The sequence below is a fragment of the Agrobacterium leguminum genome, assembly GCF_005144435.2.
In the GTDB taxonomy this organism is placed as follows: Bacteria; Pseudomonadota; Alphaproteobacteria; order Rhizobiales; family Rhizobiaceae; genus Agrobacterium; species Agrobacterium leguminum.
Genome location: NZ_CP120212.1, coordinates 2,351,814 through 2,409,484 on the forward strand (window position 1 = coordinate 2,351,814; position 57,671 = coordinate 2,409,484).

The window sequence follows — 57,671 nt, forward strand, 5'->3', positions numbered from 1 at the left end:
GACGTGAAGGTGAACTACACCTATTACAATTATTCGCCGGAATATATCACGGCGCTGAAGGCGGCGGCGGCATCCGGGAGTTTGCCTGACATCATCGGCCTGCAGCCGGGGTCCCTCACACAGCAATATCGCGATAATCTGGAGCCCGTAAACGACCGTGCCGCCAAACAATGGGGTGCAACGTGGGAGGAGAAGATTTTCCCCGTCAACCGCAAACAGATGTTGATGGGCAACCCCGCTGGCGACAAGAATTTCTACATCATTCCCCAGGAATCGCAGGTTCTCTGCATCTGGTATAACCGCAAGCTCTTCGAAAAACACAATATCGCTGTGCCGAAGACCTATGCGGAACTGAAGGCTGCTGCCAAGACGCTGAGCGATAACGGCCTCATCCCGATGTTTCAGGGGGCTGCGGACGGCTGGCAGAACGAAAACGTCTTCCTGATGCTCGCCAACCAGTTTTCCCCCGGCATCGTCGACAAGGCGCAGGCGGGTGAAACGCCGTGGACCGCGCCCGAGCTGGTGGCTGCCATGAAGGCGTGGAAGGGTCTGTTCGACGACGGCATCTTCCAGCAGGGTGCGCTTGGCGCGCATGCCTATCCGACCGGCGCGCAGCTCTTCGCACAGGGCAAGGTGGGCATGATGGCGCTCGGCTCCTGGTGGATGCAGGAAAGCAAGTTCCCGCCGCCGCTCTCCGAATATGTGCAGAACATGGACGGGTTCGACTTCTTCTACATGCCTCCCGTCAAGGAGGGCAACAAGGCAAGCCCGCCGGTCGGCGGCATCGACATCGGTTATGGCCTGACGAAGAATGGCGGCAAGAATGACGCCGCGTGGACCTTCCTTGCCGAACTGACCAATGGTGTCGGTCTGCAGGAGGCGCTGAACGACCTGAACGATCTGCCGGCCTTCGAGGGCCATACGCCGAAGGGCGATATTACCGACCACGTCAAGCAATTGTCGGCGCGGTTCATGGCAGATCTGCCCAAGGCTGAAAACCAGCGCTTTTCTTCGCCGGCCGTGGCCGAGGCGCTGGACAACGCCCTGGCGGGTGTAGCCGCCGGCAGCATCGAAGCCGAGGCCGCGCTGGCCAAGGTGGACGAGGCGACCAAAAAAGCGCTCGCGTCCAAGTGACAGGCGGCCTCAAGATGCCGGGCGCTGCCAAATGCGCCCGGCGGGTTGAAGCGCATCGACCACGACAAGACCTCCCTGGTGCGCTTCAACACCTTTCGATGCCGTTTCGTTTGATGGCGGCGTGATTATCAATCGGTGAGAACCCATGCGTGCAGAAGTTTTAAGGGCCGGCGCTACGCCTGTCATCATTGAACGCAGCAGAGTTTCGAGGACGTCCATGCTCTATGTCTTCGCGCTTCCTGCCGTTCTGCTGTTTGTCGTTTTCATTGCCTATCCAATCCTCTGGGTGACGGGACAGAGCTTCTATGCGGCTTCCGGCGAGGCACGCAGCTTTGCGGGGTTTTCGAACTACGCCACGGTTCTTGGTGACCCCACCTTCTGGATCGTCGTGCGCAACATGGTGCTCTGGGGTGTCATCACCATTCCGGTCCAGATGCTGGTGGGCGGGGTGCTTGCCTGGTTCATCGAACGGCACACGGACCGGCTGCGCGGTTTCTTCCGCACCATGTTCTTCCTGCCCGTCGTCACCTCCGTTTCGGTGGTCAGCCTTGTCTGGGTGCAGATTTACGCGCCCTATTACGGCATCGCGCAGGAATATCTGAAATATGCCGGCATCGTCATGTCGACCTCGCCGATCGGCGATCCCAAAACGGCGATCTATGCCCTCATTGTCGTCAACATCTGGCAATGGACCGGGTTTTCCATGCTGATGTATATCGCCGGCATCGCCAACATGCCGTCTGAAGTGCTGGATGCGGCGCGCATCGATGGCGCGAAGGGTTTGAAACTCGCCGCCCATGTCGTGGTTCCCATGCTGGCGCCCGCCACGAAATCGTTGCTGCTTCTCGGCGTCATCGGCACGCTTCAGACCTTTCCCATCGTGCATCTGATGACCGGCGGCGGCCCAAACCGGGCAAGCGAGGTTTTCGGCACCTTCATCTTCAAGCAGAGCTTTGTGCTGGGCGATACCGGCAGCGGTGCGGCGCTTTCCGTGATCGTTCTTGTCGTGGCGCTTGGCCTCTCGCTGCTGCAGATCGCAGCACTCGGCGCACGGCTGACGCCTGCCGGAAAGGATCGGTCATGACGGCTTTTGCCCGCAACCGCGCACGCGGCCTTCTCATTCATGCGGTGCTGTTCATCGTGCTCGGCATCTGGATGGTCCCGCAGGTCTACATGTTGTCCGTTGGTCTGAGAACGCCGGCGCAGGCATTCGACGCGGCGCTCTTCACATGGCCGGTGACTTTTGACAATTTCATCACCGTCATCCGCGACAATCCGCTCGGCGGCATCTTCCTGAATAGCCTGATCGTCACTGTCGCGACGGTGGCGATCGTGGTTGCCGTATCCTCGCTTTTTGCCTTCTCCATCGCCATCCTTCGGCTGAAGGGCACACTGTTTCTCTACACCACGCTTCTGACCACGCTGATGGTGCCGCTCGCCACGATGGTGTTGCCGCTTGCCATTCTCCTGAAGAATTTCGGCTGGGTGAACACCTATATCGGGCTGATATTGCCCTATGCCGCACTCGGCGTGCCCTTCGCCATGGTCATTCTGAAATCCTTCATGGAAGACGCGCCGCGTGAACTGTTTGAGGCGGCCAAGGTGGATGGCTGCAACGCCTGGCAGACCTACTGGCATGTGGCGCTGCCGCTGGTGCGCTCGGCGCTGGTTTTCGTCACCATCTGGCAGTTCATCGTCACCTGGAACGAATTTTTCCTGGCGCTGATCGTGCTGACGAAAAGCGAGATGAAGACGCTCACCATCGTGCCCATGCAATATTCCGGCCTCTATATGGCCAACCCCGGTGCGCTGTTTGCGGTGCTGACGCTGATCGCGCTTCCCCTCATTCTTCTTTATGTGCTGGTGCAGCGCGCCTTCGTGCGTGGCCTGACTGCCGGTGCGGTGAAAGGCTAGACCCATGGCAACGCTTTCGATCGACAAAATCACAAAGGCCTTCGGCAGTCTGACGGTCATTCCCGAATTGTCGCTGACCATAGAGGATGGCGAATTCTGCGTGCTGGTCGGCCCCTCAGGTTGCGGAAAATCCACGCTGCTGCGCATCATTGCCGGGCTGGAGCCGATCAGCTCGGGCCGCGTGCTGGTGGATGGCGCCGATATGAGCGATGCCGAGCCGCCCGAACGCGGCGTGGCCATGGTTTTCCAGTCCTATGCGCTTTATCCGCATATGAATGTCGCCCGCAATATCGGCTTCGGGCTGGAAATCGCCCGGACGCCCACAGCCGAAATCGGCGAGCGGGTGGGCCGCGCGGCCGGGAAACTCAAGCTGTCGAGCTATCTGAAACGCAAGCCGCGCGAATTGTCCGGCGGTCAGCGCCAGCGTGTCGCCATCGGCCGGGCAATGACGCGCAAGCCGAAGCTTTTCCTGCTCGATGAACCGCTTTCCAACCTCGATGCGGCCCTGCGCGTCGGCATGCGGGTGGAAATTGCACGGCTGAAGGCGGAGCTCGGCTGCACGATGATCTATGTCACGCATGACCAGGTGGAAGCGATGACGCTTGCCGACAAGATAGTCGTCATGAATGGCGGCCGCATCGAGCAGATCGGCTCGCCGCTTGCGCTCTACCAGCGTCCCGCCAATCTTTTCGTCGCGGGTTTCATCGGTTCGCCCGCCATGAACCTTCTGAAAGCGCGCGTCGTCTCAGCCGCAGAAGGCATCGCCACCGTGTCTCTCGCCGCCGGCCCCTCCCTCGATATTGCGGTTTCAAGGCCGCTTGAACCTGGCGACACCGTAACCCTCGGCATCCGTCCCGAACATATTGCAATCGGCGACGGGCAGGGCGGACAGTCCTATTCGATGAAAGCGACGATGGTCGAACTGCTCGGCAGCGATACTTTCATCCATGTCCGCGAGGGCGAGGAAACCATCACCATAAGAGACAGTCTTGGCCGCATGGCGCGCGCGGGAGACCGCATAGCCGTGTCGTTCCCGGCTGCCGCCTGCCATCTGTTCGATGTGAAGGGGCAGAGAGTGTCGCGGGATATGAAGACCCCGCGAGAGACTGAAGCGGTGCGGATCAATTGAAACGTTGTGAAGGGTGCGGAATGTTCGGCGCCATGAGGGAGGAAGACGCGAAATGACGGATTTTCAGGGCAGAACGATCCTTGTGACGGGCGGCAGCGGCGGTATTGGCGGGGAAACGGTGCGCCATCTCGTGCGCGCCAATGCCGATGTCATCGCGGCAGGGCGTTCGCAGGAGGTGCTCGAGGCTATCGCGAAGGAAACCGGTTGCCGCACATTGGCGTTCGATCTCGCCCGCGACGAGGAAATTCGCGCCGCGCTGGAGGGGCTGGATCTGTGGGGCGTCGTCAATTGCGGCGGTTTCGGCGGTGAAATCGCCACGCCGATGGATACGGATATCGCCATTTTCGACAAGGTCATCACCATCAATGCGCGCGGGGCGCTGCTGGTGACGAAATATGCCAGCCAGTCCATGGTGAGGCTCGGCAAGGGCGGCGCCATCGTCAACGTGTCCAGCCAGGCCGCCCTTGTGGCGCTGCCGGGCCATATCTCCTACGGCTCTTCCAAGGCCGCTCTCGACAATATCACCCGCTGCTCGGCGCTGGAGCTCGGCCGCTACAATATCCGCGTCAACAGCGTCAATCCAACCGTTGTCATGACGCCGATTTCGTCCGGCCACTGGAGCCAGCCGCATGTGGCCGAGCCATTCCTGAAGCAAATGCCGCTCGGCCGGTGGGCCAGCGAAGCGGAAATCGCCGCACCCATCGTCTTTCTGCTCAGCGATGCAGCCTCGATGATTACCGGCGTTTCGCTGCCCATCGACGGCGGTTTCACCTGCTGCTGATCGGGTAACGATGTATGGCGTCGCGACCCAGTCAGGGAAGCGTCGCCGCCGCATCGCGGCTCTCTGCGCCAACATGAGGCTGCGCCGATCAGTTCAGCCTCACCGAAAACACCTTCGCCAACCCAGGCCACGATCCCCTCCGGCCGCATGAGAACCGCAAAGTCCGGCGCGCTGCGCCCCACAAGCGCGTGATGCGCACCGAGATCGTAACGCAGACCGATGCCCCAGACGCGCTCGCCTTACACGCCCTTTATGATATTGCAGATGCCCTCGCGAATGACGTTCTTGTCGGCGATCTGTCCTGCCTGAATATTGAAAACGGCATCGATCCGCACGGCGTTGCCCTTCTGCCGTGCCACCACCCGCAGCGTCTGAATTCTGCCGCTGCCGCTGGTTTCCTGATGGGCATCGATGGACGAGAGCGCCTTGTTGATCTGGATACCTGAAAAACCTTCGGCGGCGACGGCCTGTGCAAGCTTTTGAAGCACTGCGGGCGCCTTGGCCTTCGGCAGGTCCTGCCATGATTTATAAGAAACGGCGGTCACCATAGGCACGCCCGAAACGGTGAAGTTTTTCTCGCAGGAGGCTGCGAAGGCAGGGCTCGAGACGGCGATGAGGCCAAGGGCGGCGATGAGGGATTTCATTGGTATGATCCGATCGTTGGTGAAGGTTTTCAACTGTTGCCCATGTCAGAACGACGACCGTTTTCCCCGATAGGTCGAAGGCGGCGGCAGGGCTTCATGGGCTTGCGCCAGCGTTTCCAGCCATGTTGCGAGGCCATCGGGAACGGCTTCATTGCCGGCTTCCAGCGCTTCGATCCATGAGAGCTCGCATTGCAGCGCAGAGGCAATATTGATTGGCGTCCAGCGGATAACCCGCAGGCATTCATTGAAGCGGTCTGGCGACATGATGATTTGTTCTGTTCCCCGTCATTTTCCTGGCGAAGCTCACTCACATGGATGCGAGAGTCAATCATTTTCTGCAACTTTTGATGGATCGTTTCCCTTGTATCCTTTGTCCGATAAAACTTAGTCGACCTACTAAGTTTCTCCTTGCCCCATCGCGATGAAACATGATAGTTAGCAATATGACTAAGCATCATCAGGAACTTTCACCGATCTTCCAGGCTCTGGCCGATCCGACGCGGCGGGCGATTCTGGCGCGCCTCGGCGGCGGTCCGGCGCCGGTCACGGAATTGTCCGCGCCCACGGGGCTGCGTCTGCCCACGGTCATGCGGCATCTTTCCGTGCTGGAGGAGGCGGGGTTGATCGTCACGTCCAAGGATGGGCGGGTGCGCACCTGCGCCATCGTGCCGGAAGCGCTGGAGCCGGTAAGCACATGGCTCGATGAGCAGCGGGCCGTGTGGGAGAGCCGGCTTGATCGGCTGGAGGCATTTGCAATGCAGGCCATGAAGGAGGAATCCGAATGACAACGAAACCGGATCAAAAAAGCGCACACGCTGAACCGCATCAGCGGCAAGACCGTTTTGCAACGCTCAGCTTCGAACGGGAAATTGCCGTTCCGCTATCGGCTCTCTGGCAGGTCTGGCTGTCACCCGCCGCCCGGGCGGTGTGGGCCTCTCCCTCGCCCTCGGTCACCGTGGAGTTCCTGGAGGCGGACAGCAGGCTGGGTGGTCGCGAAGTGTCGCTCTGCAAGGTCGCCGGCCAGCCGGATATTCGCTGTGAATGCGGCTGGCTGGAGCTGCAGCCAACCCGCCGCAGCGTGAATTACGAGGTGGTCTCATCCGACGGCGTAACGCAGTCGGCAGCGCTGGTAACTGCCGATTTTCAGGCGGCGGAAGAGCGTAGCCGCTTGACCTTAACGGTGCAGCTTTCCTCATTGGCCGAGGATATGCGCGATGGCTATCAACAGGGTTTCGGCGCCGGTCTCAACAATCTGGCCAGCGTGGCCGGGCGAACCATGGTACTGGAACGAGTAATAAAGGTGCCGCGAAACATTGTCTGGAAAGCCTGGATGAATGAAAAGACGCTGCCGCAATGGTGGGGTCCTGAAGGCTTTTCCTGCCGCACGAAGAGAATTGATCTGCGGACGGGCGGTGAATGGGTCTTTGACATGATCGGCCCTGATGGCACAGTCTTCCCGAACCATCATCGTTATGTCGAGGTCCGGCCCGAAGAGAGGATCGCCTATACGCTGCTGTGGGGCGAAAACGGGCCAAAACATGCCGACGCCTGGGCCTCTTTTGAAGATCAGGATGGCGTGACGAAAGTTGTGCTGGGCATGGTGTTCAGCACGGAAGCCGAGTTCCAGCAAGCGAAGGGTTTCGGCGCCGTGGAGCTGGGTCAGCAAACGCTGGGCAAACTGGAACGCTTCGCCAAGGCACTATAGATGTGCCGGGCCGACAGCTCCATGCGCGGCTGTCTCGATACCGGCTTCCTGTCCAGAGCGGCAACTACTCTTCAAAGCCGCTCTGAGCTTGCGAGATCGTCCTGCAGGTCCCGCCTTTAACGAGCAGCGAAAACGCGCACCTTTGTTTGCTTATTTTACAAAAGGGGTTCAACGGACTGTCGGGCATCGGATGCATTTGCCAGCGTGACATCCGGTCAGCGCGTTGTCACGAATCGCGGCTGTACTAAGTGTTTCACTGGGCCGACAGCTATTCCGCCGGGCCCAAACCATGAGCTCCAATCCGAAAAAACAAAGCCGGTAATTGAGATTGAACGCCATGCATGGTTCCATGCCGGATGCGTAGCTGATTCCTCCCCGGCGATACCAAACCGCGATCCGAGAGGCCCATGTCGATTTCAGATACGATCTTCCGCCCCTTCGAGACGCTGATACGGCCGCTCGACATCCCCTTCCGACCGCTGCCGTCGAATGGCCCCGTCGCGGTGCTGTTGCATTTCATTGCGATGTTTCGTGGCGTCCTGATTGCTCTTGCCCTGTCGTCCATGGCGGTGGAAGCCATCAATCTTTCGATCATCTGGGGTCTGTCCTTTATCGTCGATGGGGTGACGGCGCAGGGAGCAACGGCTTTCCTGCGCAATGAATGGCCGCTGCTGACCGTGCTTGGGTTGTTGATTTTCCCCGCGATGCCCATAGCGTCGTTCCTTCTCAATACGCTCAATTCCCACACGCTTGGCATTGCGATGCCGGCGGCCATCCAGTGGCAGGGCCACAAGGCCGTGGAGCAGCAGGATCTGGCATTTTTCCATGAGCTTTATGCGGGGCAGGTCGCCTCGCGTCTTTCGCAGGTCTCGTCAGCCGTTCAGCAGCAGATTATCAACGCGTTTCAGATCGGACCGCGTTTCTTGCTGCAAATGGTCGGCTCTCTTGCGCTCCTTGCCGCCTTGTCCTGGCAGCTGGCGCTGCCGGTGTTCATCTGGATCGTGCTCAATGTAGTTCTCGCCGTTAAACTTGCCCCGGTCTTCACGGAGCGGTCACGGCGCTCGGCGAAACAAAAGAGCCTTGTCTCGGGGGCGATCACCGATCTCTACAGCAATATGCAGATGATCAAGCAATTTGCCGCCGAGGACAGCGAGGCAGGCACAATCCGCCGCATACTGATGAAAGCCTTGCAGACGCAGCATCGGGAACAGCGTGTCTATCGCGCATCCGAGCTGGCGGTGGTTGCGCTCAACATGGCGTTGTGGCTGGCGATCCTGTCGGTGGGGCTTTCCGGTCTGGTGAAGGGCTTCATCACGGTCGGAGAATTCGTCGGCGCGGTCTATATATTGCAGCGGCTTTCAGGGCACACATTCACCTTCCTGCAGATGGGCCAGCAGATATTTCAGGCGATCGGTACGATCAAGGATGCCATGCCTGTCATGACGACGCCTCCGACCATTATCGACAGGGCCGGTGCGGCGGAACTGAGCGTTTCGCATGGGAACATCGTGTTCGACCATATCCGCTTTGCCTACAAGTCAGGCAGACCGGTGATAGATGATCTGTCGCTGACCGTGCGCGCCGGGGAGAAAGTCGGTCTTGTGGGTCTGTCGGGCGCGGGAAAGACGACGTTGGTCAATCTGCTCCTGCGCTTCTATGACATTCAGGAGGGCGCCATCCGCATCGACGGGCAGGATATTCGCGAGGTCACGCAGATGAGCCTGCGCCGCAATATCGGGGTGATTGCCCAGGACGTGGCGCTGCTGCACCGGTCGGTAGGCGACAACATCCGCTACGGGCGCCCAGAGGCAACGCAGGAGGAGGTGGAGCAGGTGGCTAAAGTGGCGAAGGCGGATGGCTTCATAGTCGATCTCGCCGACAGCGAAGGACGAACAGGGTATCAGGCCTTCGTTGGAGACCGCGGCATCAAGCTTTCCGGCGGGCAGCGCCAGCGGGTCGCCATTGCGCGGGTGCTGTTGAAAGATGCGCCTATCCTCATCCTCGACGAAGCCACCTCCGCCCTTGATAGCGAGTCTGAGGCCGCCATTCAGGACAAGCTCAATCTGGTGATGGAGGGCAAAACGGTGATTGCCATTGCGCACCGACTGTCGACCATTGCGCGGATGGATCGCATCATCGTGTTGGATCATGGCCGGATTGTCGAAGAGGGAAGGCCCGAGGAACTGGTCGAGCAGGATGGATTATTTGCGCGGCTCTGGAAACGCCAGATTGGCGGCTTCATTCCCGAAGATGAGGGGGTGACGTCGGAAGCGGTAGTGAACCGAAGCTGAGAGTGGAGAGCTTCGTCATTTGTAAAGAGGTTACGACGAAAACCGATTGGAATTCGATTAGAGGCATGCTGATTGCAGCAGTCGACGCCTGCGAACGCGTCGCGGCGCTGCATTATGCCGAGACTGCCCGGGAGGCCACGATCGATATCGGCGGACAAAAGGTCAGCGTCCATGATTTTCTGGTGACCGCGTGGACATACCCGGAGAAGCTCCGCGACCAGGTCATACGAGAACGCCTCGACACCGGCGTCGATCTCCGATACGTGCCGGAGGCAGCGCGCATTCTGTTAGGTCCTGTTGACAAAGTTCTCGATCATCGGGAAGTTCGATCCGTTATGGGTTGGGAGGGATACGTTGCCAACGCCTCTGGAAGTTTTCGATAAGTATCGATCTGCGCTTTTGACAAAGCCGTTGTCGGCGGTTTGGCGTGGCCATGGCTCGGCAATTTTCTTGGAGTTTGGCCGCTTATCACCCCAAGTGAGACGCGACGGTACTCCCGGAAATTCACAGGGCGACTTCACAGTCATGATCGAGTGGAGTTGGCGGATTGAGAATGAAAACTCGATTGTGTGCGGAAGTTGGAGCGACGAAGACGGTTGGGAAGAGACTTTTCGGTCGCTTATCGGTCGTGACGTTCGAAATGTATCGTTATTCGGACGACTTCCAGAGCTCTCGATTGAATTGGCAGGCGGGCTTTATATAGCTTCGTTTATGACCGCAGACGGCCAGCCTGGCTGGACCATATTTGACCGTTGCCCTGAGCATCAGAAATCCGCCTGGATTGAGGTTCGCGATGGCGAGATTTGGGAGACTTTGGACGCGAAAAGCTCATCAGCTGCAATTGACCCCGATTCCAAAATCGCTTGAAGCGTGATTCAACACTACCTTTTAGGAGGCGGTTTTGGAACGAGGCGATTTGAGTGATGCAGAATGGCGGATAGTTGAACCGCTGCTGCCGAGAGAGCGGGGCCGCAAGTCTCGCCCATCGCATGACAACCGCCGCTTTTTGAACGGGATGCTTCACGTCTTGCGCGTTGGCTGTCCATGGCGCGATATGCATGAGCGATACGGTAAATGGAATTCGATTTATGTTCGTTTCCGCCGATGGGCTGAACAAGGCATATGGGACGCTCTGTTAGAGACGCTGGTCGAGTTGGGGCTGACCGACGACTGGCAGCATATGATCGACAGTACAACGGTTCGCGGCCATTCGCAGGCAGCGGGCGCTAAAGGGGACTTATAAGGAGGCTTTTGGTCGATCACGCGGTGGCTTTACGACGAAAATCCACGCCCGTGCAGACGGTCAAGGACGCCCTCTCGGCTTCATCCTGACCGGCGGAGAGGCTTCTGATTACAGTGCCGTTCCTGATTTACTGGCAATACCGGTCGGTAAACCGAGGTTGTTTCTTGCCGACAAAGGATATGACGGCAATTTCCTGCGCGAGGAACTGCTGACCCATGGGATCAGGCCGGTCATTCCGCCGAAGGCCAACCGGAAGAACCCGCCTGCCTGCGACTTCCGAGCCTACAAGAATCGAAACCATATCGAACGGATGTTCAACCGTCTCAAGCAGTTCCGCCGCGTGGCGACCCGATACGACAAAACCCAAAAATCCTTCTCAGCATTCCTCGCTCTGGCCGCCGCGAAGATATGGTTGCCATACTTTGTCAACAGGACCTAGCAACGTCCCAAGCTGCAATTGAATTGGTGGATGCTGGTGGAGTGCCCCGCCAAACAAGTCCAGCAGATGATCAAATGGTTTGATGAGACTTGGTGCGTGGGATTGAAAGCGCCGTCGCTACTCACCGATAAGCAAGGTCGCAATGGACTATGGGGCGTAAGTGAGAGGAAAGGCTTTTTTTCCACATGGGTTCGGATGTTGATGTCTGAGGTAAGCGGTTTGCTATTCCCGTAGTCGTTATCTCAGCGTCACACTTCGATGTGGCGCGGTATCTCGGACAGGCGGGAGATGGAATTCCGCGAGGTCGGTGCGGACACAAGGATAAACTGTCATGTGACTTTGTATACCCTCGCAGAAGCTTGGCGCTGACGGCATTGCCCGTCCCAATGTCGCGCGAACGGCGGCGGCTATACGCTGGAGGCCGACTTGGGAGGGCATATGAAATGGCCGCAGCTCAACAACATTCCTCGATACGCCGAATGCTGCCCATCTAACGCTAAGTTGGTCGTGCCACCGTAGATTCTTTTGCGATAAATAATAACGGTGGTCAGTGTCGCTCTGTTGGGGATTTTAATGATAAATAATCATATATGGAAAGATCAATCGTAATGCGTATTCAATTATAAATTAATATAAATCGTGAATATGTCGATGATTATTTGCTGAAAATCTATAAAGTATAATTATGATAAGGGGTACTTGTCGATGGTTATAACGCCAACCAAAAATCATACTATGTGGGGAGCCGTAATATTGCTATAGAGTTCCTATAAGAAATCACTTACCAAGATTTCAATGGCTTATGATCTCGTGAAAATCAGCATGACAGCCTTGCTGGAGCCGGCATTCCGCACCGGTGTCGCTCTCACGCGTCTGGACGAGAGGGTTGCCCGTTCGCCGGTCGGCCAGGGCTTCCTCGGGCGCACCCAGTTCACCGATGCCTGCGCTTCGCTGTGGATCGACGGCGAACTCGTCCACCTCGAAGACCTCGTCCTCCACGACGCCACGAAGGATATTCGCACACCCACCCATGAGCTGACAATCGCGCGCGACGTGCTGCGAACCCGCCGACGGATCGCCGCCCAGCTCCCCGGCTGGGCGCTGTCGACTGACGGCGTTCGCGCTCTCAGAAAAACCTCGGAGCTCACATCGGCCGACACAGACGGGGCGGGGACCGCCGCGGCCACCCGGGAAATGGGCGCGATTGATCCGGAAGGGGAGGGGGAAGACGCTGACGAAGCCGAAAATCTTCCGGGGATTGACTATGCCGCCATCGATGCGGTGCTGGCGCGGTCGGACGCGGCAATCGAGAGCGCCAGACGGCCCGGCCCCACCGCGGGCAACAAGCCAGCTGAAAAGGATCCGATGATCTATGATCTCGACTGGGATGAGGGTGCCCGGCTCGACGAATGGCGCGGCGTGTTGCGCCAGGCCAAAGACTTGCCGGCGGTGCTTCAGGCGATCATTGCCCTCGATGCCTGGACCGAGATTGCGGTGCTACAGCATGCGCCCTGGCTCGGCCGGCTCTTTGCCGCCTCGATCCTGCGCCAGGCTGGGATCACCACCGGCACCCATCTCGCCGCCATCAATCTCGGTCTCAAAACCATTGCGGTCGATCGCCGTCGACATCGCGATCGTGAGACGCGTCTTCTCGCCATCGCCCATGGGCTTTTGGCAACCGCCGAGATCGGCATGAAGGAGCACGACAGGCTAATGCTGGCGAAGACAATGATGGACCGAAAGCTGCACGGGCGCCGGGCTTCTTCAAAACTGACGGAACTGGTCGAGCTGGTGATGGAAAAACCCTTGGTGTCGGCCGGGATGGTGGCGAAAACGCTCGAGGTCACACCCCAGGCGGCGCGGCGGATCGTTTTGGAACTCGGCCTACGTGAGATGACGGGGAGGGGGCGGTTTCGGGCATGGGGAATTGTCTAGCAACCGCCCGTTGCTTACCAGATTGCGAGATCTTGGCTCTAAGCCAGCAGGCCATATTGCCATTTCAATGTCTCGCAAAGTCCGGAGACGTCGGGAAACAATGATAACGGATCGGAGAAGTGAATCCACAAAACCCCTGATTTGGATAGTTTTTCCTGGTGCCACCGCCAGCAGATCACACCCAAATACACTATCCAGCGCTCGTCGGACGCCATGTCTGCTGCGGGTTCCGCCAGTCAATTCTCTCAAGCAAATAGGACATCTGGCCAGCCGTCAGCGCAATCACTCCACCCTCCGTCGCCGGCCAAATAAAATGGCCGCGCTCGAGCCGCTTTGCATATAAAGACAGGCCAATTCCGTCATGCCAAAGAGCCTTGATCAGCCGCCCACTTTTCCCGCGGAAGACAAAAACGTCACCCTTGAAGGGATCACGACCGAGACCCTCCTGCACGATCAGAGCCAGGCCCTGCATCCCTTTGCGCATATCGCAATGGCCGCTCGCAATCCATACTCGCACGCTCGAACTGATCGGGGTCATTTGAGTGCCCGTAGCACGGCAGCAGCAAGGTCGTGAGGTGCACAAGACGCAATCTTCACCTTCGTGCCATTGGCAAATTCCACACAGACAGCCGCCGTCCCGCCAACGGCACTGCCCGAGAAATCCACAACCGTCGCCTGCACAAAAGCTGGACCCTCCTCAACCACCAGCGCCTGGCGACGCCACGTGTAGATCAGCCCCGTCGACACGTCGAAGCGACGCGCAACCTCCGAGACATTTGATCCCGGCGCAAATGCTGCCTCCAGAATCTCCCGCCGTTCATCTGACGACCAACGGCGACGCCGTTCGCGCCCCGTCAGCAACATCGCCTGTGCCATCGATCCTCAATGCGCTCTTAAATCCACTCTCAAAAGCGCAAAATCATGGTTGCAGCGAAACTGCGCAAGGTGGCCCACACCGGAGGGGTACCATGCTCCGGCATCAGCTCGGCATGCTACGGCAGCTGATCGCTGGATCCCTCGACCCGCACGACGACGGCACGGTGAAGCAATCTATCGAGCAACGCCGTCGCGATGCGAATCGGCACTATCGCGTCATCCCTCCCATCGGCGGATTTTTGGTAGCTTATCATGCGGATGGGCACTTTGACCTCATTTCGGTTTATAGCATGGTAAGCTACCGAAAATTCGGGCATCTGCGGAGTAAACAGTGGTGCTGATTCACGCGAGCCCATAGCAACGTCGCGAATAACGATTTGTAAGCCACACAAAATGAGGAAGCCCCCATTCGATGCAAGACGACACCTATGGCCATTCTGCAGACGGGCGCATCCTGGATTGCGCTGAAGGCTGGGTGAAAAGACTGGCGCCGTTTGGCATCTTCGCCAACGGGCAACTGTTTAATCGAAAGGTTTGGGCAGCCTTTCCGGATCGCCGAAGTCCTGTGGTCGCCCTCATCCCGTCACGGAGGTGACCGCAATGCAATGCGCTCGGTTAGGCTGTGCGTAAGTCAAACGTGACGGAAAAGCCTTTTGCTTTTCCTGCTTCAAGCCGTGTCATCCCACGCCTCTCGTGGAAAGGTATCAGCGGCCCCGCATAGTCGCCATGTCCGGTGCTCGGTTCCAACGTTAAAAAATTCTCGCCGACGATAGACCATATCGTCCAATGCCGTGCATCGCGACATGTAACTCTCAATTCCCTATGATGCCCGATCAGACTGACCTGTGTGCTTCGAGTGTTTAGGAAGCACAGGGCCTCGTCCGCGAAAAGAGCATCGGTTAAAGGCAGGCTCCTTTCGACGAGAGGGACCGATTTCATTTCTCGGCTAAGCAAGCCGCTTGCTGTAACGATGGGGACGACAGGGCATTCAGCCTCAGAGAATTCAAGCCGCCAGCTTTCCTTCGAGGAGGGAACAAGTGGCCATCTAAAGCCTGGATGGATCCCTATTGCATAGTCCAAGTGTTCATCGGATTCGTTGGTGACGGTACAGCTGATACAAAGAGAATGCTGGTCGATCACATAATTTATAGAGAACAAATAGCTAAACGGATAAATGGCCCGTGTGACATTGTTTGATCGGCTCTCCAAAGAGAGACTTGACTCGCTACGCGAAACTACATCAAATTTCTGATGCGAGATGAACCCGTGGACGGGCATGTGGTATTGGCGTCCTCCAATTAAAGCGGTTGAATTGTTGCTCCAACCGCAAGCAGGGAACATCAAAGGGCAGCTCTGTCTCCAAGCTGGGGAGTCTCCGGGATAGAGGATCTCGGTTTCACCCACGCTCCATTGAACCAATTCGGCCCCTTTGGGGCTGATAGTTGCTTGGGAGCCTCCACACCGTAGACGTATCGCGTCGGTCATTTGCGGTTCTTTCGCACTCATAAGGAGAAGCACTGTTATACGAGGCCTTGAGCAATTTGATAGCTTCTTCAACGCGCGTAGGCAATATTTGAGCCAATCGATGAATGTGTCTCTGCCGCTCACAATTGGCGAGCGTCTCAAGCCTGATCGGGTTGAAAGCCTTCCTCTGCTTGCGGCGATTTCTCTTTCGGGTGTGGTACACGGCCGACGGACGCGACGTTGATGGGTTGACCCGATACACCTCGTAGTAGTAGTGTTGAGCAATAGTCTGGGTGCGTCGAGTTTTCTTGCTGGTCTCGGTTGAAGTGCGCCGCCTAGTGAAGAATGTCGACTAAGTGTGCGACACAAATTCAAGAGACTTCATATGCATCATGTACCTGGTTTGACCTCCTCGCTCGGTCGTCTGGAGTGTGAAAGCATCGAGGTTTTTCGCGAGGTTGCTGCTAGCTTCAAAAATCCGGTTATGATGTATTCGATCGGCAAGGACTCGAGCGTGTTGCTGCATCTGGCACGTAAGGCGTTCTTTCCCTCAAAGATCCCTTTTCCACTGCTGCACATCGATACGACTTGGAAATTCCGCGATATGATTGCCTTCCGAGACAAGATCGCAAATGATCTTGCTTTAAAGCTTCTCGTGCATGTCAACGCCGAAGGGTGCGCACAGAATATCAATCCTTTCGACCACGGTTCATTACATTTCACCAATATCATGAAGACGGCAGCACTTCGCGAAGCGCTCAATGCTGGCGGCTTTGACGCCGCCATCGGCGGAGCGCGGCGCGATGAGGAAAAGAGTCGTGCAAAGGAGCGCATCTTTTCCCACCGTAGCGCTCAACAGACGTGGGATCCCAAAAACCAACGTCCCGAACTCTGGCGTGTGTTTAACACATTTCTCCGCGCGGGCGAGAGCATGCGGGTGTTTCCGCTTTCAAACTGGACAGAGGCTGACATATGGGCCTACATTTATAAAGAGCAGATTCCTGTTGTGCCACTCTACTTTGCCCAAAGGCGTCCTGTGGTTGATCGTGGTGGTAAGCTGATCATGGTTGATGATAATCGCTTTCGCCTTGAACCCGGCGAGGTTCCGCGCGAGGAAATGGTGCGCTTCCGTACACTCGGTTGCTATCCCTTGACTGGCGCGATCCGATCCCAGGCTCGCAACCCAGCTGAAATCCTCATGGAAATGCGCGATTCTCCTAGCTCAGAGCGAGCAGAGCGACTGATTGACCTAGATCAGGCTGACTCTATGGAGAAAAGGAAGAAGGAAGGCTACTTTTGACGGTGGCTTCGAGCAATCCCTCATCCGATTCGAGCCTCGATCGTGATATTTCGGTTTGGTTAGACCAGCAGAGCCGGAAAAGCCTCTTGAGGTTTCTCACTTGCGGCAGCGTCGATGACGGTAAGTCAACGCTAATCGGCCGCCTTCTCTACGACAGCCATCTGATATTCGACGATCAGCTTGAGACCCTTCGACAGGACAGCCTAAACAAGCATGTTGGTGAGGAGGGTATTGACTTTTCACTTGTTGTCGACGGACTTACCGCCGAACGCGAGCAAGGAATCACGATAGATGTTGCTTATCGGCTCTTTTCAACGGATCGGCGCAAATTTATCGTCTCCGATACCCCAGGTCATGAGCAGTATACGCGCAACATGGCAACAGGCGCATCCAATGCCGAATTGGCTCTGGTGTTGGTGGATGCCCGGAAGGGCGTGCTGGCGCAGACAAGACGGCACTCGTTTATTCTATCCCTTTTGGGAGTGAAGCACGTGGTGCTTGTAGTCAACAAGATTGACCTCGTTGATTACTCGCAGCAGGCCTTTGAAGAGGTTGCGGACGCGTTTCGCCTGTTTGCAGCTCCTCTTGCCTTTAGATCTCTTCAAGCCATCCCAATTTCAGCACTGAAAGGCGACAATGTCGTTACATCCAGTGCCCGCACCCCTTGGTATTCGGGGCCTCAGCTCTTACCCTACCTGGAAACTATAGAAATTGACGAAGATTGCGTGAGCCAACCCCTTAGATTTCCAGTGCAATGGGTTAATCGGCCGAATCCAGACTTCCGGGGGTTTTCGGGCACACTCACCTCGGGCTATGTTGGCGTGGGCGACGAAGTGATTGTTGTCGCTTCACGCAAATCCGCTACGGTGGTCCGTATTGTAACCATGGATGGAGACTTGAAAACTGCGGTTGCGGGACAGGCGGTCACGCTCGTGCTTGACAAAGAGATCGACATTTCTCGCGGTGATTTGCTAGTTCATCCTAACGCTGTGGCCGACCTTTCGAACCAGGTTCAGGCCCGACTGGTTTGGATGGCTGATATGCCAGGCTATTCGGTGCGCTCATACTTTCTGAAGCTGGGAGCGCAATTGGTTGCAGCCTCAATAACAGCTATCAAAAATCGGACTGACCTGACCACGTTGGAGCTGGTGCCAGCTACCAGATTGGAGATCAACGATGTGGGGACCGTAACACTGGCAACGGATCAGGCGATTGCGTTTGATCCTTACGCTGACAGTCGCCATGACGGGGGCTTTATTCTTATCGACCGGTTCTCGAATGAAACGGTCGCCGCAGGCGTTATCGATTTTGGCATCAGTGGCGCGCAAAATCTCACCTATCAGCGATTCGACGTAACCCGTCAGGTGCGGGCTGATATGAAGCAACAGACGCCACAGATTGTCTGGTTTACCGGACTATCGGGCTCAGGCAAGTCAACCATCGCCAATATGCTTGAAAAGCGATTGACGCGAGATGGGCGCCATTCCTACATCTTGGATGGCGATAACGTCCGCCACGGGCTCAACAGGGATCTAGGCTTCACCGAAGCTGACCGTGTTGAGAATATCCGTCGAATTGCCGAAGTGGCAAGGCTGATGGCTGATGCAGGGCTGATCGTCTTGGTGTCGTTCATTTCGCCTTTCGCCCGCGAGCGGAAACTGGCGCGAGAGATTGCTGGTGATATTCGCTTCATTGAAGTGTACATAGACACTCCGCTTCAAGTGTGCGAAGCGCGCGATCCCAAGGGGCTCTACGCAAAGGCGAGGGCGGGGTTGATCAAGAATTTCACTGGCATAGACAGTCCATTTGAGGTGCCTGACAGTCCCGATATAGTGCTACACGGGGCAACGCTTTCGCCCGAAAAAATGGCAACACTATTATATGGGTACATCGAAGGCTGCTAAGATAATTTGATTTCCCGCTGCAGCGAATCTGTACGAAATTCGGCTGGCTTTGCCCAGTCGAGCTGTTGCAAGGGATCCTGAGAACTCTCGGGCTCAAAAAGAGTGGCCCGACAGGCCATGGAACTTTGGTCCCGCGGCCACTCCAGCTCTGGCGCCCGATATCGACGCTTTTCCTGAGGCGAGCCTGCGCTACCTTCCCGGTAGCGCAGACGCATCTGGCGGTCCGTTCGTTCGGATCCGAGAAACAGCCATCGCAGCTCCGCCGTTGCGATACAAAACAACGCACCTCAGCGCAGGCAATGCGCGCAGTATTTCCAGACCGATGTCTGTCCAGCGGTCAGCCAAATATCGCTAACGGAGCCGCTGGCAGGAAGAATGTCCAGGCAGGGGCGCGATTTGCGTTTAGCATGTTCCCTTTGATGAATGCCTTTACATGAAGTCCGCAAGCGGCTTGGACGAGCAACCTCTCGGTCAGCTAAACTCAACTGCGGTACCAATGACATGCTGCAGCTCTTGCTGCGGCTTAGTGCGTCTGCTGGGACAGATAACCTTAACAAGACACCGATTCGTGAATTTCCAAAACCAAGTTCAGAAGAGTCTCCTCAATGCCCATTGCCATTTCCTCAACTTTTGTCTTCTTCATGTAGTTTAGATTACAAAGGAATAGGATTTTTCTCGGTGAGTAAGACATTACATATAGTGACTTCCCCAGATGGGGTACGCCGTCGCTCCATGAGACCGCGAAATCTTTTCCATGGATATAGCTTCCAGTTAAAATGCGGTCTATTTTATCGCTCAGATCCTGCGATCGATCGCTCGAATTATGAAGCGCGGATTTCTCGTAGTGAACATTGATGCGGCTGTCCAGGGATACAGGAAAGCCATTGTGTGCAGTTCGAGAAATACGAGTGATTTCCAGCGGATCACCTAGCCCGTATTGATACGAAGTATACAAATTATCCTGTATCTCCTCAATCAGAGAAGACATATCTACATGCCCGATTTTAGCATAAAGGGGAATGTCTTGCGCGAACGTACCGACGCTGTCTTCGACATGTTGATGAAAGCGATTGGACGTGCAGATTGTTGTGGCTATGTAGTCTTTCTGTGCGTATTTGGCCATCGCGTGGAGTAACATCGTCAGCACAATAGTCGTGTCGGACGTCCTGTAGAAGCGTTCGAGCACTTCGACGCAGTCGCCCATTCTTCGAGAGAAAAAGCTTAGCTCCTGCCATTCTTCAGCCGCTTGTCCGTCCTGATTGATCTCGAACATACGAGGCGGAAACTTAGAAAGAGCGTTCTTCCAGTATAGCGCCGACTGGCTTGTCGATCGGCGTCCCAATTCTGCTTGCTCCCAAGCGGCTTGCTCGATGGGCTGCCGAACGGAGCCAGAATTATTTGGATACAATCCGCCATTTTGAAGAGCGCTGAGAAGCTGTTTTCTAAGCACTGGAACACCGCCGCCATCAATTGCCATGTGCGAAAATACCAGCACCAGCCTTTTAACGGTTTCATTGTCTACAACACAGCCAACTCGCGCCGGAAAGTCACTCATAGCGAATGGTTGATTGACTAACCAGCTATATAGGGACATCGCGCGGGCGTCATCATCACCTCCATCGGATGATAGCCAGCACTCTACCGATATCTCGCCAGAGGTAAGCAACTCTTGTGTATGCCGTTCATCGATTACATGGAACACTGTACGAAGGGACTCGTTTCGGTCAAGCATTTGCAACACAATTGAACGTACCTCATCAATGGTAACCCCATTGGTATCGTTGATCATGAAGCCAACGTTGTTAAATGCGAGGTTTTCCGGCGTTAAGAGCAGAAGATCCCACATGAACTTCTGCCCGTGCGTAACCGGAGCAATCGTTGTGGCTGGCCGCGGAAAGGAAAACGGCACTTGAATCGTGAGTGAAGATTTCATCTATTTACCCAACCGCGATTGTGGTCCAGAGATCAAACGCAAAAAATACGCTCCGGTCGAGGAAACGGGTTCTGCGCTTTGATAGCTGTTAGATATGTCGATCCACAGTAGCAAGGACGCGTCCAGCGTCAAGGACCGCTGACGGTCCTTTTCGCGCCTTTGAGATTCAAGTCGCGAGGTATTTGCGAAACGGCCTTGCAAGTTGGATCATCGTAAGGCAGCATTTCCATAACATGCAATGATAGATTGCAGGTATTTTTCCCCTTGCACGAGGCATATATGACGGTACTCGTAACAGGCGGCGCCGGATATATCGGTAGCCATATGGTCTTGGAACTGGTCGGTTCGAACGAAAGGGTGGTCGTGCTGGACTGGCGGTCTCCCACCTGCGCGCAAAGGGTAGTGTCGCCGCTGACGACTTATGTTGTCGGCGACGTCGGCAATCAGGAGCTGGTCGGCACGATAATCGTTGAAAACCAGATCGATGCCATCATTCACTTCGCGGGCTCGACTGTCGTACGGGAATCCGTTTCCGATCCTCTTTCCTATTACGAAAATAATACGGTCAAGACCGGCAAACTTATCAAGTCGGCTGTGGACGGCCGGGTCGCGCATTTTGTATTTTCGTCAACCGCAGCGGTCTATGGCGCGACCGGGCCCGAACCGGTAACCGAGGATTCGCCGCTCAATCCGCAGTCGCCTTACGGACGCTCCAAGCTGATGAGCGAATGGATGCTCTATGATGCGGCAGCGGCTCATGGCTTGACCTATGCCGTCTTACGATACTTCAACGTCGCCGGCGCCGATCCCGAGGGCAGGGCAGGGCCATCAATGAGGGAAGCGACCCATCTGATCAAGGTCGCCTGCGAAACCGCTATGGGTAAGCGACCCTTTATGAATATCTACGGCGATGACTACCCGACGAATGACGGAACATGCGTGCGAGACTATATTCATGTGAGCGATCTGGTCGAAGCCCACCGACTGGCCCTGGACCGGCTTCGGAAAGGTGGCGAAAGCATAACGGCAAATTGCGGCTACGGTCGCGGCTATTCGGTTCTGGAGGTGTTGAATGCGGTCAGGCAGGCTCATGGTGCCCATTTTGACGCGCGAGTAAGTGCCCGGCGTATTGGAGATATTTCCGCCATCGTTGCCAATACTGAACGTGTCAGAAGAGAACTGGGATGGCGCCCAAAGCGCGATGACCTGAACTTCATCGTCGCGGATGCTCTGGCGTGGGAGAAGACGCTGACGAGCGGACGAAACCCCAATTTGGGTTGAGGTCTACAGAGCCATAGCTTTCTCAAGCTGCCGGTCCTTGGAAATCCTGCTTACGCACCAACCACGCCCTGGACGTAATGCAGTCGCGGTTGGTAACTGGTCAAGAACTTTATGATACCCTTTGCAACTGTTGACGGACCGCACCACTCGCGGCGAGCAATTTTGGCTCATTCGCGGATGGAGCGTCATGCCGGCAATGCCAATATGGCATGGCTGGTCAATCTGGCACCTTGACACCGACCTCCCGCGAAGGGACAATACTCCAGATAGCTGTTTTTTGGTCAGACACAACCGTCCGATGGGTTCTTTTTAACCAGGTATGGCCGCCATTTCTGTGAGCGAGTTCCCCGTACTCGAACCGGAGTGATTACAAATGAGCAGAAAGTCGCCGAATGAGCATAGGGATGCGGCATCCTCAGATGTCTCCAAATGCGATGAGCCTTCCCCGCAAACCAAGTTTACCGCTCCTAGCCATACGACGATAGGGGGCTATGAAGCGCCGGAAGGGCAAATCGAACGCGCGTTGGCACATCTATGGCAAGAGCTGCTAGGCGTCGATCAAGTTAGTCGAAGCGATAATTTTTTTGAACTGGGTGGGAATTCGCTGCTTGCTGTAAAGCTATTGCAGCGCATGCGTGAGGAGAATCTTCTCGTCAAGGTGCGGACGCTGTTCGTTAGCCCATCACTTGCAGCCCTCGCGGAAGGCGTCACAGAAGTGGTGGAAGTTCGTTTATGACCCTCGAAAACCTGCTTAAAATGCTCGCGGACAGCAATATCGCGATTGGCGTCGACGGAGAGTCGTTAGTTGTTTCTGGACCTAAAGACATTCTTACATTAGAGACTCTGGACACTATCTCAAGGCATAAAGCAGATTTACTCGATATATACGGCAAAAACGACGAGGGTGCTAAGAAGAACAGCAACCGGTTTGCTGTTTCCGTCCCGCGAAATCTGATTGAGGCTGACAGCGCGACCATTACGCCAGACATGTTGCCTCTGATTGATCTGACCCAAGCAGACATCGATTATATCATTGCCAACACTCGAGATGGCGTCCGGAATATTCAAGATATCTATTCGTTAGCGCCCTTGCAGGAGGGACTATTATTTCATCATACACTGACGACCGGTAGTGATCCGTACCTTCTGGTCGGACAACGGGCGTTTTCAAGCCGGCAACAGCTAGATCGATATCTTGCCGCCCTTAATCAGGTGGTGTCTCGTCATGATGTGTTGAGAACGGGCTTCGTGTGGGAAAACATTTCAAACGCTGCGCAGGTGGTCTGGCGGGAAGCCTCGTTAAAGGTTCACGAGCTCCAGATCGACATTGGTAATGGCTCCGTCGCAAGACAATTGACTCGTTTTTCTGACCCGCGCACTACGAGAATCGATCTAACTCAACCACCTTTATTGTATCCAATAGTAGCTTTTGACGGAGAGAACGATCAATGGCTTCTTGTGGTTATGATGCACCACATCATCGGCGACCGGTCAACTCTGGAAATTCTTCATACCGAGATTGAAGAACTTGTTGCTCGAGATGGCTCCAATCTGCCTGTTCCTCAGCCTTTTCGTGACTTGATAGCGCAGGTCCGCCACGGGGTCACAAAGGAAGAACACGAGCATTTCTTTCGGAGCATGCTTGCAGGAATTCAGGAGCCGACGACGCCGTTCGGCCTGATTGATGTGCATCGAGACGGAAGTGCCGTTACCGAGGCCCGGCGTCTGGTCCCGGTGGCGCTTTGCAAACGACTACGGGCGGAGGCGCGCCGTCTCGGCGTCAGTCTAGCCTGCCTATGCCATCTTGCATGGGGGCAAGTGGTCGCTAGGACAAGCGGCCGGCAAAGTGTTGTTTTTGGTACCGTGTTGTTTGGCCGAATGCTCGCTTCTTCAAGCAGTAGCCGAGCAATGGGACTATTTATCAACACGTTGCCAATTCGAATCGATCTTGACGAAACCGGAGTGAAACAGTGCGTGCTGCGGACCCATTCGCTTCTCGCCGATTTGCTTCAGCACGAGCACGCTTCGCTGGCACTCGTGCAACGCTGCAGCGGGCTGGAGGCAGGGAAGCCACTTTTTAGCTCACTCCTCAATTATCGCTACTACGCTTCGCCGGCAGAGTCGCTCGCTTCAGACGATCGATCAGACGTAAGCGAGCGCTCCAGCTACCCGGTGTCCTGTACAATTGACGATTCCGGTGAGAATGTCCATCTGACGACACAGATTGTCCTTCCTCATTCGTCCGAGTTGTTGTGCGCATACATGGAACGGGCACTGGAGAGTCTGGTTGATGCACTTGAGCATACCCCTGACCTTCCGGTCCATGCTCTTGATATTTTGCCGCAGAAAAAAAATAATTTATCGTCGGGGGCCTGGAAGCCGTCGGACACGCTATCTCCACACCAGACTTGCATACACGAATTTTTCGAGGAACAAGCCCGTCGCGGTCCAGGAAATACCGCGCTTATCTGCGGTGATAACAATTGGTCATACGCTGAACTTAACCGTGACGCCAATTGCTTAGCCAATTATCTGATTGAGTTTGGCGTAAAACCTGACGATCGAGTGGCGATTTGTGCTGGGCGAGACAAGGCCTTAGTGATTGGACTACTCGCCGTACTGAAAGCTGGCGGCGCATATGTTCCCCTTGATCCGAAATACCCGCCCGATCGCCTTGCTTTCATGCTTGCTGATTGCACGCCGACTGCTGTTTTGGTTGACGGCGACACCAACTCGCTCGTTGCGGAAATCTTAGCTCGACCAGAATTAGTCGGTCAAAGCGATGATTCTGATTGGGGCGACAGCTTTGGTGCAGGCAACAAACTAGCAATCAGCGCGAAAACTGTTGCAATCAACCTAGAAAGCGATGGCGCGTTGTGGTCGCAATACCCTGCTGATAATCCCGATAGAAAGGCGCTCGGTCTTACGGCACGCAATCTGGCTTATGTGATCTATACCTCTGGCTCGACTGGGGCTCCAAAGGGAGTGCAGGTGGAGCACAGGGGAGTGGTTAATCTCCTGTGTTCATTGGGCGATGTTATCAAGGTTTCCCACTCCGACCGACTTTTGTCAGTCACCACCGTTTCCTTTGATATCGCGGCCCTGGAAATATTTCTACCTCTTAGCAAAGGTGCTTGTTTGGTTCTCGCCAAACAGACTGACGTATTGAATCCGAACACCTTATGGGAATGCATCGCGACTAAAGACATAACATTGATGCAGGCAACGCCTGTGATGTGGCAATCGTTACTTGACGCTAGGTCCGACACCGCTCCAAATCTGAGAGCCATTTGCGGCGGCGATGTTCTTACCCGTGACTTGGCTGCAGCCGTAGCAAATCGGGTGCGTACACTTTGGAACGTTTATGGGCCCACTGAAGCGACAATCTGGTCATCATTCAAGCAAATTTCAGGATCGGAGCTCCGCGATAAATCGGTGCCGATTGGAAGCCCTGTTTCCAACACAATGCTCTACGTCCTGGATGAAAATGGTTTGCCTGTGCCGACAGGTGTCATGGGAGAGCTTTACATTGGCGGTGTGGGGGTTGCGCGCGGCTATCTAAATCGTCCGGAACTGACGGCTGAGCGCTTCTTAAAGGATCCCTTTAGTTCACTATCGGACGCGCGGATGTATAGGACTGGTGATTTGGGCCGGTACCTGCCAAACGGCGATGTTGAATTTGTCGGCCGAAAGGATGACCAAGTCAAGATTCGGGGATTTCGCGTTGAGCTTGGTGAAATCGAGGCACATCTCCGCGAGCATGAGTGTGTCAAGGATGTTGTTGTCGTGCTGAATCGAACAGTCGCCGGACAAGGTCACTTGGGGCACGTCGGCCTCATTGCCTATGTTGTATGCACTGGGCATGCCGACAATATAGCAGATGACCGCGAATTGGACGTCGCCGCAATGTTGCGGTCTCACCTTGTCAGTCGGTTGCCGGACTACATGGTGCCTGTTGGATATGTGTTACTCCGGAACCTGCCGCTGACTCCCAATGGTAAGGTAAACCGAAAAGCATTGCCCTCTCCGGGCTCGCACGCATACATCAGAGCCGATTACGAAAAGTCGGAAAGCGAAAAAGAATCGTTACTTGCAGGTCTTTGGGAGGAATTGCTCGATGTCGAGCGCGTAAGCCGCCATGACAACTTCTTTCAACTTGGCGGGCACTCTCTGATCGCAATGCGGCTGGTTGGACGTTTACAGCAGCTAAATTATTCTGCCAAAGTCCAAGAGTTATTTAGGAGCCCGACGTTGGCAGCATTTGCGAATACGATTTCAGCGATCAAATAGAACATGAAAGGATATCTCCTGCGCTATTTTGCGAATTGTAGCGAGATGGATAAAAGTGCCAACATTTTTGCTCTAACTCCTAGTTGACGATCCACCGCAGTCGTTGCCGCAAGTTTTCACAGTCTATCGGAAAGTGTCTTTGAGCCAGCTTCGTCGCTCCGAAAGGCTGCTAGGCCTGAAACTGCTACCAGCAGGGAAATTATACCGCCCAACATGAAAGCTGTGTCGGTTCCTCCGCGTTCACTGATCCAACCGCTTAGTGACGAGCCGAGAGGACCGACTCCAAAAACGAGATAGTTGTATAAGGCACCGATACGACCCTGGTAATGATGCTCAGTTTCCTGCGTAATAACGCTGTGGATGCTCACCACATAGAACGTCATGCAGCAACCAGCAGCACCGACAATTAATGCTAGGACCGGCACAATGCTCTGTGACACTAGGAGGAGTTCACAAACACCTAGTCCGCTCACCGCCAGGAAAGCCCATTTAACGCTTATATGTCTTCGTGCGGCGACAGCCAAAGAGCCGATTAGCGAGCCGACACCAAGACTTGACAGAAGAATTCCGTATACAGTGGCATCCCGCTTAAGGGTATCCAATGCCAAAATGGGGAGTGTCGTGGCAAAGCTCATCGGTATGAATGTCACGACGAACAGGAAGAAGAATAGACTGCGGCGCCTCGGATTGATAGCGACGTACTTAAGGCCTCTTTTCAATAATTCGAAAGAAGGTCGTCCCTCCAGCCGCTCGCAATCCTCAGGCTTCCATCGATAAAGTACCCATATCATTCCCAGAAAACTTGCTGAATACAAAAGAAAGCATGTTGCTGCGCCCGCCCAGCTGATGACGATGCCTGCTATTGCCGGTCCAATCATCACGGCTAAATTATCAGCGGCTGCACTAAGGCCGAAAGCGTTCGGTACTTTTTCCTGGGCGACGACGTTTATTACAAATGTCCTGGAAGCTGGGGCCATTATGCATGTCAAAAAGCCTCTGAGGGTAGCGAATAAAAGCAATACTGAGATGGTCATTGAATTCGAAAGTATAAGTACAGCGACGACGATCCCACTCGCAACCATTAGCGAATATGACCCTATGAGAATTGTGCGCGGAGATCGGGCGTCAACCAGTGGGCCGGCGAACAGGCCGAAAACAACGAGTGGCCCAAATTGGCAGATTGCCAAAAGGCCTATCATTGAGGTGGAATGGGTGAGGGAAAAGACGAGCCAAGCTTGAGCGACCATCTGAAGATAGAAGCCTAGCGCTCCGAAAAAACTTGAGAAAAGAAAGTATCTGTACGTTTTACTTTGATTTAGCACTACAAGAATTTTTGAATCCCAAATCAAACTCGAATCCTTTTTGTATGGCCTGCAAATATTGCGCCGTCACCAGGGAAGTAAAAGGTGAATATCACGCCTCTTGGCGATTGCTCATCGGATAGGGTCGCGTAAGCCGTCTCGCTCGAGACGGGGCAGTACCTCGGAGACAAACCGGGTCAGACCATCCTCAAAGTTCACCCAAGAAAGGAGAACGCCATCTATGCCGGCAGAGGATAGTTTATGCAATTCAACCGAGACATGGTCGGCACCGCCTACTATCAGGGTTCCTCCGGCTCCCGCGCCGACATGCCGTTTAAGCCCTTGAAGTTGCTCAGGAGTAGCGCTCGCAGCATCTGGTAAGGTATTCTTTATCCATGCTTCAATCGTTTCACTATCCGCATTCTCTACGGCATAATATTGAACGTAATCCTCCGCCTCCCGTTCGGTCCGACGTTGCGCGATCGTCACTATCGTCCAAACCTGGATGCTTCGACCATACGTCTCAAGAGAGGTTTGCTTGTACTTAGCAATCTGCTCTGCTGTCTCCGCTAGCGACAAGGACTGGATCTCGACGAAACAAATGTCTGCGTGCCTTGCCGCGAAATTTCGACCCATCGGAGACGTTGCCGCGTTCATTATCGGCGGCCTTGGCCTTTGTATCGGTTGTGGGCGCGATCCGGCGTCTTTGACACTAAAGAACCTTCCTTCGAAGTCGAATTCGTCCGGGTAACTCCACAAACGCGTCAAGATTTCGAACCATTCCGCGAGATGCTCATAGCGGGTCTCCCGATCCATCACAGGCGCTCTAAACATTTCGAGCTCCGGGCGAAACCAAGTGGCGACTATGTTCAATCCGAAACGCCCCGCCGAAATCGCGTCGATGGTGGCGCATTGTTTAGCGGCAGTGATTGGATGCAGCGTATGAGCGTTTGTCGTTGCAAAGATAGCTGATCGAGCCGTCGCCTGCGCAATTCCCGCGGCCCATACAAGAGGATCAAGCACAACTCCTGTCGGTTGATCAAGATTGTTTGGGGAATGTCCTTTCCACCGCGAGTAAGACACGATCGCTTCCAATCCCGCTGCATCCGCCGCCTGGGCAATCCGCACATTATTTTCCCAGGTAGGGCGGTGGGCTTCAGGCACCAAGGAATTTGCTGTGCCTTTCCCGTTAATTCCAAACAAGCCTAGTTTCAGTTTGTTCTGATTAAATACCGGATTCATAGTTAATCCAATGCAAAGATGCGGTTTTCCGGCGATGGCTCGGACACAACACCCATTGTTAGTGCACTCCTCTCCCGCACGCCAGAACGTTTAAGCCATGCAGGTACTCGCTTTTTGATCTCAGCTTTTGGGAGGTCATTGACGAAGTCGTTAAATAGTGACTTCATACCTTTTGAAAACGCCATTTGGCTCTTGCATGACATGTAAGATGCAAGAAGACGAGGGTGCTGGATGTTTTCTCTGTAGGGTGCGAAGCTGAAATCTTCCGCGCGAATTTGGTCGGTGCGCATCTGAGCGGAGATACTCGCCGCATGTTCTAAAGCCTCTGCTTGGTTCATCGTTCGATGGGACCAATAGGTGCGCAGTTCAAAGTTCACTGGGCGATTCCAAAACTCCGCAGAGTATGACGATTGCGCCGACGTCGCGGCAATGCCGTATCGCTCCATCTGGGCCGGTTGCATAATGGGCACCGGCGAGTGCGCAGTTACGTCGGGGACCCAAACAAACAAATGTACACTAGGCGTCGCAAATTCCGATAAAAAGCTCTTCGTGCGGGATATAGTTTCCGCTGTTTCACCGGGGAAGCCTACCAGAATGCCGGATGATGAATAGATCTCGATTTCGTTGCAATTTTTTATAGCCTTGGCGTTATCCTCGATTGTGGTCAGCTTGTGCATTGCATTTAATATTTCCTGAGATCCGCTTTCGATGCCTAAGAAAACGAAACGGCACCCGCTTTCCTTTAGCAATTCCACAAACGAGGGATCGGCGAGTTCCGTTGATCGGGCAAAGCATCCCCAGGACAGGACACGATTTAGGCCGGACTCGATTAGAAGTTGTGCAAGGCGGATCGCTCTTTTCTTTGGGACCGTGAACAGCGAGTCAAACGCATCAATATAGCGAACACCCAATTCTGCCAGTTGCGTCCATTCAGAAAATATCGTGTCCGCACTCTTCATGCGAAATTTATCGTTGCCCATCAAGAACGGATAGTCACAAAATTCGCATCTGAAGGGACACCCGCGAACACTCTCATACTGATAAATTCCGTTCCTATCCCGAACCCATTCATGGGAGGGGAGTGCCCATGTATTCTGAAAATCGACAAGTGCGAAGGCCGCTTGCGATATATGAAGACGGCCTTCCCTTCGCCAAAGCAGTCCGGGTATTTGCTCTAGTTCGGAGTCATCGGGATTCTGACCGGAAATCCGCCTGAGAATTTGTGAGAAACGGCCTTCCGCCTCGGTTTTGAGACAATAATCGAAAGGCAGCGTCGCAAGTATCTGATCATGCAACTTGTTGACGAGCACGCCGCCTACGATGACGATCTTCTCCAGTTCGCTCAGATAGGAAAGAATATCTGCGAGCATAAGAGTACTGACCATCAAGGTCGTCGACAATGCGACGATCTCCGCATCATCGAGAACATCGTCCCAAAGCTCAGAGACGGTGACGCCGTCTGCCGAAAAATTGAAGAAGTCTGAAATCTGCGCGAACTCAGCGTCGAAACCTGCCAATCCTGCCTCGTATGCCAGAATTGGCCCAACGCCTGCTTCGCAAACCGCTCGCTTTGAATACGAATCGCGCGTTGTGAAAGGACTGAATTCCTCTGACGTGTCGAACCGGAAACGGTTCTGAAGTTCAGCCGGCGGGCACCCCAGCACATCACCGAAAAATTTCGTGTTAGAGTCTGCGAGTTGCTTTGCCACCGGGTTTCCCTGGAAACCGTCAGACACCACACCGGCGAGCACCAGTATCTTCGATCTCATTTCAATCTCCACGAAAATTTCAGCCGTATGCGTGGTTCGCCCAGACGGGCGTTAGATCTTCAGTCGAAAACTGACATGCAGCGTACCACAATACACCTATTACACGATGGTTTTCATTGCAAATAAACTTTCGAGTTTATAGGGTGAGGTCTGTCGTAGCGGCAAGGGTAGTTCCTTTGCGCCGCGCTCGGCTGAGATTTGTCCTCAAAATGTTAGCAACCTAAGATATCGCCTTGAAAAAATGCGCGGCATAGTGATGCTGATCACAGCGCCGTGGTGGTCGCGGCGGCCGCGGCCTCCTGATAGTTTTGTTGGACACAAAACACTGCCGGCAGATCGCATCTGATTAAGAAAAGTCGCGAACCGTGTCCTAATTGGACACCATTTAATTGGGAGCAACCGTAATATGGACACGGCCAATCAATATAATACGCGAAATCGCACTCAATACCTCTCTGATTTTTCCATGGATGTTATAATTCCAGTCGCATCAGCGGACGAATGCCAACTGCAGTTTCTTCTTCCCAGTGCTGTTCAGCTTGTCGAAGATCTCCAAGCATACAACATAAATGTCATTTTCAGCGTCAACGATGACATCACTTTGGAGAAATTTCTTCTGGCGAAAGGTGTGAACGATAAGATCAAGGTAATTTGTGCCGATGACGCTCGACGTGTCTACAAAAATAACAAATCGAACAATATTTCATATGCTGTAGATTATAGTGTTTCCAATGCGGTCCTCCTCCTGGATGACGATGTAATAATCGAAGCAGACAGTATTCTGCATGCATGGAGACAGCTACAACTAGATGGCATTGTAAAGTTCATGACACATTACGAGCGCCCCGACTTCTATGATAGAATGGACCTCTTTGGCATTTATTTCGTCAATATGATTTGTGACGATAGGCAGTTTTGGGGAAACATCGGGGTACGAGCCGAGTATATAAGAGGCGGGCGATATCGAGGCAACGGCTTATTCGATGACCTTGCCATATTCCGGAGCTGTAAGTGGCAGGGCGCATCGTTCTCATATGTCAGCAAGCCAGCTATGTCGATGCGAGGTAGATTGAGGACCCTCCGGAACTTCATTGAGCAACGCGTTCGCTATAGCTATGAGAACTTTGCCTACCCGGTCCGCACTGTTTCCTATATGTCTCTGATACCAAGTGCGCTTGCTGTGGGTGTAATTCTAGGTCTGTGGGTGGTATTGCCATTCTTGTTGATTGTAGCTTTATTGGTTGCAGCCACTGCTGAAATCGGACGGAAGCGATTTGGCGGTCAAAAAATTGGAAACATGTTCATTTATGGTTGCGCTTATGCAGCAATCAATTCTGTCAGCGTTTGGGCAGCAATGGTCGCTCGAATGCGGGGTGGTGTGCGTTTTGGAACGTCAATTATTCGCGAAGCGGTGTGAGGTCTGAAGATGGGAATTGTTGATTCTGCCCACGGTGGGGCCGGCTGGTGCGCGCGTGCTGACGGTCGTGCGACAAATCAGTCTCCGCTCGCGGTAAAACACGATGGTGATGATCTTTCCGCTGTCCTGCTGCATTTGCCAGATATGGAGCTAAACCGAGTTACAGATCCCTCGAGCGTGGACTGGGTTGCGAAAATGCAAATCGAGCGTGCGCGAAGCGAAATTCTTCTTCTCGCCGAACTTTATCGAAAACATGATGTTTCCGTGTATTTCTTTGAGCCTGTGCGGCCTATGGCAAACCATGTATTCATGCGAGATCTTTTCACGATGACGCCTCAGGGCGCTCTCATCAGTCGCATGGCGTCTGAGAAACGGGCGGGCGAAGAAGTCGAGGTCACCGCGATGCTCGCTAGCATGGGCATTCCGATTGTGAAAAGTGTGGGTGGGTCAGGCGTTTTCGAGGGACCGGATATCGTTTTCTTTGACGATGGTCACGCGTTTGTTGCTGAGGGTATCCGTAGTAATTCTCTTGGAGCCGAACAAGTTACTCAGGAGTTGGTCTCGCAGGGAATCGAGGTGACGAATATTCAAACCACCTACGGGTGCGGTCACTTGGATGGGGTCGTTTCGATCCTGAATCGTAAGACGGCTGTGCTATTCCCCAGGAGAGTTTCTTACGTTATTTATGAGAAGCTGCGTCGGCATGGGTACAATCTTGTTATAATAGATGACGAGCAGGAGGCCGATATTTCTATGGCGATCAATGCAGTTTGCCTGAACCAGGAAACGGTCTTGATGAATGAGCGCGCAGTTTCATTGCGGAAGCAGGTAGAAGCCTGCGGGGTGAACGTAGTAACGATAAACCTCGATGAAACCATGAAAGGCGGGGGTGCCATGCATTGTGCGACGGGCGTACTGGGGCGCAAGAGCAATTTGTAAGATACCCCGCTGTTGCCGATTGTGGCTATGCTGGTTTCCAGCGCGGCTTGCGATCGCGCTAGCTCTTTCTAAACGCCCGCACATAAAGTCGAGGTACTATTGTCTCGACAGTATTTCGTCCCATCGGTAGCCGGTCGACCCATCTTGCAGTCTCTTCCAGTATGCGTTCGTATTCCACGACCGGAATTGGCCAAAACTCCGCAAAGAAGCGCTTCTTAAATTGATCGAGGATCACCCCGTAAGATATTTCCCGCGACCAGCTGAGGTCGCTGACGTCCACTCTTACCTCCGAGCAGCCCTGCTTATCGAGCAACTCGACCAATTCGTATTCTTTCGCTGGGTGAAGTCCAAGGAAGCGGTTTTCAAAACCGGCCTCATTTGCAAGTTTTCCAAAGTAGTCACGAACGGTATTTTCCAAAGCGACCGCATCGTTCAGTTGGATAAAGGAAGCGCCGGACTTCAGTGTTCGCAGAAGCTCTGTAACAGCATTTCGCCAATCGCTCACGTGCACAAGGAGTTTACAAGCAATTACTGCATCCACAGCGCCGTCTTGCTCGGGTAGTTTCCGGACATCTCCTACCATGTATTTCGCATGCTGATTAGGAGCCACCTTCTTCTGAGCGGCCGCCACCATCTCTTCGGAAACATCGTATCCTCTTATTTCATAGCCGCGTTCCGCGAGTGGCAGCGACATCTGCCCCGTGCCACAGCCGGCGTCGAGGATAACGCCTTGAGCGGGAAGTGCGCCATACGTTACGAGCCTATCATAACAATTCATAAGAAGCTGAGTGGGGGCTTGATATCTTTCGTCGTAGCAAGATGCTATTGGGGAAAAACTCAAAGTGGGTGCAACCGTCTCCGCTGTCATGTAAAATTCCTTCGATTGAGGCCTTTGGTTGATTGGTCGATCGCAATGCCGACGAGCCGCAAAACCACATCAACTTCTCTAGTCACGATTGTCCAATGCTCATATTGCTACCACGATAGCATTTGACTCGAGGATGCAAAAGTGTGAAATGCACTCGAACTTCCAGTTGTAACTATGGCTATATCTCCTCGGAACGGCGAGCAGCGACCATGCGTCTCGGGAGCATTGATCATGGATAAGAACTGTCAGCCGATCAAAAAGTCTTGCATCGGACCAGTTTGGGACCGTCTGTTTCCTGAGGGAGTGTTCGTCGCTGCACGCAACATAACCGAAGAGGCCTTTCCCTTACTCGAGGCGGAAGAGGCAGTCATCCGGGGCGCAATTTATCAACGCCGGACAGAATTCAGCGTTGGGAGACACTGCGCGCGGCAGGCTTTAGCGCGATTGGGGTTTCGCGAATTTCCCATTTTGAAGGGAGATGGGGGAGCTCCTGTCTGGCCGCCGGGAGTAGTGGGTAGCATCACCCACAGCACTAATCTGTGCATTGCGGTGGTTGCGTTAAAAGAAATGATCAGATCAGTGGGAGTCGACACCGAAATTGTTGGTGCAGTGACGACCGATCTGGCTGACAACGTCCTTCGGCCTGACGAGCCTTATTCCGGAAAAATTGGGTCGATGGGCGTAGACTACTTAACGCTTATCTTCTGCATAAAGGAGGCGGTTTACAAGGCGCATTTTCAGCTGGAGCCGAAGTTTCTGGACTTCCACGACGTTCGGGTTAGGATTGACCCCCTATGCAACTCGTACATAGCCGATGTCATGTTTACTTCGGACCATCAAACGACCTTCAAGGGCCGATATGGAATAGATGGCATGAACATCATCGCTTCGTGTTGGAAACATGCCTGTGATACCCAACTAGATTGAACTCGTGATATCATCAAGAATTTTGTCAAGGCTGCCCATGCAGCGTGATATCATTATCGAACGTTTAAAGCATCTGCCGATTATATAATCCTCTGTCATTCCCATTGCGCCATGAAGTTGAACTCCGTTTCGGCAAACAAAATCTCCGCTTTTGCAAATATGGTAGTAGGCCGAATAGACAGCAGGTTTTCGCTCCTCGGCTCGCATAAGGGCGAGTGATCGGATGGCCGAATAAAGGATCGAGCGTGAAAGTTCCAACTCCACGAACATCTCGGCCATCCGATGTTGTAGCGCTTGATATGAAGAAAGCGGGGATCCATATTGCCGGCGTACTAATAGGTGCTCACGACACGTCGAGACAACATTGTCCATAATGCCGACCAGCTCGGCAGAAAGGGCAATGAAAGCGATATGACATAATCCGTTAAGGTCATCGCATCGTCCTATCATGGCGTCCTCGCTCAGCTCCACGTCATCAAGCACGAGATCCGAAGCTAAGCCGCCATCGACCGTAACGTAATGAAAAGTCTTCAACCTGTTTGCTCGACTGTCAACGAGGAAAAGAGCGAATGTCTCATCCCGTCCGCATCCAAGGCGCGCCGGAATGAGGAAGGCGTCTGCTGTGGGGCCTCCGACCAGCAACAACTGGCGGCCGTTGAGCCGGTATTTGCGGGAGCCTGCGATCGTTGCCGTTGTTAAGACACCCTCGCTGTCATTCCTGAACGAAGTTGCGACGAGACGGCGTCCTCCGGATAAATCTGATATTAGGGAAGTATTCGCATCGCAAGAAGCTAGCATCGATCCTGCGAGGACCGCGCACGACCAATACGGCGCGAGAACCAACGCTCGCCCAAGCTCCTCGGCTATTATCAATGGCGATAACGAAAACTCTTCTCCACTTTGCTTCTCAAAACAAGGTTGAAGCCAACCGAGTTCTCCCATTGCCGCCCATCTAAGGAGGGTGTCACTTTGCGAGGCCTGGCCGTGGCATCGGGCGCTATTCTCGCGGCAGTAACGCCGGACGGTCTCCTTGAGCATGAGCTCGGAAGCAGAATATGAGAAATCCATGGGAGATCCTAAAGCCCCAGCGCAATACCGGCTATCAGGTTTTTCTGTATTTCTGTCGTTCCGCCAGCTATGGAGCCTGAAACATCATAAAGAAAATCCTGTAGGAGGAAAGGGTCTGGGTAGTCTATTGCGGAATTGCGAATGGGCGTTAGCTGACTGTCGAGTGGCTCCATGATCAACGCGAGGTGCTCGAAGGCTTCTAGTTCAAGTCCGCCAACACGCTGGCGCAATTCGGCACCGCGGACCTTGATTGCGCAAGTGAGACCCTCCATCGTCGGATCTGTCCGATCGGCATGAAGCACGCGGAGTATCGCGAATTCCAGTGCTTGTAGTTCGATCTCAACTTCCGCCAATTTACGACGAAATTGTACGTGATGATGCATTGGATTGCTGTTGTCTCGCGCACTTGCCTTTAAGGTCTCGACACGCCGCCGTGTTGTCGGCGAGTGTGATAAAAGCAGGCGTTCATTCGCAAGCAGATAGCGTGCATTTTGCCATCCTCGCCCGGGCTCTCCGACAATATTCGAAACTGGCACACTTACCTTGTCAAGCACAACCTCATTGAAACGGTGGCATCTATCTATTGTCTCAATAGGCTTGATTGATACATTCGTGTGGCGCATATCGATTAGGATGAACGTCAGGCCGCGCTGCGTTACTCCGTCCACTTTTAACCGCACCAGCGCGAACATAAAATCGGCCAAGTGTGCGTTTGTGGTCCAGATTTTTCGGCCCTCAACAATCATTTCGTCGCCGACCAATGTGGCAGTAGTACGAAGCGAGTTGACATCTGATCCCGATTCTGGCTCGGAAAATCCTTGGCACCACATTTCAGTACCGGACACGATCTGGGGCAGATAACGTTTCTTGAGCGATAGCGATCCGAAATTACAGATAACCGGTCCGGCCAGATCAAGTGCGGTTCGATCTCGTGGGGGAAACCCTACGGCTTCTAATTCCTGTTCGAGGACATATCGCTCTACAGGAGAGAGCCCGGCACCTCCCCATTCCATAGGCCAGTGGCCAGCCAACCAGCCGGTATCCTGTAGAATTTGAGCGCCCAGGGCGACTGCTTCGCGACCCTTCAGTGAGCGCATCTTTGCTGAGTATAATTCCTCGTGCCGTTCGGCGAGAAAGCCTCTGACCTTCTCGCGAAACGCACTTTCAACCTCTGTAAAGCGAAGATCCACCTCAGTTACCCACGCTGCGGCCGACTTAGATTGGGCGGTAGCTGAGATTCAGATGAGCCCGTATGGACATGGACGGGCCCGATCTTGATCCACACTTCGTTGATGTAGGCCACACAATCTGCTTTGAAGCCGGTCGGACCAACGGCACGCCAACCATTTGGAATAGCTCGGCCTGCGACCCAAACCGAGTACTGCCCCAAATTGTTTACAACGACGTTGTAGGATTTCGCATCACCGGGATCTTGGCTCATCGGAAAAATCCTTTCATTCTATCGGCTCCCTCATAGTTTCAACGTGAGGAACAGGAAGGGAATGTGCAGACCTTGCCAGCTGCGGTTTGGACTGATGTCTCATCTCTCGAGCGCTTCCGATCATTTGCTTAGCCGCTCATGAAAGGGGGCGGCATAAGACTTTCGTCACCGAAGCTTCTCGCGATATCGGTTAAGCGATCACGGACTTCGCTCATGCCGATCTCGTTGGCGATGTAAAGGATGCCGCCGCGCCAGCTGGGAAAAAGAAAGCCATGAACCAGCACCAGGTCAACCTCGTAAGGCTCCCTGACAACACCTTCCGCAACTATTTTGAGCGCTTCGCCAATCATGGATAGGATCAATAGATCGGCGATTTCATCGGTTGCAATTTTACGCCGCTTAAAGCTGCCCTTGTCGGATAGTTCTCGTATCAACTGATGTACGACCGGATCGTCAAGCCGACCGAGATCATCAGATCGATACTTGTAGAATCCTTTTCCGGATTTTATGCCGAAACGACCACGCTCGCACAAACGATCCGAGATAGACAGCTCGATATTGCGCCCCTTCCTTGCTTTCCAGCCAATGTCCAAGCCGGCAAAATCTGCTAATGCGAATGGCCCCTTCGGAAACCCAAATTTCACCATAACGTCATCCACTTCGTGCGGAAGTGCTCCCATCAACAGAAGGCGCTCTGCCATTCTCATTCTTGCGGCCATCACCCGGTTGCCGACAAATCCCAGTGTGGAGCCCACAGCAACAGGGATCTTTCCTAAGTGAACGCTGAGGGCAGATATTCTTTCAACGACGGCCGGTTCGGTATCACGATGGGGAATAACTTCAACTAATGACATTAAGTTAGCTGGGTTAGAGAAGTGCATCCCTACGAACGCCCTTGGGTTCGGTGAAGCCTCACTCAACGCATTAATATCAAGATATGAGGTGTTGGTCGCAAGGATACTGCCCTCCTTTACTCTCAGGCTGGAAAACAAGCCACGCTTGACATCCGCATCTTCAACGACCGCCTCTATGATCAAATCGGCATCGGCAGCAACGCCTGGGTTGATCGTCGACGAAATCCTTTCTATGCGCCTCTCGGCCTCCAAGTTGGAGATTTCCTGCAGTGCAACCCGCTTCGAATAGTCGTCTCGAATGGCTTCCATCGCCCGATGGATAGAGGATTCCTGCCTTCCAAGTAGGGTAGTCAAATACCCCGCATCAGCGAAACACGCCGCAATTCCTCTTGCCATCACCCCGGACCCGATGATAACCGCCCTCGTTATCGCGAGGTTTTCTATGTCTGGAATTCTTGCAAGAGCAGCTCTTTCGGCCTCCTCCAAATACTTTTGGACGCTCGAACGTGCGCTGATCGAAAGTGATTGCGTGGTATCCGGACCGGAGCGGGTATTGGCCTTGTCGGATAAGCGACGTCTGATAATGGCACCGAGGTCTTTGACATTACGACCCCTTCCGATGAATTCCGCGATGGGGATATGGACGTTAAATTTGCTCCGGAGCCCGGATAATATCCGAAGCGCTGTAAGCGAGTTGCCACCCAACTCAAGAAAGTCCACGTGAGGCGCTATTTCCTGCTTGCCCAAGATATCCTGTATGAATTCGGTCAGGCTATCTTCGATGCCGTGGCCATCGCTTTGTGTTGTGCGACCGGCGATCGACGGACGTATCTCATGTTGTGGTTCAAGCGCAGATTTGGGAGTTGCTGTTTGCATTCGCCCGTCGTGACTAGAGGAAGAGGTACTATTCGTATTTTGGGCTTGCAGGGGATCGGACTCCAACCTGTGCAGTTGTTTTTTAAACGGGTAAGTCGGCATCGAAACACGGTGAGGGCTCGTACGGTCGTGCAGGTTCCAATTCACACGAGCTCCTGCCGCCCACGCGTTGCCAATGGCTTCCAGTAGATTCCGACGCGTAGCGGGCCTCTCTTTGTCCATTGTCGGAAAGCCATCAACAATGGTACTAGATGCCTGCCGCGCTAGGTTGATAAGCGTTTCACCAGGTCCAATTTCGACAAGGATACAATCCGATATGTCCATGAGGGTTTTAAGGGCAGATGCAAATTGCACGGGTTGCCGCAAATGGCGTCCCCAATAGGAAGGGTCCGACAATTCTTGCTCGCCGACCATCGCCCCGGTAACGGATGAGACGTAAGGAATAAGAGGTTTCCTGAAATGGACCTTGGACGCAGCCTGTGTAAGAGCTGCAGAGGCGGCGTCCATCAATCGAGAATGACCCGCTCGGTCGATCTCAAGCCATTTGTAGGGTAGCCCGAGCTGATCGAGTTCATTGGCCACAAAACGCATGTCTTCTACCGCGCCAGAATATACGCGCTGGCAAGGTGTATTAACTGCAGCAAGGTCAACGGATGGCCATGTCGAAGACGGAATGTCACTCTCGATAGCCTCCACAAGCAACATTGACCCTGGAGGCGCCTTCGCTATTTCTATAGAACGGAGCGCGACCAAATCAATTGCGTCCTCCAAACGAATAACACCCGAGCAACATGCCGCTGCATACTCTCCCAGACTATGGCCAAGAAGCACGCTAGGCTGAAGCCCCCAATCCCTTAGCAATGCAGCGATTGCGTACTGCATCGAGAACTGAGTGGGCTGATCCCAAATAGCTCCGGCATCGGAAAGCGCGGTGTCGGCTGAGAGGGCCAAGCTAAGAACGTTCTCGATCCCTCGTTGTCGGAACAAATTTGCGCATGCTTCGAAGTGCGTTCTAAAACGATCATCTGTTTTGCAAAGTTCCTGCAAAAAGCCAGGCCTGATTGAGGTAGTTCCGGGAAACAGAAATGCCACGGGACGGCTCGTCGGAACATGTTTCCAGGCGCTATCCTTCGCCTCTTCCAGCCTTTGCACTTCATCGGCAAGCCCGTCTCTCGAGTCGGCGATCATGAAAGTTCTGAATTGCAATTCGGCCCGTCCCACCTGGAGAGTGTAGGCTAAGCTGTCGAGAGCATGTTCAGATCGCGATATCGAATGATCGCGGAGATTTCTAGCGATCTGAAGCCCTGCGGGTAGAGTCTTTGCTGATAGCGGAAGGAGTTGCTCTCTCTCGTCTGTGCCATTTGCTTCAGTCTGAAGATACTCTTCTAGAATGACGTGTGCATTCGTTCCGCCGATGCCAAATGAGCTCACGCCTGCAAATCTTGTGTCAGCGTCACATACCCACTCGCGAAGCTCGGTGTTTACGTAGAATGGGCTCGACGGAGCGGCTATCGCAGGGTTCGCGGTTCGAAAGTTGGCTGCCGGAACAAGAGTTCGATGCTTTAAGCACAGGGCGGCCTTTATCAGGCCTGCGACGCCAGCCGCGGTATCAAGATGACCAATGTTGCTTTTAATGGATCCAACGGAACAAAATTTGCCGGAAGACGCGCGGGCGTTGAAAACTTCGGTAAGAGAAGCAATTTCAACGGCATCACCGATCAAAGTTCCCGTTCCATGTGCCTCTATCAAACCAATTTGTCGTGGGTGAACGCCGGCGGCAGCGAGGGCTGCTTCGATGACGCGCTTTTGTCCCGTGTGGCTAGGCGCCGTGTACCCCACCTTGTTGGCACCGTCATTATTGATCGCGGAGCCGCGAATTATTGCCCATATGGGATTGCGTTCTTCAATTGCGTCACTTAGCCGACGCAACGCGACAACTCCGGCTCCACTCGCAAATATCGTCCCGGTCGCATCTGCATCGAAGGACCGGCAGCGGCCGTCTTTAGATAACACTCCGCCTTCCTGGTAAAGGTAGCCCGCTTTGCGGGTACTCACGGAAACTCCTCCAGCCAGAGCGATGTCGCACTCCATGTTCAATAAACTCTGGCAAGCCATATGAACTGCGACCAGAGAGGTTGAGCAGGCAGTTTGGACAACGAGGCTTGGTCCATTAAGATTCAGTTTATAGGAGACCTGAGTAGCAAGATGGTCCTTGTCTATGTCAATGAACGCCTGTAGCCGCTCAAGAAAATCACCGCGATTACGTATCCTGTCTACATTCTCTAAGAAGTAGCGGCTTGTTCCAGATCCAGCAAATACGCCGATTGCTCCATCACACGACGCGGGCGTGAGCGCGCCGCTCTCCAGTGCTTCCCAGGCGCACTCGAGAAAGATGCGCTTCTGTGGGTCAAGTCGATCGGCCTCCGCCATGCCAAATCCGAAGAATGCGCTGTCGAAATGCTCTGCCCCCTCCAGGGCCATGATCGCGGGAACATAGTTGGGGTCTTGGATTTGTTCAGGCTCGAGGCCGGCCGCTAGTAATTCGTCATACGACAAATCTTCTCTAGCGTCACGGCCGACGCATAGGTTTGACCAAAGATCATCAACATTGCGAGCACCTGGGAAGCGTCCTGATATCCCTATTATCGCGGTGGCATACTCATGGGCCGAATCAGGCATCCGAATGGTCCTCAATTGGATGACGAGGGAGTCGCTCTGGCACTATTTCGGTTGCGTCTAATATGGCGTGCGCGCCTCGCACGTGCATCGGAGTCTCCTGAAGTGTCCTCTTCGAACGTCTCACCATCGATAAACGATGCTAGGGCGGCCACCGTCGGGAATTTGAAGAAATCAAGGGCGGTCAAATTTGTCTTTAAGTGGTGCCGCAGACTGGCAACTGTTTTCATGACCAATAACGAATGCCCACCTAAATCGAAAAAACTGTCATCGGAATTTATTTCATCTACGCCGAGAATTCCCCGCCAAACTTCCGCAACAGTTTGAGCTGTTTGATGATGAGGCTTCACACGTTCCGTGATCGAAGGTCTGGGGGCCATTTTTATCAACCGTTCCCGGTCAAGTTTGCCATGTGGTGTCATCGGTAGTGAGTTAACAAATACGATTTGTGAAGGGATCATGTGATCTGGGAGGCTATCGCGCAGCTCTTCTTTCAAGCCGGCAGAGTCCGTCTCGGCCGCAACAATAAAACCGATCAAGCGGTTGTCTCCCATGCCGTTATCTTGCCCGACAACGGCGGCTTGCAGCACTCCCTGGCAGGCCAATAAGGCGGCTTCGACTTCGCCGAGCTCTATGCGATGGCCCCGCAGTTTGATTTGGTCATCAACGCGGCGGATATAGCGTAATGTTCCGTCGCTGTTCCACGAAACTATATCTCCGGTGCGGTAGAGCCGACCACCGTGGTTGAAGGGATCCATGGAAAACCTCTGCGCTGTCAGTCTCGGATCATTGCAATAACCTCGCGCGACGCCGGAGCCTCCGATGAGCAGCTCTCCAGGGGTTCCCGGAGGAACGAGATTCATTTGGCTGTCCACCACATAACAGCGCGTATTAGCGATCGGCCGGCCTATGGCCACGGCATCGCCAGCATGTAGCATCATCATCGTGCTCCACACCGTGGTCTCAGTTGGGCCGTATAGATTCCATGTATCACCCGGCCTGTTGACAAGGAAATTCGCCAGTTCGGATGGCAAAGCCTCGCCGCCGCTCAAAATTGTCAGACCGGGGGCTGGTCTCCAACCACTATCGAGAAGGAGTCGCCATACAGATGGGGTTGCTTGGATGATCGTAACCTCCGCATCGCTCAGTTCGCGGGCTAACTGTTCAGCATCAGGATTGTGCTTCATCATCACTAGGTGAGCGCCCGTGAGCAGCGGGAGATAAATCTCAAGCCCGGAAATATCGAATGACAGATTGGTCAAGGCGGCGACAACGGAGGAGGAATCGATTTTCAAATTTTGCATCATAGCGTAGACGAAGTTCGTAAGGGATCGATGCTCGATCATGACGCCTTTCGGCCGTCCTGTTGACCCTGAAGTATAGATGACATAGGCGAGATTTTCGGGACGTACCCCGGTTTCCGGAGCTGTATCTGGTTGCTGGTCAAGCGCGGTCCGGTCAGAATCGAGTCGCAGCACAGGCATTGGCTGCGTGGGTGCAAAATCAATGTGACTTTGGGTCAGAAGGATTGATGCTCCCGAGTTTTCGAGCATGTATGACAATCGGCTGTGGGGGTACGACGGATCGAGCGGCAGATAGGCCGCTCCCGCCTTCAAAATACCCAGCACGCTAACGATAAGCTCATCGGAGCGATCTACGCACAACCCGACGATGCTTTCTGGTTTGGCTCCCAGGCTCTGCAGGTGATGCGCAACCTGGTTGGCACGACGGTTTAATTCTGCATATGTCAGTCGCTTGCCTTGATAGACAACGGCGATCGCGTCAGGCTCCTGCAAGGCTCGTGCTGTGAAGAGTTCATGGGCACATTTGTCAGTCGGATAATTTATCTGTGTGTCATTCCATTCAACCAGTAGCAGCTGACGTTCAGCGGGGCTTAGTAAGGTAACTTCGGAGACTGGTTGGTCGGGAATGTCAACGATCCCTTCCAGGAGGGTGAGGAAGTATGTTCTGAGGCGCTCGATTGTCGATCTTTCAAACAGGTCCGCTGCAAATTCAATGCTGCCTGCAAACCCTCCCTCCCGCTCGGTCAGTTGCAGGAACAGGTCAAATTTTGAGGTGCCGTGCGGCCGCTCTACGGGGGTTAACTGTAACCCTGGCAGGTCGAGGATAGCATGCGGTACGTTCTGTAACGCAAACATGACCTGGAACAGCGGATGGCGCGAGAGGTCGCGTTCAATTTGTAATTCTGCGACCAGTTTCTCGAATGGGATATCCTGGTGAGCGTAAGCTGCAAGTGCTGTCTCTTTCACTCGCTCCAGTAATTGAAGGAAGCTGGGATCATCAGAAAGATCCGTGCGAAGCACCAAGGTGTTCACAAAAAGACCCATCAGTCCTTCCACCTGTTGCTGGGTACGGCCGGCAATCGGTGAGCCGACGACAATGTCGAACTGACCGCTCCACCGCGATAGCAGGAGCTGGAACGCCGCAAGCAATACCATGTACGGCGTTGCCCCATGTCTTCGACCCAACTCCAGAAGGCGCGCGCCGAGCTCTTCAGATATGATGACAGGAACACGCTCGCCACGGAAACTGGAAACCACTGGCCGTCGGCGATCGGTCGGTAATGCTAATGCTGCGGGAAGTCCTGCAAGCTGCTGACGCCAATAGGCCAGCTGGTGCTCCAGAACCTCTCCCTGCAACCATTCACGCTGCCACACCGCATAATCGGCATACTGCACAGGCAATGCCGGTAATGGGGATGGCTGGTTCAGCGAAAAGGCTGTGTAAAGAGTACCCAACTCATGGGGAAGAATGCCTCTGATCGACCAGCCATCGCAAATAATGTGATGCATCGTCACGAGTAGGATGTGTTGGTCTGCAGCGATGCGCAACAAGGAAGCTCGCAGCAGCGGTCCCTTCTCAAGATCAAAGGGCTCCAGAGCTTCAGCCCGTACGAGTTCTGATATCAAACCATCCGGCTGCCCGTGGACATCTCTTACATCCAGCCGGAATCTCGATGGCCGATCGATCACTTGTATTGTCTGGCCATCTTCAACGGCAAAACGGGTTCGCAGAACCTCATGCCGGCGGATCAATTCCTCAAAGCTGCGCTCCAGGGTCGCAATACTCAGCGCTCCCAAAAGATCAAATGCCATCGCTTCGTTGTATGCGACGCTGTGGGAATACAATTGGCTGAGGAATAGCAACCGCTCCTGAGAATGTGATAGGCGCTCCGGTTTTCCGCTATCGGACCGTTTTGAAAGATGCAGCAGGATCCCCTGTTTTTCCTGCCTTGCTCTATCAATATTTTTAGCCAACTCCTTCAAAGTGGAGGTGTCTTCAAACAACATCCGTACCGGAAGATCCAAATCAAAATAGTCGCGCACCCGAGCCATGACGCGTGTAGCGAGAAGAGAGTGACCGCCGAGGGCGAAGAAATTGTCTTCAGGATCAACAGTCTCGACAGCCAGAATATGGCGCCAAATCGATATGAGCACCTCCTCAGTCGGAGTGAGGGGGGCTGATGCGGTAGCGATGAGAGTAGACGTTCGTCTATCAGACAGCGCAAGGCGGTCAATTTTCCCTGTCAAGCCACGAGGAAGAGCGTCAATTGCGATAAGCTCAGCTGGTATTAGAAATTCCGGCAATGTCTGTCGAAGACTCGCCTTTAGGAGCACACTATTGATTGAAAGACCATCGGACGCGACTACAAATGCGGTCAATCGTGCATCGCCTGTTGTGGGCTGCTGTAATATAACGGCTGCATCCTTGACTTCAGGATAGGCAAGCAAGGCGGCCTCGATCTCGCCAGGCTCAACTCGATGCCCTCGGACTTTGATTTGATCATCAGCGCGGCCAATGAATTCGATTGAGCCGTCCGGCCGCCAGCATACGATATCTTTTGTTCGAAACAGCCGTGTCCCGTACCCAAAGGGATCAGGGACAAACGCTTCTGCCGTGAGACCCGGTTCATTGATATATCCACGTGCCAAGCCTGCACCGCCTACGTAAAGTTCGCCGCTTGCACCGATTGGCACAGGCTGCATGTTTTTATCCAGCACGTAGACATAATTGTTAGGGAGTGCCCGACCTATCGAGGAGACGTTAATGGCGATATCGAGCTCAACCGTCGCATCTGCCGCCAATTCGGTTGAACCGTATAAATTCACAATCCGGCACCACGGGAGAGCTGCTGACAGATTTGCAAAGAGATCCGGCCTGAGGCGCTCGCCGCTTAATGTCCAATTGACGACATTTGCTAGTTTTTGGCCAACATCACGCACTTCCAACATCGACGCCGCCAAGGAAGGAACGGTGACGATGCGTGTGATGTTGCACCTCCGGATCTCAAGAACAAGTTCCTCCGGGTTTTGCACAATGCTCTTGTGGAAAACCACCAACGGCCTGCCATAGACGAGCGGGACCAAAATCTCAAAAAACGTATCAACAAAACCCAATGCGCCCTTGTGGCAGCATATGTCTTCCTGGCCGTACGGATTAAACTGAGCTTGAGCAAACACCCTGTTTGCGACGCTGCTATGAGCCGCCGCGACGCCTTTCGGCCGTCCTGTTGACCCTGAAGTATAGATGACATAGGCGAGATTTTCGGGACGTACCCCGGTTTCCGGAGCTGTATCTGGTTGCTGGTCAAGCGCGGTCCGGTCAGAATCGAGTCGCAGCACAGGCATTGGCTGCGTGGGTGCAAAATCAATGTGACTTTGGGTCAGAAGGATTGATGCTCCCGAGTTTTCGAGCATGTATGACAATCGGCTGTGGGGGTACGACGGATCGAGCGGCAGATAGGCCGCTCCCGCCTTCAAAATACCCAGCACGCTAACGATAAGCTCATCGGAGCGATCTACGCACAACCCGACGATGCTTTCTGGTTTGGCTCCCAGGCTCTGCAGGTGATGCGCAACCTGGTTGGCACGACGGTTTAATTCTGCATATGTCAGTCGCTTGCCTTGATAGACAACGGCGATCGCGTCAGGCTCCTGCAAGGCTCGTGCTGTGAAGAGTTCATGGGCACATTTGTCAGTCGGATAATTTATCTGTGTGTCATTCCATTCAACCAGTAGCAGCTGACGTTCAGCGGGGCTTAGTAAGGTAACTTCGGAGACTGGTTGGTCGGGAATGTCAACGATCCCTTCCAGGAGGGTGAGGAAGTATGTTCTGAGGCGCTCGATTGTCGATCTTTCAAACAGGTCCGCTGCAAATTCAATGCTGCCTGCAAACCCTCCCTCCCGCTCGGTCAGTTGCAGGAACAGGTCAAATTTTGAGGTGCCGTGCGGCCGCTCTACGGGGGTTAACTGTAACCCTGGCAGGTCGAGGATAGCATGCGGTACGTTCTGTAACGCAAACATGACCTGGAACAGCGGATGGCGCGAGAGGTCGCGTTCAATTTGTAATTCTGCGACCAGTTTCTCGAATGGGATATCCTGGTGAGCGTAAGCTGCAAGTGCTGTCTCTTTCACTCGCTCCAGTAATTGAAGGAAGCTGGGATCATCAGAAAGATCCGTGCGAAGCACCAAGGTGTTCACAAAAAGACCCATCAGTCCTTCCACCTGTTGCTGGGTACGGCCGGCAATCGGTGAGCCGACGACAATGTCGAACTGACCGCTCCACCGCGATAGCAGGAGCTGGAACGCCGCAAGCAATACCATGTACGGCGTTGCCCCATGTCTTCGACCCAACTCCAGAAGGCGCGCGCCGAGCTCTTCAGATATGATGACAGGAACACGCTCGCCACGGAAACTGGAAACCACTGGCCGTCGGCGATCGGTCGGTAATGCTAATGCTGCGGGAAGTCCTGCAAGCTGCTGACGCCAATAGGCCAGCTGGTGCTCCAGAACCTCTCCCTGCAACCATTCACGCTGCCACACCGCATAATCGGCATACTGCACAGGCAATGCCGGTAATGGGGATGGCTGGTTCAGCGAAAAGGCTGTGTAAAGAGTACCCAACTCATGGGGAAGAATGCCTCTGATCGACCAGCCATCGCAAATAATGTGATGCATCGTCACGAGTAGGATGTGTTGGTCTGCAGCGATGCGCAACAAGGAAGCTCGCAGCAGCGGTCCCTTCTCAAGATCAAAGGGCTCCAGAGCTTCAGCCCGTACGAGTTCTGATATCAAACCATCCGGCTGCCCGTGGACATCTCTTACATCCAGCCGGAATCTCGATGGCCGATCGATCACTTGTATTGTCTGGCCATCTTCAACGGCAAAACGGGTTCGCAGAACCTCATGCCGGCGGATCAATTCCTCAAAGCTGCGCTCCAGGGTCGCAATACTCAGCGCTCCCAAAAGATCAAATGCCACGGGGATGTTGTATGCTGCGCCCACGGACTCCATCCGATCGAGGAACGCCAGACCCTCCTGCGCAAACGAAGCCTTCACCGGGCCAAGGCGCGGGAACTGGACCAAGGCAATTTTATCCTCCGTGGAACCAGCCGATGCAGCGCCGATCGCCGCTGCTAAAGCCCTAACTGTCGGCGTCTTCAGGACGGTTCTGAGTGACAAGTTAAAACCCAGCTGACTCCGAATTCGAGCAATCATCTGCATCGCGAGCAATGAGTGTCCGCCTAACTCGAAAAAATTATCGGTAACCTCAACATTCCGTACCTTTAACAATTCGCTCCATATCTGCACTAACAAAGCCTCATCCGCCGAGGGCGATGAAAGGCAATCGTCTCGATTGCCCACGTCCATGTTCTCCAGCGCGAGGCGATCGATCTTACCGTTAGAAAGCAGAGGAAACGCGCTGAGAACAACGCATCTATTCGGTACCATATGATCAGGAAGGCGAGATTGCAGAAAATCCCGAAATGCGGCGCCATCGACCTGCTCGGTGTTCTTTCGAAGAACGACAAAACAGGTCAGTTCTTCGGGGTCTCCGCGGCTTACAATCGTAACGCATCGCGCCGCCGCCGGATGTTTAAGAATAGCGTGCTCGATCTCCTTCAATTCAACGCGATAACCGCGAAGTTTAATTTGGTCGTCGATACGTCCGAGGACTTCGATTCTCCCATCTGCCGTCCATTCCCCGACGTCGCCGGTCAGATAAAGGCGGTGTCCTGTTCTCACCGGATTGGGCACGAACCGTTCGGCTGTCAGTTCCGGCCTGCGCCAGTATCCAACGGCGAGCCTTGTAGTGTCGACAGCAATTTCGCCGCGAAAGGGCGTCGGCATTCTATTGTTGTCAAGAAGCAGGATGTCCAGTCCGGCAACGGTCTGGGCCGTCAGGGCCTGGCCACCGTGCTGTCCGTTGTCGAGCGGAAAACACTCTAGAACCGTGGAGCATTCAGTTTGCGAGTATCCTACCATCATGCGGCACTCAGAACCCGCAAAGTCTCGAAGATCCCGCACGTCCTCCACCGCCACGCGCTCCCCGCCAAGCACAACCCATCGGAGGTTCAAAGGCCTTTCGAATTCCGACATAGCCGCTCGCAGCAACGTGGGAGTGGAATGCCAAATCGTCACCTGGTTCCGGTCAAGCCAAGTGTCGAGCCCGACCAAACCCTGGTTTTTCAAATCCCAAAGGCATAGGCTTGCACCATTGAGAAGTGCCCCGAAGATGACTTTTACAGCAGCGTCCGATGTAATCGCAGGCAAAAGCGCAATTCTGTCGGCAGGCTGTATATCTAACGCATTTGAATAGACGGCAATGTGTTCCAGAATGTTCCCGTCGTTTTGCAACACTCCCTTTGGTATCCCCGTCGAACCGGAGGTATGGAGGATATATGCATAGGAGGTATCGCGTCGTTCGATAAATTGCTGCCGATGAGTTGGAGCTGAGGCTACGTCCACAACCTTTATGTCAGAGGACAATGAGGCCAGAAAACCAACCAGGTCGCCTTTGGTCAGGATGTGCTGACACCCGGATTCCCTGGCAATGGCCTCTATCCTCGGCCTTGGATCGGATGGTGAGATTGGTACGTAAAAATGCCCGGCGCCGAGCACGCCGAGGACAGCGGCAATCATTACAGGTTCAGGATCAAACATGATGCCGATTGGCTGAGGTGACTCCAACCGAAGCTCAGCGATTAGGAAGGCGATATGTTCAGCCTCACCGAGCAGCGTCGCGTACGACCAAACGCTGTTGGGTCCGACCAGTGCAGAAGCTTGAGAATGATCGGTAGCGATCTGACAAAACCGATCTATTATCGATGTTGCGGCTGCTATCGGCGAGTCGATCGGTGCATCTGATGCCCAAGCTTTGGTCTTACGCAATTCAAACAAATGCAGCTGGTTAATCGGAGCATCGGGTGACTGTGACGCGCTGGAAAGGAAGTCAGCGATCCGTAACAGGAGGTGAGACGCCCTGTCTTGGCTAAAAGCGTGGTCTGGATAAGAAAAAAGAAGCTCGTGATGTTCGTCAGATCTTACCCGCCAGGCTAAGCCAATTTCGTCCTTCCGAGGACAAGAGGAGTCATGCGGCTGCTCTACTGAAGCATAGAGGACAAGACGTATACCTGTGCCAGTCGAATGGATAGCCTCTGCGGTTTCCGTTGTTGCCGGAGGGGAACTCATTCCCGATATTGAAGCGCCGCGCCCAGCCGGCTCCAACAAGCTTCGGAGACTATAGTCATTTGACCAAGAACTGTTGACGGCAACGGACTCGGCTCTTGCAATCTCCTCCTCACTATATTCAATGGACGCAATGAAATCATCGCGTTCAAACCATCGGCCTAGAACGTACTGGAACGCCACAAACAGGATAGTTCCTTTACAAACCTGCATCGAAGATGCGACGTCATGCAGCTGTTGTGTGCGTTGCTTATCCAGTGTGAAACATGTTACGTGGTTGTTTATGAAACGTTTAACACTATCCTCGCCTTTACTTGCATTTATCAAACTCGAAAAATTGACGTTGTAGCTTTTTCCGGCATCCTCGTCGCTTGTGAAGTGCATATGGACCTCTCTACTCGGTTGGATGAAACCGGCATACTTAATGGTGCCGAAAGTCAGTGCTGTGAGCCGCTTAGGCGCGCTCCTGCCTGTTAGTTGATGGAGACATGCGGCTCTCGCTGATGAAGCGATTTTGCCATTCCAGATTCGTTGCATCTGATTGAATAGCGGGCATAGGCACTTCAATGGGATTTAACGGCTGGGAAGACACCCCGAACCAGTTCGCTATACCTGCGATGATGTCCGTAGGGCGATCTTGCAAATCTTCATAATTCACTGTAAATGGCGTAATTCCGTTACGCTCAAACCATTTCCACCAGGCGGATGTTTGGGTCATTACCTCCTGGAGGCAATCGCGAATAAGATCGTGGCTATAGAAGAGGGGTACTTTGCGAGCCACCTCAAAGGATACCCATGAATTGGTCTGAAGGGCCTTCGCCATTGATACAGCCTGCGCTATTTTATCAAGCCTATTTACATAGAGATACCTAGCACTCCGGTGTTGTCCCATCCACCATTCTGACTGTTGGACCATCGCTTCAAAGTGATGGAAATGGCATTTTATCCCGAACGTGCCATTAGGGGCGGTGCGTCGTTTGATCAATTCGCGGAGATAAGACTCAGCATCCACGGCCCCAAGGCGTGCCATCAGCACGATCATGTGCTTTTCAAAATTAAAGTACTCAAACGGTGCACCAAATCGACCATCGGCCCATAGCAACGAACTGAGATATGTGCTGCCACATCGATAGGATGACGCGACAACGAGTACGCGTTCGATGGTCTGCAGTGGTAAATCAAATCGCAAGCTGCTGTAACCTTGCATTGCACACCTTTACAATCGTCTGATTTAGGCAACTGGCAACAATCTTGCAGGGTGGCTTTGGATCGCGTTCCCGCACAGCCAAACGCGACCTCAATTAGCTCAACCGATACGCGCTCATTGAGCATACAGTCTATGCCCGCCATAGCAATGCAGCAAATCGCAGGTTTGTATTTTTTTTGTGATGTGGCGAAAAAGCGCCCTCATCGGTTGCGCGCGCGAAAAACTTGAAATATGGTCTTGCCATTGAACCAACGCTACCTATGGTCGTTATTGGCTGAAAGGCTACGGAGCGCTATCGTGGTGACATTTGTGGGGAGATCCACCGATCGCTATGATGAGAATTGGTTGGCCACCAATTGGGTTGACCGATATGCCTCCCCGAAATTGCGATTGTTCTGCATCGCTCACGCGGGCGGGACCCATACTGTTTTCGAACGGTGGCCGGGTTATTTCGCCCCCTCTGTGCAAATCTGTGCAGTTAAGCTTCCAGCGCGGGGTTCGCGCTTGCTCGAGCCGCCAACTCATAAAATGGAGGAAATCTGTGCTCCTCTAGCCGAAGTGGTTTCACAGCTGTCCGATGTCCCCTTCGCATTCTTTGGTGAATGTTCTGGTGCGCTAATAGCGCTGGCAACGATCCAGTACCTGGAAAGAAATCACAGAATCACGCCGGCCTGCTTATTTCCCGCCAGTATACCTGACCCTTGCTCGGCTTTCGGTGGAAAATTCCATCAAATGAACCACGCAGATTTTGTGTCGAAGATCGTGGCGGACGGGCTAATAGAACCAGCTATACTAGCCGAAGAAGAGTTTATCGACTTTTTTTCGAGTCAAATACGCGCGGACTTTCATTTGGTCGAAGGCCATGACTTTTCGAATAGTCCAGTTGTTAGCTGCCCAATTGTTACTTTCTCTAGCGCGCGAGATAGACTTAGTGATGCATCATTCTATGAGAAATGGAGAAAGAGAACGAGCAGTTCATGGTCTCACCTGAAGACCGGCCTCTCCATAGTGTCCGAAGACGGCGAAGATGTTGTGAAAGGCCAGATTGCTGCCATCTTAGAGCAGACTCTAACGACCTGAGCTTCTTTCGCCCCACAATGCTTGGAATTGACGCGTGTTTTCCACGGTACTTTAGTAGAATCTCATTTTTGTAGAGGCAAGCTTCTTATAAAGCGTTCTATCGCCTTTGTTGTGACGAGATAACCATGTCAAGAACGGGCAAAATGATACTCGGTTTGTTTATGGCCCAAGCAGGACATCACGAGGCTGCATGGCGCTATAGCACGGCGCATACGGATACCGGTATAAACATAGATCGCTACATTTCATATGCTGAATGCGCAGAGAGCGCCGCATTTCATTTTCTTTTTGTTGCGGATACCGCTGGCGTGCGCGAAACCCAAATCGATTCGCTATCTGCCGTTGGTCGAACCGACGTTCTTGAACCGCTCACAACACTTGCTGCTCTTTCAATGAGAACGGAACATATAGGACTCGTTGCAACTGCCTCGACTACGTTTAACGATCCTTACCATCTCGCGAGAAAGTTCGCATCAATAGATCATATCAGCCGAGGAAGGGCAGGTTGGAATATAGTTACCTCCTCGAACCCAAACGAGGCACACAACTTTGGCCATTCGGCTCTTCCAGACCATGACAATCGGTATCATAAGGCGGACGAGTTTTTGGAGATTGCTAAGAAACTCTGGGATTCGTGGCAAGATGATGCCTTTGTTCGAGATAAGGAAAGGGGTGTATATTTCGAGAAAGATAGGCTGCATATCGCAAATCATGAGGGGCGGTATTACAAGGTTCGAGGGCCTCTCAATGCTGCGCGATGTCCTCAGGGATATCCAGTTCTTGCTCAAGCGGGAAGTTCTGAAGTCGGTATGGAGTTTGCGGCTCGACATGGCGAGCTTATCTTTAGCGCACAGCAAACCGTCGAGGGAGCCAAAAGTTTCTATCGATCTTTGAAGGCTGCTGCTTGCAAGGCAGGGCGCGGTCCCGACTCAATTGTGGTACTACCAGGTTTGGTACCGATAGTCGGAAAGACAATGTCTGATGCCCGAATGATGCTAAATAGCCTGCAGGATTATGTACAACACGCTCCCGCAATAGACAATGCAAATAGATTATTGGGGCACGCGGTAGACTTGTCCCGATTCCGCTTGGACGATCTTGTTCCCCAGGAACTACCGGTTACGAATTTGATGCAAAGCCGCCAGAAGCTGATCCTCGCTCATGCTTGCCGGCACGGACTGACCATTGGACAACTTATAAGTCTTCTCTCGATAGGAAGAGGCCACTATGTTTGCATAGGATCACCAGAGGATATTGTGGATGAAATGCAGGAATTCTACACAGAGTTTGCCGCCGACGGGTTTATCATCATGCCACCGATTTTTCCCGATGGATTGCAAAGGTTCGCCGATTTGGTTGTCCCAGTGCTGCAGCGAAGAGGGTTATTTCGTCAACGCTACGAAGGCGCAACGCTACGCGAAAATCTCCATCTGAAGCGCCCCCCGAATCAGTACTTGTGATTTTGTGGGGAGTACCATTCAGGGATCGGCCGATAGCCCTAAATCGCAAGAACGCACTTTTTGCGGGGCATGACGCAGGAGCCGAGAACTGGGCGGCCATCGCATCGCTCATCGAGACCTGTAAGCTCAATTCGGTCGATCCGTTGGCCTACTTGACCAGCACACTCGCCGCCATCGTGAATGGTCACAGGCAGAGCCGGATCCATGAGTTGTTGCCGTGGGCATTCAAAAGGACCGTCAAGCCAGCCACTTGACGGGTTCAGCTCCACCGGCATACTCGCAGTCGTGATACAGAAGCTGGACGTGCTAAATGATCGAAGACGACGAACCAAATCTGGTGACTTCTGGCAAAAGTAAGAGGATCGTCGTTGATGGCTATCCGTTTTCCATCGACATATTTCGACTGGAAACCGATACGACGTGGACGCTTGAGGTGGTCGACCACAACAACACAAGTCATGTCTGGGACGAGCAATTCCGCTCCGACGCAGAGGCGCGGGACGTGGCGGTGAAAGCCATTGAGACAGAGGGTGCCCCTGCGTTCATGCGCGGGAACAACGTCATTCCTTTCCGTCAAGCTTAAATCGACGTGCTCTCAAAACGGCGCTTACGTCAAAGCTGCCAGAGCTGGTGGAGCTCGTGATGGCAAAGCCGCTGGTGTCGGCCGGGATGGTGGCCAAGACGCTCGACGTCACGCCGCAGGCGGCGCGGCGGATCGTTTTGGAACTCGGCCTCAGAGAGATGACGGGCAGGGGGAGGTTTCGGGCATGGGGTGTAGTTTAGGTGGTGATTTTCGCCAGCGCTTTCGGTCGCTCTGCTGGTTCTCAGCTTGAGGTTAACCAGTGCCGCAAAGTCACCGCCGTATTGGGGCGCTCGTCCCAGACGATCCATTCCTCTTTCTCGCGGCCTCGAATCTTCCCCCAAACGATACGCTGGTAGAGGCCAAGATACTCAGAAGATGCCCAACTCATGTCAGTCGGGCTGTCTGCTGACGGAAATAAAGCGATTGGGCTCATTCCCTTCGATCCGTCCGCAACACCGAGTTCCCACGGCACCCACTTGCTATCTTTGCTTTTTTTGCTTGTGAGCAGGACGAAGCGCTTCGTCTGTCTAATCCGCGTTTTCAGCAGCGCGGCAGTTTCCGCCGTCGTATACGGTGGCATTTCTGGGTCTTTCTCGTCGGTGTAAACGAGTGCTCCATGGTTCTCCAACACGATCGTTGCTCCAACCACTAAATCCTCGTCCTTGCTAGAGTGCGAGAGAAATGTGGAACCATTTAACGAGCGAGACGAGGCGTTTTTTCGGATGACTTGCTGTTCAGTCGATGTCTTTTTGGCTGCAAACGAACGGAGCTCCGCTCTGGTAACAAATTCAGGCAACTGTACACCCTCTAAAAGTATTCATTTCTGCTGACGCGAGATGATTTTCTCAACTATTGCCAGCAGCGCCTCATTCGTTTTCGTTTCATCGCTCAAGGCGACGAGTTCATCATCAGTCGGCCGTGTGGCGTCCGCCCCGGTGAAGGGCAAATCGCTGCTGTTGGTTTCCACGCAGAACTGAGCCGGTTAGGCGCATAATTTCCATTGAGAATTGAGCCATGTGAACCTTCCCCCAACGCGGTGAGCGACGGGGGCAACGGAGTGATCCACATGGGACTTTTAAACATCATCCGTCGGATGGCGCTGCGCGAGAAGCAGTCGATCCGGGAGATCAGCCGGCGCACTGGGCTGTCACGCAACACCATCGCGAAGTATTTGAGTGCCGGCACGATCGAGCCGACGTTCACGGTTCCGGAACGACCGAGCAAGCTTGATCCTTTTGCCGACAAACTCTCTGGCTGGCTGAAGACCGAGGCCGGGAGGTCGCGCAAGCAGCGCCGAACATTGAAGCAGCTTCATGCCGATCTGATGGCTCTCGGCTTTACCGGCTCCTATGGTAGGGTCGCCGCGTTCGCTCGTGACTGGCGGACTGAGCAGCAGACAGCGAGCCGCGGCATATTCATTCCTCTGTCCTTCCGCCCAGGCGAAGCGTTCCAATTCGATTGGAGCGAAGATTATGCCGTGATAGGCGGCGAGCGCACGAAGCTGCAGGTCGCCCATATCAAACTATCACACAGCCGGGCGTTTCTGGTCAGGGCCTACCTGCTACAAACGCACGAGATGCTCTTCGACGCTCATTGGCACGGGTTCCGCGTGTTTGGCGGTGTGCCGGGTCGCGGCATTTACGATAACATGAAAACCGCGGTCGATCGCGTCGGTCGTGGCAAGGAGCGACAGGTCAATATCCGTTTCCTCGCGATGACGAACCACTACGTCTTTGCGCCTGAGTTTTGCAATCCCGCCGCGGGTTGGGAGAAGGGCCAGATCGAGAAGAATGTCCAGGATGCCCGGCCGCGACTTTGGCAACAGATGCCGGACTTTCCTGATCTGGCGGCATTGAATGCCTGGCTGGAACAGCATTGCCAGGACCTGTGGCGCGACACAGCACACGGCACCTTGCCCGGCACGATCGCGGACGTCTGGTCCGCGGAACAGCCAGCATTGATGGCGCTCCCCGCTGCGTTTGACGGCTTCGTCGAGCAGGGCAAACGTGTCTCTCCGACATGCCTGATCACCTTCGAGCGGAACCGCTATAGCGTGCCTGCATCGTTTGCGAACCGGCCTGTCAGCTTGCGGATTTATCCCGAGAGACTGGTTGTTGCAGCCGAGGGCAATATCCTCTGCGAACATCCGCGGATCATAGAACGCAGCCACGACAAACCACCGCGAACGATTTACGACTGGCGGCATTACCTTGCGGTCATCCAGCGCAAACCCGGAGCCCTGCGCAATGGTGCGCCTTTCCTGGAATTGCCGCGGGCCTTTCGACGGTTGCAGGACCAGATGCTGCGTCGCCTGGGCGGCGATCGTGAGATGGCCGATATCCTGGCTCTGGTGCTTCATCACGACGAACAGGTCGTCGTCAGGGCTGTGGAGCTGGCTCTGGATCAAGGCGTCGCGACCAAGACACATGTGCTGAACCTGCTGCATCGTCTGATCGATGGGAAAACGACTGACGGCCCTGACATCGACACGCCACAGGCGCTGACCTTGTTGCGTGAACCCAAGGCCAACGTCGAACGCTACGATGGCTTGCGTGTCCGGATCGTGGGAGGTCGCCATGCGTCATGATCCCGCAAGTGCCGCCGTCGTCATCATGCTGCGGAGCCTGAAGATGTATGGCATGGCCCAAGCCGTCACAGACCTGATTGAGCAAGGGGCTCCAGCTTTTGATGCGGCCGTGCCGATCCTGTCCCAGTTGCTGAAAGCCGAGATGGCCGAACGTGAGGTTCGCTCGATTGCCTATCACATGAAGGCTGCTCGCTTCCCAGCCTATAAGGACATCTCCGGGTTCGACTTCGCCGCCAGCGAAATCAACGAAGCGACGGTGCGCCAACTGCACCGATGCGAGTTCATGGACGGGGCGCAGAATATCGTGCTCGTCGGTGGGCCGGGCACAGGAAAAACACATGTCGCGACTGCCCTTGGGGTCCAGGCGATCGAGCATCACCGCCGGAAGGTCCGCTTCTTCTCGACCATCGAATTGGTCAATGCGCTCGAACAGGAGAAGGCCAAAGGCAAGGCAGGACAGATCGCTGAGACCCTGGTTCGCCTCGATCTCCTGATCCTCGATGAATTGGGATACCTTCCGTTCAGTGCCTCAGGGGGAGCGTTGCTCTTCCACCTGCTAAGCAAGCTCTACGAGCGCACCAGCGTCATTATCACGACCAACCTCAGCTTCAGCGAATGGGCAAC

The 57,671-nt window shown here is 54.0% G+C and carries 44 protein-coding genes and 3 pseudogenes (2 of these 47 cut by a window edge); 28 read left to right on the forward strand and 19 right to left on the reverse strand.

Features of this window, described 5'->3' with window-relative positions; genetic code table 11:
* Positions 1-1,134, forward strand: the 3' portion of a protein-coding gene (locus tag CFBP4996_RS25235) for an ABC transporter substrate-binding protein (protein WP_059756491.1). It extends 153 nt beyond the left edge of the window; 1,134 of the gene's 1,287 nt are visible here — the last part of the coding sequence; its start codon lies off the left edge, out of view; it ends in the stop codon at positions 1,132-1,134.
* A gap of 9 nt (positions 1,135-1,143) precedes the next feature.
* Here CFBP4996_RS25235 and CFBP4996_RS25240 read toward each other — a convergent pair whose 3' ends face one another.
* Positions 1,144-1,353 (reverse strand): hypothetical protein, encoded by a 210-nt coding sequence (locus CFBP4996_RS25240; protein WP_137396287.1) that lies wholly within the window; start codon positions 1,351-1,353, stop codon positions 1,144-1,146.
* On the opposite strand from CFBP4996_RS25240, the gene CFBP4996_RS25245 reads away from it, so the two are divergent.
* Genes CFBP4996_RS25245 through CFBP4996_RS25260 form a run of 4 tightly spaced genes read left to right on the forward strand, consistent with a single transcriptional unit; the run spans position 1,352 to position 4,958 of the window.
* Positions 1,352-2,218, forward strand: a complete 867-nt coding sequence (locus CFBP4996_RS25245; protein ID WP_080839283.1) for a carbohydrate ABC transporter permease — start codon at positions 1,352-1,354, stop codon at positions 2,216-2,218. The genes CFBP4996_RS25240 and CFBP4996_RS25245 overlap by 2 nt on opposite strands.
* On the forward strand, positions 2,215-3,048 hold the full coding sequence (locus tag CFBP4996_RS25250) for a carbohydrate ABC transporter permease (RefSeq protein ID WP_080853358.1): 834 nt from the start codon (positions 2,215-2,217) through the stop codon (positions 3,046-3,048). Before CFBP4996_RS25245 ends, CFBP4996_RS25250 begins: the two co-directional genes overlap by 4 nt.
* Before the next feature lie 4 nt (positions 3,049-3,052).
* On the forward strand, positions 3,053-4,177 hold the full coding sequence (locus CFBP4996_RS25255) for an ABC transporter ATP-binding protein (RefSeq protein WP_080853357.1): 1,125 nt from the start codon (positions 3,053-3,055) through the stop codon (positions 4,175-4,177).
* 52 nt (positions 4,178-4,229) lie between these two features.
* Entirely contained in the window at positions 4,230-4,958 is a 729-nt protein-coding gene (locus CFBP4996_RS25260; RefSeq protein WP_080853356.1) for an SDR family oxidoreductase, read from the forward strand.
* A 239-nt stretch (positions 4,959-5,197) separates the two neighbouring features.
* On the opposite strand, the gene CFBP4996_RS25265 is transcribed toward CFBP4996_RS25260, so the two are convergent.
* Together CFBP4996_RS25265 and CFBP4996_RS25270 are read right to left on the reverse strand one after the other, a co-directional pair.
* Positions 5,198-5,602 carry a hypothetical protein gene (locus CFBP4996_RS25265; protein ID WP_080853355.1) on the reverse strand — a complete coding sequence of 135 codons (405 nt, stop codon included), beginning with the start codon at positions 5,600-5,602 and terminating at the stop codon, positions 5,198-5,200.
* A 45-nt stretch (positions 5,603-5,647) separates the two neighbouring features.
* Complete coding sequence (locus tag CFBP4996_RS25270) at positions 5,648-5,866, reverse strand: hypothetical protein (protein ID WP_003521599.1); 219 nt, start codon at positions 5,864-5,866, stop codon at positions 5,648-5,650.
* 179 nt (positions 5,867-6,045) lie between these two features.
* Here CFBP4996_RS25270 and CFBP4996_RS25275 point away from each other — a divergent pair, with 179 nt between their 5' ends.
* The 7 genes and pseudogenes from CFBP4996_RS25275 (at position 6,046) to CFBP4996_RS25305 (ending at position 13,215) form a co-directional block, all read left to right on the forward strand.
* Complete coding sequence (locus CFBP4996_RS25275; RefSeq protein WP_162936012.1) at positions 6,046-6,387, forward strand: ArsR/SmtB family transcription factor; 342 nt, start codon at positions 6,046-6,048, stop codon at positions 6,385-6,387.
* A complete protein-coding gene (locus CFBP4996_RS25280; protein WP_080853353.1) occupies positions 6,384-7,307 on the forward strand; it encodes an SRPBCC family protein in 924 nt (307 codons plus the stop codon). Before CFBP4996_RS25275 ends, CFBP4996_RS25280 begins: the two co-directional genes overlap by 4 nt.
* A gap of 407 nt (positions 7,308-7,714) precedes the next feature.
* On the forward strand, positions 7,715-9,598 hold the full coding sequence (locus tag CFBP4996_RS25285; protein ID WP_080853352.1) for an ABC transporter ATP-binding protein: 1,884 nt from the start codon (positions 7,715-7,717) through the stop codon (positions 9,596-9,598).
* Positions 9,599-9,663: 65 nt separating this feature from the next.
* Positions 9,664-9,981: a hypothetical protein gene (locus tag CFBP4996_RS25290; protein ID WP_205529280.1), complete on the forward strand. Its 318-nt coding sequence runs from the start codon at positions 9,664-9,666 to the stop codon at positions 9,979-9,981.
* Positions 9,953-10,465: a hypothetical protein gene (locus CFBP4996_RS25295; protein ID WP_233283605.1), complete on the forward strand. Its 513-nt coding sequence runs from the start codon at positions 9,953-9,955 to the stop codon at positions 10,463-10,465. Before CFBP4996_RS25290 ends, CFBP4996_RS25295 begins: the two co-directional genes overlap by 29 nt.
* Before the next feature lie 34 nt (positions 10,466-10,499).
* Positions 10,500-11,280, forward strand: a pseudogene (locus CFBP4996_RS25300) (IS5 family transposase).
* Positions 11,281-12,075: 795 nt separating this feature from the next.
* Entirely contained in the window at positions 12,076-13,215 is a 1,140-nt protein-coding gene (locus CFBP4996_RS25305) for an RHE_PE00001 family protein (RefSeq protein WP_080853348.1), read from the forward strand.
* 190 nt (positions 13,216-13,405) lie between these two features.
* Here the strand turns inward: CFBP4996_RS25305 and tnpB are convergent, their stop codons facing one another.
* Together tnpB and tnpA are read right to left on the reverse strand one after the other, a co-directional pair.
* Positions 13,406-13,753 carry an IS66 family insertion sequence element accessory protein TnpB gene (tnpB, locus tag CFBP4996_RS25310; protein WP_080853347.1) on the reverse strand — a complete coding sequence of 116 codons (348 nt, stop codon included), beginning with the start codon at positions 13,751-13,753 and terminating at the stop codon, positions 13,406-13,408.
* On the reverse strand, positions 13,750-14,091 hold the full coding sequence (gene tnpA, locus CFBP4996_RS25315; RefSeq protein ID WP_080853346.1) for an IS66-like element accessory protein TnpA: 342 nt from the start codon (positions 14,089-14,091) through the stop codon (positions 13,750-13,752). The genes tnpB and tnpA overlap by 4 nt, the downstream gene beginning before the upstream one ends.
* A 92-nt stretch (positions 14,092-14,183) precedes the next feature.
* Between tnpA and CFBP4996_RS25320 the strand changes: the two genes are divergently transcribed.
* Complete coding sequence (locus CFBP4996_RS25320) at positions 14,184-14,432, forward strand: hypothetical protein (protein ID WP_080853345.1); 249 nt, start codon at positions 14,184-14,186, stop codon at positions 14,430-14,432.
* 274 nt (positions 14,433-14,706) lie between these two features.
* Here CFBP4996_RS25320 and CFBP4996_RS29565 read toward each other — a convergent pair whose 3' ends face one another.
* Positions 14,707-15,597, reverse strand: a complete 891-nt coding sequence (locus tag CFBP4996_RS29565) for an aldose epimerase family protein (RefSeq protein WP_137396286.1) — start codon at positions 15,595-15,597, stop codon at positions 14,707-14,709.
* A gap of 343 nt (positions 15,598-15,940) precedes the next feature.
* On the opposite strand from CFBP4996_RS29565, the gene cysD reads away from it, so the two are divergent.
* Positions 15,941-16,855, forward strand: coding sequence for a sulfate adenylyltransferase subunit CysD (gene cysD / locus CFBP4996_RS25325; RefSeq protein ID WP_080853343.1), 915 nt, complete (start codon positions 15,941-15,943; stop codon positions 16,853-16,855).
* Positions 16,852-18,759 carry a sulfate adenylyltransferase subunit CysN gene (cysN, locus tag CFBP4996_RS25330; protein WP_233283604.1) on the forward strand — a complete coding sequence of 636 codons (1,908 nt, stop codon included), beginning with the start codon at positions 16,852-16,854 and terminating at the stop codon, positions 18,757-18,759. Before cysD ends, cysN begins: the two co-directional genes overlap by 4 nt.
* 550 nt (positions 18,760-19,309) lie before the next feature.
* Here cysN and CFBP4996_RS25335 read toward each other — a convergent pair.
* A complete protein-coding gene (locus CFBP4996_RS25335) occupies positions 19,310-20,692 on the reverse strand; it encodes a condensation domain-containing protein (RefSeq protein ID WP_080853342.1) in 1,383 nt (460 codons plus the stop codon).
* Between the two features lie 279 nt (positions 20,693-20,971).
* Between CFBP4996_RS25335 and galE the strand changes: the two genes are divergently transcribed.
* The 3 genes from galE (at position 20,972) to CFBP4996_RS25350 (ending at position 26,263) form a co-directional block, all read left to right on the forward strand.
* Positions 20,972-21,973, forward strand: a complete 1,002-nt coding sequence (gene galE / locus CFBP4996_RS25340) for a UDP-glucose 4-epimerase GalE (RefSeq protein WP_080853341.1) — start codon at positions 20,972-20,974, stop codon at positions 21,971-21,973.
* 373 nt (positions 21,974-22,346) lie between these two features.
* Complete coding sequence (locus CFBP4996_RS25345) at positions 22,347-22,709, forward strand: phosphopantetheine-binding protein (RefSeq protein ID WP_080853340.1); 363 nt, start codon at positions 22,347-22,349, stop codon at positions 22,707-22,709.
* Positions 22,706-26,263, forward strand: coding sequence for a non-ribosomal peptide synthetase (locus CFBP4996_RS25350; RefSeq protein WP_137396285.1), 3,558 nt, complete (start codon positions 22,706-22,708; stop codon positions 26,261-26,263). Before CFBP4996_RS25345 ends, CFBP4996_RS25350 begins: the two co-directional genes overlap by 4 nt.
* Before the next feature lie 116 nt (positions 26,264-26,379).
* Here CFBP4996_RS25350 and CFBP4996_RS25355 read toward each other — a convergent pair whose 3' ends face one another.
* The 3 genes from CFBP4996_RS25355 to CFBP4996_RS25365 form a co-directional block, all read right to left on the reverse strand.
* Positions 26,380-27,585 (reverse strand): MFS transporter, encoded by a 1,206-nt coding sequence (locus tag CFBP4996_RS25355; RefSeq protein WP_233283618.1) that lies wholly within the window; start codon positions 27,583-27,585, stop codon positions 26,380-26,382.
* A 111-nt stretch (positions 27,586-27,696) separates the two neighbouring features.
* A complete protein-coding gene (locus CFBP4996_RS25360; protein WP_137396284.1) occupies positions 27,697-28,806 on the reverse strand; it encodes an LLM class flavin-dependent oxidoreductase in 1,110 nt (369 codons plus the stop codon).
* A 2-nt stretch (positions 28,807-28,808) separates the two neighbouring features.
* Positions 28,809-30,575: a B12-binding domain-containing radical SAM protein gene (locus CFBP4996_RS25365; RefSeq protein WP_080853336.1), complete on the reverse strand. Its 1,767-nt coding sequence runs from the start codon at positions 30,573-30,575 to the stop codon at positions 28,809-28,811.
* Positions 30,576-30,981: 406 nt separating this feature from the next.
* Between CFBP4996_RS25365 and CFBP4996_RS25370 the strand changes: the two genes are divergently transcribed.
* Both CFBP4996_RS25370 and CFBP4996_RS25375 read left to right on the forward strand, forming a co-directional pair.
* Positions 30,982-31,992, forward strand: coding sequence for a glycosyltransferase family 2 protein (locus tag CFBP4996_RS25370; RefSeq protein WP_080853335.1), 1,011 nt, complete (start codon positions 30,982-30,984; stop codon positions 31,990-31,992).
* Positions 31,993-32,001: 9 nt separating this feature from the next.
* Complete coding sequence (locus tag CFBP4996_RS25375; RefSeq protein ID WP_080853334.1) at positions 32,002-32,931, forward strand: dimethylarginine dimethylaminohydrolase family protein; 930 nt, start codon at positions 32,002-32,004, stop codon at positions 32,929-32,931.
* 58 nt (positions 32,932-32,989) lie between these two features.
* Here CFBP4996_RS25375 and CFBP4996_RS25380 read toward each other — a convergent pair whose 3' ends face one another.
* The gene (locus CFBP4996_RS25380) at positions 32,990-33,799 is read right to left on the reverse strand and encodes a class I SAM-dependent methyltransferase (RefSeq protein ID WP_080853333.1); all 810 of its coding nucleotides are present in this window, start codon (positions 33,797-33,799) and stop codon (positions 32,990-32,992) included.
* A gap of 231 nt (positions 33,800-34,030) precedes the next feature.
* Between CFBP4996_RS25380 and CFBP4996_RS25385 the strand changes: the two genes are divergently transcribed.
* The gene (locus tag CFBP4996_RS25385; RefSeq protein ID WP_162936008.1) at positions 34,031-34,726 is read left to right on the forward strand and encodes a 4'-phosphopantetheinyl transferase family protein; all 696 of its coding nucleotides are present in this window, start codon (positions 34,031-34,033) and stop codon (positions 34,724-34,726) included.
* On the opposite strand, the gene CFBP4996_RS25390 is transcribed toward CFBP4996_RS25385, so the two are convergent.
* The 6 genes from CFBP4996_RS25390 to CFBP4996_RS25415 all read right to left on the reverse strand — a co-directional run bounded on the left by CFBP4996_RS25390 (position 34,718) and on the right by CFBP4996_RS25415 (position 51,337).
* Positions 34,718-35,794, reverse strand: a complete 1,077-nt coding sequence (locus CFBP4996_RS25390; protein ID WP_080853331.1) for an acyl-CoA dehydrogenase family protein — start codon at positions 35,792-35,794, stop codon at positions 34,718-34,720. The genes CFBP4996_RS25385 and CFBP4996_RS25390 overlap by 9 nt on opposite strands.
* A gap of 8 nt (positions 35,795-35,802) precedes the next feature.
* Complete coding sequence (locus CFBP4996_RS25395) at positions 35,803-36,984, reverse strand: acyl-CoA dehydrogenase family protein (RefSeq protein ID WP_080853330.1); 1,182 nt, start codon at positions 36,982-36,984, stop codon at positions 35,803-35,805.
* A gap of 5 nt (positions 36,985-36,989) precedes the next feature.
* Positions 36,990-37,235 (reverse strand): MbtH family NRPS accessory protein, encoded by a 246-nt coding sequence (locus CFBP4996_RS25400; RefSeq protein ID WP_080853329.1) that lies wholly within the window; start codon positions 37,233-37,235, stop codon positions 36,990-36,992.
* A 128-nt stretch (positions 37,236-37,363) separates the two neighbouring features.
* Positions 37,364-41,644 carry a type I polyketide synthase gene (locus tag CFBP4996_RS25405; protein WP_080853328.1) on the reverse strand — a complete coding sequence of 1,427 codons (4,281 nt, stop codon included), beginning with the start codon at positions 41,642-41,644 and terminating at the stop codon, positions 37,364-37,366.
* Between the two features lie 11 nt (positions 41,645-41,655).
* Entirely contained in the window at positions 41,656-50,514 is an 8,859-nt protein-coding gene (locus CFBP4996_RS25410; RefSeq protein ID WP_279511361.1) for a non-ribosomal peptide synthetase, read from the reverse strand.
* Between the two features lie 70 nt (positions 50,515-50,584).
* Positions 50,585-51,337: a Stf0 family sulfotransferase gene (locus CFBP4996_RS25415; RefSeq protein ID WP_080853326.1), complete on the reverse strand. Its 753-nt coding sequence runs from the start codon at positions 51,335-51,337 to the stop codon at positions 50,585-50,587.
* A 297-nt stretch (positions 51,338-51,634) separates the two neighbouring features.
* Between CFBP4996_RS25415 and CFBP4996_RS25420 the strand changes: the two genes are divergently transcribed.
* The 5 genes and pseudogenes from CFBP4996_RS25420 to CFBP4996_RS25440 form a co-directional block, all read left to right on the forward strand.
* Positions 51,635-52,417: a thioesterase II family protein gene (locus tag CFBP4996_RS25420; protein WP_162936006.1), complete on the forward strand. Its 783-nt coding sequence runs from the start codon at positions 51,635-51,637 to the stop codon at positions 52,415-52,417.
* Positions 52,418-52,542: 125 nt separating this feature from the next.
* The gene (locus CFBP4996_RS25425) at positions 52,543-53,877 is read left to right on the forward strand and encodes an LLM class flavin-dependent oxidoreductase (RefSeq protein ID WP_080853324.1); all 1,335 of its coding nucleotides are present in this window, start codon (positions 52,543-52,545) and stop codon (positions 53,875-53,877) included.
* Between the two features lie 26 nt (positions 53,878-53,903).
* Positions 53,904-54,131, forward strand: a pseudogene (locus tag CFBP4996_RS25430) (transposase domain-containing protein); the annotation flags it as partial.
* A gap of 56 nt (positions 54,132-54,187) precedes the next feature.
* Entirely contained in the window at positions 54,188-54,460 is a 273-nt protein-coding gene (locus tag CFBP4996_RS25435; RefSeq protein WP_080853323.1) for a hypothetical protein, read from the forward strand.
* Between the two features lie 26 nt (positions 54,461-54,486).
* Positions 54,487-54,660: pseudogene (locus tag CFBP4996_RS25440) on the forward strand (helix-turn-helix domain-containing protein); the annotation flags it as partial.
* A gap of 41 nt (positions 54,661-54,701) precedes the next feature.
* Here the strand turns inward: CFBP4996_RS25440 and CFBP4996_RS25445 are convergent.
* Both CFBP4996_RS25445 and CFBP4996_RS25450 read right to left on the reverse strand, forming a co-directional pair.
* Positions 54,702-55,256, reverse strand: a complete 555-nt coding sequence (locus tag CFBP4996_RS25445) for a toll/interleukin-1 receptor domain-containing protein (protein ID WP_080853322.1) — start codon at positions 55,254-55,256, stop codon at positions 54,702-54,704.
* 21 nt (positions 55,257-55,277) lie between these two features.
* Positions 55,278-55,427: a hypothetical protein gene (locus CFBP4996_RS25450; RefSeq protein ID WP_162936005.1), complete on the reverse strand. Its 150-nt coding sequence runs from the start codon at positions 55,425-55,427 to the stop codon at positions 55,278-55,280.
* 99 nt (positions 55,428-55,526) lie between these two features.
* On the opposite strand from CFBP4996_RS25450, the gene istA reads away from it, so the two are divergent.
* Positions 55,527-57,047, forward strand: a complete 1,521-nt coding sequence (gene istA / locus CFBP4996_RS25455; RefSeq protein ID WP_137396214.1) for an IS21 family transposase — start codon at positions 55,527-55,529, stop codon at positions 57,045-57,047.
* Positions 57,037-57,671: the 5' portion of an IS21-like element helper ATPase IstB gene (istB, locus tag CFBP4996_RS25460; RefSeq protein WP_137396213.1), read on the forward strand. Its footprint extends 160 nt past the window's final position; the window shows 635 of its 795 coding nt (coding positions 1-635); its start codon is at positions 57,037-57,039; its stop codon lies beyond the right edge, outside the window. The genes istA and istB overlap by 11 nt, the downstream gene beginning before the upstream one ends.

What these genes read in the sequence shown, in the direction of transcription:
- CFBP4996_RS25240 (WP_137396287.1), bottom strand. Translation starts at nt 1,353, where the DNA reads ATGGACGTCCTCGAAACTCTGCTGCGTTCAATGATGACAGGCGTAGCG.
- CFBP4996_RS25260 (WP_080853356.1), top strand. Translation starts at nt 4,230, where the DNA reads ATGACGGATTTTCAGGGCAGAACGATCCTTGTGACGGGCGGCAGCGGC.
- CFBP4996_RS25280 (WP_080853353.1), top strand. Translation starts at nt 6,384, where the DNA reads ATGACAACGAAACCGGATCAAAAAAGCGCACACGCTGAACCGCATCAG.
- CFBP4996_RS25425 (WP_080853324.1), top strand. Translation starts at nt 52,543, where the DNA reads ATGTCAAGAACGGGCAAAATGATACTCGGTTTGTTTATGGCCCAAGCA.
- CFBP4996_RS25255 (WP_080853357.1), top strand. Translation starts at nt 3,053, where the DNA reads ATGGCAACGCTTTCGATCGACAAAATCACAAAGGCCTTCGGCAGTCTG.
- CFBP4996_RS25380 (WP_080853333.1), bottom strand. Translation starts at nt 33,799, where the DNA reads ATGACAGCGGAGACGGTTGCACCCACTTTGAGTTTTTCCCCAATAGCA.
- CFBP4996_RS25245 (WP_080839283.1), top strand. Translation starts at nt 1,352, where the DNA reads ATGCTCTATGTCTTCGCGCTTCCTGCCGTTCTGCTGTTTGTCGTTTTC.
- CFBP4996_RS25270 (WP_003521599.1), bottom strand. Translation starts at nt 5,866, where the DNA reads ATGTCGCCAGACCGCTTCAATGAATGCCTGCGGGTTATCCGCTGGACG.
- CFBP4996_RS25290 (WP_205529280.1), top strand. Translation starts at nt 9,664, where the DNA reads ATGCTGATTGCAGCAGTCGACGCCTGCGAACGCGTCGCGGCGCTGCAT.
- CFBP4996_RS25370 (WP_080853335.1), top strand. Translation starts at nt 30,982, where the DNA reads ATGGACACGGCCAATCAATATAATACGCGAAATCGCACTCAATACCTC.
- CFBP4996_RS25350 (WP_137396285.1), top strand. Translation starts at nt 22,706, where the DNA reads ATGACCCTCGAAAACCTGCTTAAAATGCTCGCGGACAGCAATATCGCG.
- CFBP4996_RS25250 (WP_080853358.1), top strand. Translation starts at nt 2,215, where the DNA reads ATGACGGCTTTTGCCCGCAACCGCGCACGCGGCCTTCTCATTCATGCG.
- CFBP4996_RS25345 (WP_080853340.1), top strand. Translation starts at nt 22,347, where the DNA reads ATGAGCAGAAAGTCGCCGAATGAGCATAGGGATGCGGCATCCTCAGAT.
- CFBP4996_RS25390 (WP_080853331.1), bottom strand. Translation starts at nt 35,794, where the DNA reads ATGGATTTCTCATATTCTGCTTCCGAGCTCATGCTCAAGGAGACCGTC.
- CFBP4996_RS25275 (WP_162936012.1), top strand. Translation starts at nt 6,046, where the DNA reads ATGACTAAGCATCATCAGGAACTTTCACCGATCTTCCAGGCTCTGGCC.
- tnpA (WP_080853346.1), bottom strand. Translation starts at nt 14,091, where the DNA reads ATGGCACAGGCGATGTTGCTGACGGGGCGCGAACGGCGTCGCCGTTGG.
- CFBP4996_RS29565 (WP_137396286.1), bottom strand. Translation starts at nt 15,597, where the DNA reads ATGAGTGCGAAAGAACCGCAAATGACCGACGCGATACGTCTACGGTGT.
- CFBP4996_RS25360 (WP_137396284.1), bottom strand. Translation starts at nt 28,806, where the DNA reads ATGAATCCGGTATTTAATCAGAACAAACTGAAACTAGGCTTGTTTGGA.
- istA (WP_137396214.1), top strand. Translation starts at nt 55,527, where the DNA reads ATGGGACTTTTAAACATCATCCGTCGGATGGCGCTGCGCGAGAAGCAG.
- tnpB (WP_080853347.1), bottom strand. Translation starts at nt 13,753, where the DNA reads ATGACCCCGATCAGTTCGAGCGTGCGAGTATGGATTGCGAGCGGCCAT.
- CFBP4996_RS25435 (WP_080853323.1), top strand. Translation starts at nt 54,188, where the DNA reads ATGATCGAAGACGACGAACCAAATCTGGTGACTTCTGGCAAAAGTAAG.
- galE (WP_080853341.1), top strand. Translation starts at nt 20,972, where the DNA reads ATGACGGTACTCGTAACAGGCGGCGCCGGATATATCGGTAGCCATATG.
- CFBP4996_RS25400 (WP_080853329.1), bottom strand. Translation starts at nt 37,235, where the DNA reads ATGAGCCAAGATCCCGGTGATGCGAAATCCTACAACGTCGTTGTAAAC.
- CFBP4996_RS25415 (WP_080853326.1), bottom strand. Translation starts at nt 51,337, where the DNA reads ATGCAAGGTTACAGCAGCTTGCGATTTGATTTACCACTGCAGACCATC.
- CFBP4996_RS25265 (WP_080853355.1), bottom strand. Translation starts at nt 5,602, where the DNA reads ATGAAATCCCTCATCGCCGCCCTTGGCCTCATCGCCGTCTCGAGCCCT.
- CFBP4996_RS25285 (WP_080853352.1), top strand. Translation starts at nt 7,715, where the DNA reads ATGTCGATTTCAGATACGATCTTCCGCCCCTTCGAGACGCTGATACGG.
- CFBP4996_RS25405 (WP_080853328.1), bottom strand. Translation starts at nt 41,644, where the DNA reads ATGCCTGATTCGGCCCATGAGTATGCCACCGCGATAATAGGGATATCA.
- CFBP4996_RS25385 (WP_162936008.1), top strand. Translation starts at nt 34,031, where the DNA reads ATGGATAAGAACTGTCAGCCGATCAAAAAGTCTTGCATCGGACCAGTT.
- CFBP4996_RS25410 (WP_279511361.1), bottom strand. Translation starts at nt 50,514, where the DNA reads ATGCACTTCACAAGCGACGAGGATGCCGGAAAAAGCTACAACGTCAAT.
- CFBP4996_RS25320 (WP_080853345.1), top strand. Translation starts at nt 14,184, where the DNA reads ATGCTCCGGCATCAGCTCGGCATGCTACGGCAGCTGATCGCTGGATCC.
- cysD (WP_080853343.1), top strand. Translation starts at nt 15,941, where the DNA reads ATGCATCATGTACCTGGTTTGACCTCCTCGCTCGGTCGTCTGGAGTGT.
- CFBP4996_RS25305 (WP_080853348.1), top strand. Translation starts at nt 12,076, where the DNA reads ATGGCTTATGATCTCGTGAAAATCAGCATGACAGCCTTGCTGGAGCCG.
- CFBP4996_RS25375 (WP_080853334.1), top strand. Translation starts at nt 32,002, where the DNA reads ATGGGAATTGTTGATTCTGCCCACGGTGGGGCCGGCTGGTGCGCGCGT.
- CFBP4996_RS25335 (WP_080853342.1), bottom strand. Translation starts at nt 20,692, where the DNA reads ATGAAATCTTCACTCACGATTCAAGTGCCGTTTTCCTTTCCGCGGCCA.
- CFBP4996_RS25365 (WP_080853336.1), bottom strand. Translation starts at nt 30,575, where the DNA reads ATGAGATCGAAGATACTGGTGCTCGCCGGTGTGGTGTCTGACGGTTTC.